General features: G+C 43.8%; 55 protein-coding genes, 3 tRNA genes and 1 riboswitch. Of the genes, 43 read left to right on the top strand and 15 right to left on the bottom strand.

Annotated features, from left to right (window positions below; translation table 11 throughout):
• Window positions 1-37: 37 nt before the first annotated feature.
• A complete protein-coding gene (locus tag ABMY45_RS21295; RefSeq protein ID WP_130126991.1) occupies window positions 38-1,918 on the top strand; it encodes a methyl-accepting chemotaxis protein in 1,881 nt (626 codons plus the stop codon).
• A 291-nt stretch (window positions 1,919-2,209) separates the two neighbouring features.
• Window positions 2,210-2,758, top strand: a complete 549-nt coding sequence (locus ABMY45_RS21290) for a hypothetical protein (RefSeq protein ID WP_010607049.1) — start codon at window positions 2,210-2,212, stop codon at window positions 2,756-2,758.
• Window positions 2,759-2,760: 2 nt separating this feature from the next.
• Here ABMY45_RS21290 and ABMY45_RS21285 read toward each other — a convergent pair whose 3' ends face one another.
• The 5 genes from ABMY45_RS21285 to priA all read right to left on the bottom strand — a co-directional run bounded on the left by ABMY45_RS21285 (window position 2,761) and on the right by priA (window position 7,829).
• Entirely contained in the window at window positions 2,761-3,135 is a 375-nt protein-coding gene (locus ABMY45_RS21285) for a DUF971 domain-containing protein (RefSeq protein WP_010607050.1), read from the bottom strand.
• A 49-nt stretch (window positions 3,136-3,184) separates the two neighbouring features.
• Window positions 3,185-4,513 carry an HslU--HslV peptidase ATPase subunit gene (hslU, locus tag ABMY45_RS21280; protein ID WP_010607051.1) on the bottom strand — a complete coding sequence of 443 codons (1,329 nt, stop codon included), beginning with the start codon at window positions 4,511-4,513 and terminating at the stop codon, window positions 3,185-3,187.
• An 11-nt stretch (window positions 4,514-4,524) separates the two neighbouring features.
• Window positions 4,525-5,043: an ATP-dependent protease subunit HslV gene (gene hslV, locus ABMY45_RS21275; RefSeq protein ID WP_010368932.1), complete on the bottom strand. Its 519-nt coding sequence runs from the start codon at window positions 5,041-5,043 to the stop codon at window positions 4,525-4,527.
• 70 nt (window positions 5,044-5,113) lie between these two features.
• Window positions 5,114-5,644 carry an SPOR domain-containing protein gene (locus tag ABMY45_RS21270; RefSeq protein WP_017217264.1) on the bottom strand — a complete coding sequence of 177 codons (531 nt, stop codon included), beginning with the start codon at window positions 5,642-5,644 and terminating at the stop codon, window positions 5,114-5,116.
• 13 nt (window positions 5,645-5,657) lie between these two features.
• Window positions 5,658-7,829, bottom strand: coding sequence for a primosomal protein N' (gene priA / locus ABMY45_RS21265; protein ID WP_010607052.1), 2,172 nt, complete (start codon window positions 7,827-7,829; stop codon window positions 5,658-5,660).
• 214 nt (window positions 7,830-8,043) lie between these two features.
• On the opposite strand from priA, the gene rpmE reads away from it, so the two are divergent.
• Window positions 8,044-8,259, top strand: coding sequence for a 50S ribosomal protein L31 (gene rpmE / locus ABMY45_RS21260; protein WP_010607053.1), 216 nt, complete (start codon window positions 8,044-8,046; stop codon window positions 8,257-8,259).
• A 772-nt stretch (window positions 8,260-9,031) separates the two neighbouring features.
• The gene (locus ABMY45_RS21255) at window positions 9,032-10,273 is read left to right on the top strand and encodes a malic enzyme-like NAD(P)-binding protein (RefSeq protein ID WP_069020522.1); all 1,242 of its coding nucleotides are present in this window, start codon (window positions 9,032-9,034) and stop codon (window positions 10,271-10,273) included.
• 81 nt (window positions 10,274-10,354) lie between these two features.
• On the opposite strand, the gene metJ is transcribed toward ABMY45_RS21255, so the two are convergent.
• Entirely contained in the window at window positions 10,355-10,675 is a 321-nt protein-coding gene (gene metJ / locus ABMY45_RS21250; RefSeq protein ID WP_010368921.1) for a met regulon transcriptional regulator MetJ, read from the bottom strand.
• Window positions 10,676-11,019: 344 nt separating this feature from the next.
• Here metJ and metB point away from each other — a divergent pair, with 344 nt between their 5' ends.
• Both metB and metL read left to right on the top strand, forming a co-directional pair.
• On the top strand, window positions 11,020-12,240 hold the full coding sequence (gene metB, locus ABMY45_RS21245; RefSeq protein WP_349289481.1) for a cystathionine gamma-synthase: 1,221 nt from the start codon (window positions 11,020-11,022) through the stop codon (window positions 12,238-12,240).
• A 4-nt stretch (window positions 12,241-12,244) separates the two neighbouring features.
• Window positions 12,245-14,593 carry a bifunctional aspartate kinase/homoserine dehydrogenase II gene (gene metL, locus ABMY45_RS21240; protein WP_174170533.1) on the top strand — a complete coding sequence of 783 codons (2,349 nt, stop codon included), beginning with the start codon at window positions 12,245-12,247 and terminating at the stop codon, window positions 14,591-14,593.
• 75 nt (window positions 14,594-14,668) lie between these two features.
• Here metL and ABMY45_RS21235 read toward each other — a convergent pair whose 3' ends face one another.
• Window positions 14,669-17,125: a PBP1A family penicillin-binding protein gene (locus ABMY45_RS21235; protein WP_227386793.1), complete on the bottom strand. Its 2,457-nt coding sequence runs from the start codon at window positions 17,123-17,125 to the stop codon at window positions 14,669-14,671.
• A gap of 129 nt (window positions 17,126-17,254) precedes the next feature.
• Between ABMY45_RS21235 and ABMY45_RS21230 the strand changes: the two genes are divergently transcribed.
• The 9 genes from ABMY45_RS21230 (at window position 17,255) to ABMY45_RS21190 (ending at window position 26,111) form a co-directional block, all read left to right on the top strand.
• On the top strand, window positions 17,255-18,334 hold the full coding sequence (locus ABMY45_RS21230) for a pilus assembly protein PilM (protein ID WP_010368913.1): 1,080 nt from the start codon (window positions 17,255-17,257) through the stop codon (window positions 18,332-18,334).
• Window positions 18,322-18,894, top strand: a complete 573-nt coding sequence (locus ABMY45_RS21225) for a PilN domain-containing protein (RefSeq protein WP_010607058.1) — start codon at window positions 18,322-18,324, stop codon at window positions 18,892-18,894. Before ABMY45_RS21230 ends, ABMY45_RS21225 begins: the two co-directional genes overlap by 13 nt.
• Window positions 18,895-18,910: 16 nt before the next feature.
• A complete protein-coding gene (locus tag ABMY45_RS21220; RefSeq protein WP_010607059.1) occupies window positions 18,911-19,516 on the top strand; it encodes a type 4a pilus biogenesis protein PilO in 606 nt (201 codons plus the stop codon).
• Window positions 19,513-20,055 carry a pilus assembly protein PilP gene (locus ABMY45_RS21215; protein WP_227386794.1) on the top strand — a complete coding sequence of 181 codons (543 nt, stop codon included), beginning with the start codon at window positions 19,513-19,515 and terminating at the stop codon, window positions 20,053-20,055. Before ABMY45_RS21220 ends, ABMY45_RS21215 begins: the two co-directional genes overlap by 4 nt.
• A complete protein-coding gene (locus ABMY45_RS21210) occupies window positions 20,045-22,111 on the top strand; it encodes a type IV pilus secretin PilQ family protein (RefSeq protein ID WP_227386795.1) in 2,067 nt (688 codons plus the stop codon). Before ABMY45_RS21215 ends, ABMY45_RS21210 begins: the two co-directional genes overlap by 11 nt.
• Window positions 22,112-22,261: 150 nt before the next feature.
• Window positions 22,262-22,780: a shikimate kinase AroK gene (aroK, locus tag ABMY45_RS21205; RefSeq protein WP_010607062.1), complete on the top strand. Its 519-nt coding sequence runs from the start codon at window positions 22,262-22,264 to the stop codon at window positions 22,778-22,780.
• Window positions 22,781-22,806: 26 nt separating this feature from the next.
• The gene (gene aroB, locus ABMY45_RS21200) at window positions 22,807-23,877 is read left to right on the top strand and encodes a 3-dehydroquinate synthase (protein WP_211867167.1); all 1,071 of its coding nucleotides are present in this window, start codon (window positions 22,807-22,809) and stop codon (window positions 23,875-23,877) included.
• Complete coding sequence (locus ABMY45_RS21195) at window positions 23,878-25,230, top strand: AAA family ATPase (RefSeq protein ID WP_349289480.1); 1,353 nt, start codon at window positions 23,878-23,880, stop codon at window positions 25,228-25,230.
• Between the two features lie 47 nt (window positions 25,231-25,277).
• Complete coding sequence (locus tag ABMY45_RS21190; protein WP_010607065.1) at window positions 25,278-26,111, top strand: Dam family site-specific DNA-(adenine-N6)-methyltransferase; 834 nt, start codon at window positions 25,278-25,280, stop codon at window positions 26,109-26,111.
• A gap of 19 nt (window positions 26,112-26,130) precedes the next feature.
• Here the strand turns inward: ABMY45_RS21190 and ABMY45_RS21185 are convergent, their stop codons facing one another.
• Together ABMY45_RS21185 and ABMY45_RS21180 are read right to left on the bottom strand one after the other, a co-directional pair.
• A complete protein-coding gene (locus ABMY45_RS21185) occupies window positions 26,131-26,325 on the bottom strand; it encodes a DUF2970 domain-containing protein (RefSeq protein ID WP_010607066.1) in 195 nt (64 codons plus the stop codon).
• Window positions 26,326-26,363: 38 nt separating this feature from the next.
• Complete coding sequence (locus ABMY45_RS21180) at window positions 26,364-26,666, bottom strand: hypothetical protein (RefSeq protein WP_010607067.1); 303 nt, start codon at window positions 26,664-26,666, stop codon at window positions 26,364-26,366.
• A 137-nt stretch (window positions 26,667-26,803) separates the two neighbouring features.
• Between ABMY45_RS21180 and rpe the strand changes: the two genes are divergently transcribed.
• The 15 genes from rpe to ABMY45_RS21105 all read left to right on the top strand — a co-directional run bounded on the left by rpe (window position 26,804) and on the right by ABMY45_RS21105 (window position 41,980).
• Window positions 26,804-27,475 carry a ribulose-phosphate 3-epimerase gene (gene rpe, locus ABMY45_RS21175; RefSeq protein ID WP_174170537.1) on the top strand — a complete coding sequence of 224 codons (672 nt, stop codon included), beginning with the start codon at window positions 26,804-26,806 and terminating at the stop codon, window positions 27,473-27,475.
• Window positions 27,475-28,140 carry an HAD-IA family hydrolase gene (locus ABMY45_RS21170; protein ID WP_227386796.1) on the top strand — a complete coding sequence of 222 codons (666 nt, stop codon included), beginning with the start codon at window positions 27,475-27,477 and terminating at the stop codon, window positions 28,138-28,140. Before rpe ends, ABMY45_RS21170 begins: the two co-directional genes overlap by 1 nt.
• A gap of 25 nt (window positions 28,141-28,165) precedes the next feature.
• Complete coding sequence (trpS, locus tag ABMY45_RS21165; RefSeq protein WP_010368888.1) at window positions 28,166-29,170, top strand: tryptophan--tRNA ligase; 1,005 nt, start codon at window positions 28,166-28,168, stop codon at window positions 29,168-29,170.
• 186 nt (window positions 29,171-29,356) lie between these two features.
• Complete coding sequence (locus ABMY45_RS21160) at window positions 29,357-29,938, top strand: aminodeoxychorismate/anthranilate synthase component II (RefSeq protein ID WP_010607069.1); 582 nt, start codon at window positions 29,357-29,359, stop codon at window positions 29,936-29,938.
• A gap of 213 nt (window positions 29,939-30,151) precedes the next feature.
• Window positions 30,152-31,327 (top strand): HDOD domain-containing protein, encoded by a 1,176-nt coding sequence (locus tag ABMY45_RS21155; RefSeq protein WP_349289479.1) that lies wholly within the window; start codon window positions 30,152-30,154, stop codon window positions 31,325-31,327.
• Between the two features lie 357 nt (window positions 31,328-31,684).
• Entirely contained in the window at window positions 31,685-32,896 is a 1,212-nt protein-coding gene (locus tag ABMY45_RS21150) for an aspartate aminotransferase family protein (protein ID WP_349289478.1), read from the top strand.
• Window positions 32,897-32,963: 67 nt separating this feature from the next.
• Entirely contained in the window at window positions 32,964-33,977 is a 1,014-nt protein-coding gene (gene astA, locus ABMY45_RS21145) for an arginine N-succinyltransferase (protein WP_206472685.1), read from the top strand.
• 15 nt (window positions 33,978-33,992) lie between these two features.
• Entirely contained in the window at window positions 33,993-35,465 is a 1,473-nt protein-coding gene (astD, locus tag ABMY45_RS21140; RefSeq protein ID WP_069020533.1) for a succinylglutamate-semialdehyde dehydrogenase, read from the top strand.
• A gap of 152 nt (window positions 35,466-35,617) precedes the next feature.
• Window positions 35,618-35,953 carry a DUF3802 family protein gene (locus tag ABMY45_RS21135; protein ID WP_029215895.1) on the top strand — a complete coding sequence of 112 codons (336 nt, stop codon included), beginning with the start codon at window positions 35,618-35,620 and terminating at the stop codon, window positions 35,951-35,953.
• A gap of 103 nt (window positions 35,954-36,056) precedes the next feature.
• Entirely contained in the window at window positions 36,057-36,470 is a 414-nt protein-coding gene (locus ABMY45_RS21130) for an OsmC family protein (RefSeq protein WP_010607074.1), read from the top strand.
• An 85-nt stretch (window positions 36,471-36,555) separates the two neighbouring features.
• Entirely contained in the window at window positions 36,556-37,365 is an 810-nt protein-coding gene (gene speD, locus ABMY45_RS21125) for an adenosylmethionine decarboxylase (protein WP_095726638.1), read from the top strand.
• 258 nt (window positions 37,366-37,623) lie between these two features.
• Window positions 37,624-39,978, top strand: a complete 2,355-nt coding sequence (locus ABMY45_RS21120) for a hypothetical protein (RefSeq protein ID WP_349289477.1) — start codon at window positions 37,624-37,626, stop codon at window positions 39,976-39,978.
• A 10-nt stretch (window positions 39,979-39,988) separates the two neighbouring features.
• Complete coding sequence (locus tag ABMY45_RS21115; RefSeq protein ID WP_349289476.1) at window positions 39,989-40,663, top strand: AHH domain-containing protein; 675 nt, start codon at window positions 39,989-39,991, stop codon at window positions 40,661-40,663.
• 2 nt (window positions 40,664-40,665) lie between these two features.
• Window positions 40,666-41,304: a DUF1629 domain-containing protein gene (locus ABMY45_RS21110; protein WP_349289475.1), complete on the top strand. Its 639-nt coding sequence runs from the start codon at window positions 40,666-40,668 to the stop codon at window positions 41,302-41,304.
• Window positions 41,305-41,344: 40 nt separating this feature from the next.
• On the top strand, window positions 41,345-41,980 hold the full coding sequence (locus tag ABMY45_RS21105; protein WP_349289474.1) for a DUF1629 domain-containing protein: 636 nt from the start codon (window positions 41,345-41,347) through the stop codon (window positions 41,978-41,980).
• Between the two features lie 55 nt (window positions 41,981-42,035).
• Here ABMY45_RS21105 and ABMY45_RS21100 read toward each other — a convergent pair whose 3' ends face one another.
• From ABMY45_RS21100 to ABMY45_RS21090, 3 genes are all read right to left on the bottom strand, one after another.
• Window positions 42,036-42,695, bottom strand: coding sequence for a hypothetical protein (locus tag ABMY45_RS21100; protein ID WP_349289473.1), 660 nt, complete (start codon window positions 42,693-42,695; stop codon window positions 42,036-42,038).
• A gap of 28 nt (window positions 42,696-42,723) precedes the next feature.
• Window positions 42,724-43,194, bottom strand: a complete 471-nt coding sequence (locus ABMY45_RS21095; RefSeq protein ID WP_349289472.1) for a hypothetical protein — start codon at window positions 43,192-43,194, stop codon at window positions 42,724-42,726.
• 157 nt (window positions 43,195-43,351) lie between these two features.
• The gene (locus ABMY45_RS21090) at window positions 43,352-43,702 is read right to left on the bottom strand and encodes a helix-turn-helix transcriptional regulator (RefSeq protein WP_349289471.1); all 351 of its coding nucleotides are present in this window, start codon (window positions 43,700-43,702) and stop codon (window positions 43,352-43,354) included.
• Between the two features lie 346 nt (window positions 43,703-44,048).
• Here ABMY45_RS21090 and ABMY45_RS21085 point away from each other — a divergent pair, with 346 nt between their 5' ends.
• On the top strand, window positions 44,049-44,282 hold the full coding sequence (locus ABMY45_RS21085; RefSeq protein WP_010607079.1) for a hypothetical protein: 234 nt from the start codon (window positions 44,049-44,051) through the stop codon (window positions 44,280-44,282).
• A gap of 125 nt (window positions 44,283-44,407) precedes the next feature.
• On the opposite strand, the gene ABMY45_RS21080 is transcribed toward ABMY45_RS21085, so the two are convergent.
• Entirely contained in the window at window positions 44,408-46,486 is a 2,079-nt protein-coding gene (locus ABMY45_RS21080; protein ID WP_174170548.1) for a TonB-dependent receptor, read from the bottom strand.
• Window positions 46,487-46,597: 111 nt separating this feature from the next.
• On the opposite strand from ABMY45_RS21080, the gene ABMY45_RS21075 reads away from it, so the two are divergent.
• The 8 genes from ABMY45_RS21075 (at window position 46,598) to ABMY45_RS21040 (ending at window position 54,165) form a co-directional block, all read left to right on the top strand.
• On the top strand, window positions 46,598-47,005 hold the full coding sequence (locus ABMY45_RS21075; protein WP_010607081.1) for an acyl-CoA thioesterase: 408 nt from the start codon (window positions 46,598-46,600) through the stop codon (window positions 47,003-47,005).
• Window positions 47,006-47,109: 104 nt separating this feature from the next.
• Window positions 47,110-47,529, top strand: coding sequence for an META domain-containing protein (locus ABMY45_RS21070; protein ID WP_010368829.1), 420 nt, complete (start codon window positions 47,110-47,112; stop codon window positions 47,527-47,529).
• Window positions 47,530-47,597: 68 nt separating this feature from the next.
• Window positions 47,598-47,728, top strand: a riboswitch (TPP riboswitch).
• A gap of 118 nt (window positions 47,729-47,846) precedes the next feature.
• On the top strand, window positions 47,847-49,799 hold the full coding sequence (gene thiC / locus ABMY45_RS21065) for a phosphomethylpyrimidine synthase ThiC (protein WP_239979798.1): 1,953 nt from the start codon (window positions 47,847-47,849) through the stop codon (window positions 49,797-49,799).
• 58 nt (window positions 49,800-49,857) lie between these two features.
• Window positions 49,858-50,871, top strand: a complete 1,014-nt coding sequence (locus ABMY45_RS21060; protein ID WP_349289470.1) for an FAD-dependent oxidoreductase — start codon at window positions 49,858-49,860, stop codon at window positions 50,869-50,871.
• Complete coding sequence (gene thiS, locus ABMY45_RS21055; RefSeq protein WP_010368823.1) at window positions 50,868-51,065, top strand: sulfur carrier protein ThiS; 198 nt, start codon at window positions 50,868-50,870, stop codon at window positions 51,063-51,065. The genes ABMY45_RS21060 and thiS overlap by 4 nt, the downstream gene beginning before the upstream one ends.
• A gap of 2 nt (window positions 51,066-51,067) precedes the next feature.
• Entirely contained in the window at window positions 51,068-51,865 is a 798-nt protein-coding gene (locus ABMY45_RS21050) for a thiazole synthase (protein WP_069020549.1), read from the top strand.
• 34 nt (window positions 51,866-51,899) lie between these two features.
• A complete protein-coding gene (gene thiE / locus ABMY45_RS21045) occupies window positions 51,900-53,423 on the top strand; it encodes a thiamine phosphate synthase (protein WP_349289469.1) in 1,524 nt (507 codons plus the stop codon).
• The gene (locus ABMY45_RS21040) at window positions 53,416-54,165 is read left to right on the top strand and encodes a HesA/MoeB/ThiF family protein (protein WP_349289468.1); all 750 of its coding nucleotides are present in this window, start codon (window positions 53,416-53,418) and stop codon (window positions 54,163-54,165) included. The genes thiE and ABMY45_RS21040 overlap by 8 nt, the downstream gene beginning before the upstream one ends.
• Before the next feature lie 23 nt (window positions 54,166-54,188).
• Here the strand turns inward: ABMY45_RS21040 and asd are convergent, their stop codons facing one another.
• Both asd and rsgA read right to left on the bottom strand, forming a co-directional pair.
• Window positions 54,189-55,055, bottom strand: coding sequence for an archaetidylserine decarboxylase (gene asd / locus ABMY45_RS21035; RefSeq protein WP_045965938.1), 867 nt, complete (start codon window positions 55,053-55,055; stop codon window positions 54,189-54,191).
• A gap of 97 nt (window positions 55,056-55,152) precedes the next feature.
• A complete protein-coding gene (rsgA, locus tag ABMY45_RS21030) occupies window positions 55,153-56,205 on the bottom strand; it encodes a small ribosomal subunit biogenesis GTPase RsgA (protein ID WP_010607089.1) in 1,053 nt (350 codons plus the stop codon).
• Between the two features lie 161 nt (window positions 56,206-56,366).
• Between rsgA and orn the strand changes: the two genes are divergently transcribed.
• The 4 genes from orn to ABMY45_RS21010 all read left to right on the top strand — a co-directional run bounded on the left by orn (window position 56,367) and on the right by ABMY45_RS21010 (window position 57,625).
• On the top strand, window positions 56,367-56,912 hold the full coding sequence (gene orn / locus ABMY45_RS21025) for an oligoribonuclease (protein WP_010607090.1): 546 nt from the start codon (window positions 56,367-56,369) through the stop codon (window positions 56,910-56,912).
• A gap of 242 nt (window positions 56,913-57,154) precedes the next feature.
• Window positions 57,155-57,230 (top strand) — tRNA-Gly (locus tag ABMY45_RS21020).
• Between the two features lie 128 nt (window positions 57,231-57,358).
• Window positions 57,359-57,434 (top strand) — tRNA-Gly (locus ABMY45_RS21015).
• Between the two features lie 115 nt (window positions 57,435-57,549).
• Window positions 57,550-57,625, top strand: a tRNA-Gly gene (locus ABMY45_RS21010).
• The last annotated feature ends 46 nt before the right edge of the window (window positions 57,626-57,671 follow it).

Here is a 57,671-nt window from a genome sequence, read left to right as displayed (position 1 = left end):
ATACTTTAGCCAGTCTATTAACATTGTAGGTAAGCCGATGGCGGTATTAGAAAATCTGACTATCAGACGTCGTTTGCAAGTGAATGCATTAGTGGTAGGGATTGCCTTGGTTGTTATGTTAATTATGATCATGTACGAAGCTCGTACTATGCTGAAATTGAATGAAACCATTCAATATGCAGAAGAGCTCGACATTCATGAATTAGCAATGCGCAAACACGAGAAAAATTTCCTTTTTTACAAGCAGGTAGATTCACTCGATGAGTTTGAAAACGAGTATCGTGAGCTGCAAACTAAGCTCGCTTTGTTGCAAGGTACTTTTTCTGATTTTGATATCGATTTAGGTCGGATCAACGAATTTGAACGCTTAGCAAAAAGTTATTACGATGACTTTCAAAAAGTGGTGCAATTACAAAAAACAATTGGCTTGCATCCAAAGGATGCTCTTTACGGTGAGCTTCGTGGTGCGGTACACGAGGTAGAAACACTACTAAAAGAGCAGCAGAATTATCAACTCCTTTCAACCATGCTGCAGCTTCGTCGAGCCGAAAAAGACTTTATGTTACGTTTTGATACCAAATATCTTAAGCGTTTTGACGAGCTAGTTGCACAGTTTTCTCAGGAAATTCGTAGTGCTGGGTTTAACGCTCAATATCAATCTAAGCTACTTAGTTTATTGAGCACCTATCAATCCAAATTTGCGGGTTTAGTTCGAGCACAAGAAGCACTTGGCTTAGATTTAACGAGCGGTGCGCTTGGCAAGATGAAAGTGAGTGTTGAGAAAAGTGATGCGGTGGTCTCTGAAGTCGTGGAGCAGGCAAAGGCAGAGATCAAAGAAAACGTTGATAAAACTCAGATGCTTGCCATCGGTGTATTTGTTGTGGCTGGTATTATCGTGATGACTTTGGTGTTATCGACTAGTCGCTCAATTATTCAGCCCGTAGAGCGCGTTTATCAAACCATTGAGCGCATTCGTCGTGAAAATAATTTAAGTCTACAAATTGAACAAAGCGGTAATGACGAAATCACGATTATGACCCGTGATTTTAATAGCTTAATTTCTGACTTCAGAGATCTCATTGCTGATGTGAATGGAGCGTTGGCAACTATTAATGAAGCCACGGATCATTTAACGGAGACAACAGCCCAAACGAGTACTGGTATGGCTGAGCAGTTGCACGAAGCGGATATGGTTGCAACCGCTGCGACCGAGATGCAAGCGACCATCCAAGACATTTCTCATAATACGGGTGAAGCTGCGCATAAAGCCGAGACAACGAATGAAAATGCGCAACAAGGTCGCCGTGAGGTCACAGCAACAATTGAGCACATCATGCAGTTATCGGAATCGTTAGGTGGTGCTTCAAGTGTTGTTGCTCAGTTAGAGCGTGACGGTGAAACTATTGGCTCGGTATTGGATGTGATCCGTGGTATTGCAGAGCAAACAAACTTACTTGCGCTAAACGCTGCTATTGAAGCTGCACGTGCGGGAGAGCAAGGTCGAGGTTTTGCTGTTGTAGCGGATGAAGTTAGGTCACTTGCGCAGCGTACTCAAGACTCCACGCAAGAAATCGAAAGTATCATTTCTACACTGCAACAGCGTACACGAGAAGTGGTGAACATCATGGAACAATGTCGTGAACAAGGCAATGAAAGTGTGTCGCAAGCCGAGAAGGCTGGGGAGTTGCTCAGCATGATCACCCAAGATGTGCAAACGATTATGGAAATGAGCACGCATATCGCGACGGCAATTGATGAACAAAACCAAGTTGCTTCAGAAGTGAATAAGAACGTGGTTAAGATCAGAGACATTGCGCAAGGTGCCTCAGAGCATGCTCGCTCTAATGCGCAAAGTAGTGAAGAAGTCGCAGAGCAAGCGCGCGTATTACACGAAGCCGTGGCTAAGTATCAGGTATAAACACCAATTCAACCTGAGGTTCTTAATGTCAAAGCCCCACTTAATTTATAGTGGGGTTTTTTATTAAACCTGAGGCTCGGATAAGAAATGAGCTTGCTTATTATTTTTAAGGTTCAGGTTGATTGTCATTTTGAATATTGAGAAGCGTATTGCATTTAAGGTGACTCTATTCAACATCGTGAGTAATATGTACTGTTGTAGAAATTTTCCGGATCGTCTTAGGTAGGGGTTTGCATCTTTAAAAGGTATGTTTTATAAAGAGAAAATCACATGTTGAAAAGGAATATTTAAATGAAACTCTCCACACGTAATTCTTGTATCCGGGGGCTATTTTTACTTTTGGCTATGGGAAACTTTTCTGTTCAAGCTTCGATGTTGTGTCGAGATAGCTTCGATACTGTACGCAATAACATGACTAATATGAATTATAAAAGCTTTGATCAAACACCTAACTCTGGGTGGCGAGTACTGTATAATCAGGGTTGTTATTTAGAAGCTGCAATGCTCATTGAGCAATATAAAACCATGACTGGAGAGCAGCAAGCAAGTTTGCAATGGCATTTATTTCAGAATTACGCTATGGCGGGAAAGCGAGAACAGGCGATAGAGGTTGGAGAGGCACTTCTGCTCTCTGCGAAGAATAATCCTGCCGAGTTCCTTTGGGTAGAGTATATAGCCGCGAGTGTTGCGTTTTTAAAAGAAGATCGAGTGACACTAATGAAGATGCGTAACAAGCTAGCGGCACAAGCTGATTTCTTCCCTAATAAGATGAATTTAAAGGTTTTAGATAGCTTGGTCGATAATGTCAAATCTTCGTATCAGGCTGCTTATCAACAGTAAATTTAAGGCACAAACTTGATAGGTACGCTGTCCTTTTGGGTTTTATACTCTTCTACCGCGTTTACATATTCCTGCCATAGCACATCGTGTTGTGTAGCTATAGTGTATAAGTATTGCCAGCTGTAGAGCCCTGAGTCGTGGCCATCATCAAAAACAAAGCGTGCAGCATAGTGACCAACGGGTTCAATTTTCTTTATGGCGACATTCTGTTTGTTTAGCACGAGTTGCTTTTGCGCCGGACTATGCCCTTGCACTTCGGCGGATGGTGAATGTGTTCGTAAGAATTCGGCACTTAGCGTAAAACAGCGGCCGTCCTCAAAATAAACATCGAGTACTTTACTGAGCGTATGATAATGAAGTTTGGTGACTTGATACATAATTGGTATAACTCAAAAAGCGGAGCAAGGCTCCGCTTTTGATTTTAATTTACAGAATGAAGCGGCTTAAATCTTCATCCTGAACAAGCATGTCTAAATGCTGTTCAACGTAGGCGGCATCAATCGTCAAGGTATCACCGGCCTTTTCACTGGCATCGAATGAAATCTCTTCCATCAGCTTTTCCATCACAGTGTGAAGGCGGCGCGCACCGATGTTTTCAGTTTTCTCGTTGACCTGATATGCAGCTTCAGCCAGTTTAGTGATAGCGTCATCGGTAAAGTCGATAGTGACGTCTTCTGTTTTCAGTAGCGCTTGTTGCTGCTCTGTAAGAGATGCATTTGGCTCAGTTAGAATACGTTTGAAATCACCCGCAGTTAGTGCTTCTAGTTCAACGCGAATAGGTAAACGACCTTGTAGTTCAGGGATTAAATCCGACGGCTTGGCCATTTGGAACGCACCTGACGCGATAAATAAAATGTGGTCGGTTTTTACCATGCCGTGTTTAGTATTAACGGTTGAACCTTCGATAAGTGGTAGTAAGTCGCGTTGTACACCTTCACGGCTAACATCTGGGCCAGAAGATTCTCCGCGCTTACAAATTTTATCGATTTCATCAATAAACACGATACCGTTTTGTTCAACTGACTCAATAGCTTGCTCTTTAAGCTCTTCTGGATTAACAAGCTTTGCAGCTTCTTCTTCAATCAATAGCTTAAGTGCTTCTTTAATTTTCAGCTTACGGTTCTTTTTCTTGTCACCCGACATGTTTTGGAACATGCTCTGTAGCTGGCTGGTCATTTCTTCCATACCAGGAGGTGACATGATCTCAACATGAGGCGCCGTTTCTGCGATGTCGATCTCAATTTCTTTGTCGTCTAACTGACCTTCACGTAGTTTCTTACGAAATACTTGACGTGTTGACGAATTTTCATTTGGCTGAGACTCACCCCAAGCGTCTTTTGCTGGTGGCAAAAGTGCATCTAAAATACGCTCTTCGGCGGCTTCTTCAGCGCGGAATTTGAATTTCTTGGTTTGCTGTTCACGTGTTAGTTTAAAAGAAACTTCGACTAGATCGCGGATGATGGTTTCAACTTCTTTACCAACATAACCCACTTCGGTGAACTTAGTCGCTTCTACTTTGATAAATGGTGCGTTAGCAAGTTTTGCTAGACGGCGGGCAATTTCAGTTTTACCTACACCCGTTGGGCCGATCATCAAAATATTCTTGGGTGTAACTTCTGCACGCAGCTCTTCATCAAGCTGCATACGACGCCAACGGTTGCGCAGTGCAATCGCGACGGCTTTTTTGGCTTTGTCCTGACCGATAATATGTTGATCAAGCTCGTGCACAATCTCTCTTGGAGTCATAGCTGTCATGACGAGTCCTATTACAATTCTTCGATAGTTTGGAAATTATTGGTAAATACGCAGATATCGCCGGCGATCTTCAGGCTCTTTTCCACGATTTCTTTCGCACTTAAGTCGGTATTTTCAAGTAGTGCGGTTGCAGCCGCCTGTGCGAAGTTACCACCACTGCCGATAGCAATAAGATCATGCTCTGGCTGCACCACGTCGCCGTTACCTGTGATGATAAGCGAGGCGGTTTCATCGGCTACCGCAAGTAGGGCTTCAAGCCTTCTTAATGCTCTGTCGGTACGCCAGTCTTTTGCCATTTCTACGGCTGCTTTAGTGAGATGGCCTTGGTGCATCTCTAGCTTTGCTTCAAAGCGTTCAAATAATGTAAATGCATCAGCTGTACCGCCAGCGAAACCAGCCAGTACTTTACCATTGTATAGACGACGTACTTTACGTGCGTTGCCTTTCATAACTGTGTTACCAAGCGAAACTTGGCCATCACCGCCGATAACCACTTTGTCATCGCGACGAACACTAACGATGGTAGTCATAGTAATCCTTATCTGGGCCTGTGCCCGTGTAACTCTAGATTAGTAGGAAATATGGGTGGACTTATAAAAATCAAGTCCAGCCCCAAATCCCGCAGCCAAATATCCCAACGCGTTGTAATTTGTTTTTATCGCTTTCTGCTAAACGCTTGGTATCGTAGGGGCCAAGACGGACACGATACCAGACACCGTTACTCCCTTCGGTACGACGGATCTCCGCGATTAATCCAGCAAACGCAACTTTGGCTTTCATGGCTTCGGCTTGGCTATGGGTTCTAAATGAACCACACTGCATTTGATAGGGACCTTTGCTCTCGATCTCTTTAACTTCGACCTTGATTTCATGATTTTTAATTTCTTCAATGAACTCAGGTGGGCGAGGCTTTGGTTTAATAACCTTTTGCTCGGCAACTGGGTGTGGGTTTTTGGCTTGCTCTACTTCTTTAGGATCGGCATTGGTTTTTATAAACCAAAGACCGTAGGCAAACCCTCCGATTAGTAGAAATGCAAAAATAGCAGCAATAACAGGAAATTTCGCCGATTTTTCTGGCTTGTCTTTCCCCTTGCCTTTAGGTTTCTTATTGATGTAATCGTGCTGTGCCATAGGTTATTTGATTTTAATAGCTATCCATTGGATCAACATCTATGCTCCAGCGTACTCGATTGGCAGACTCATGCGTAGCGATATAGCGCGCAAGTTGCGAAAGGTAGTCCCGCAGCACAGTGCGTTGTTGTGCGTGTATGTGTAATTGATATCTGAACTTTCCAGCTATTCGTTCAAGTGGTGCTGGAATTGGACCCAGCAATTGTATACCAGGATAGGGGGTAGCAGGAACCAAATCCGACAAAAAGCGCAATACTGTATTTATATTTGTTGCCTCGGCGCGGATGATAGCTAAGTGTGCGAAGGGGGGAAGCATAGCTTCTTCACGCTCTTGTAAGGCATATCGCGCGAAGTCGCCATAACCATTATTAATTAAATCTTGCAATAATGGATGTTCTGGAAAATGCGTTTGCAATAACACGGTTCCCGCTTCACCGGCACGTCCGGCTCGTCCAGCAACTTGCGTAATGAGCTGTGCCATTTGCTCGGTTGCTCTAAAGTCACAAGAGTAAAGTCCTGAGTCCACATCCAAGATAATCACAAGGCTGACATCGGCAAAGTGGTGGCCCTTGGCAAGCATTTGAGTGCCGACCAGAATTCGCGCGCCACCTTGATTAATTTCTTCAAGGGCGCTTTCAAGGCTGCCCTTACGGCGCGTAGAATCTCGGTCAATGCGAGTAACGGGAATATCAGTGAAGCGTTCGCTTAAAAAGCCTTCGAGTTGTTCTGTACCAAGCCCTGTGGGCATGATTTGGGTGCTGCCGCAATCTGGACACTGTCTCGGTACAAAGTCCTGTTCACCACAATGATGGCATACCAAGCGGTTCATGTTTTTATGGTACGTGGCGCTGGTAGAGCAATGTTTACAGGTATTAAGCCATCCGCATTCGTGACACATCAATGTTGGTGCAAAGCCCCGACGATTTAGAAACACCATAACTTGCTTACCGCGAGCGAGTGTTTTTTCCATCCAATGTAAACTCATTGGTGAAAACCCGCCTTGTTCTGGCTGACCTTTCATGTCGACAAGGTGAAATTGGTTGTCGTGCTGGGTCTGCGCTCGTTTACTCAGTGTGACGAGTTGATATTTGTTGGTAATGGCTTTGTGTAATGTTTCTAATGCCGGTGTTGCGGTTCCCAAAAGCAAAGGGCAGTGTGCCTGATGCGCTCGAAATGCAGCGAGATCTCTGGCGTGATAGCGCAGGCCTTCTTGCTGTTTAAACGAGTTGTCGTGCTCTTCGTCAACGATGATCATGCCGAGATTTTGAAATGGCAAAAAAATGGCCGAGCGAGTACCGATGACCAAAGCGCTCAGACCCTTTTCGGCGCGACGCCAAGTATGTAGGCGTTCGTTATCGGTTAGATTTGAATGCCATAAATCAATGGGCAGGTTATTAAAGCGTTTTTTGAAGCGGTTGACCGTTTGTGGTGTGAGTCCAATTTCAGGCACTAAGATCAGTGCTTGTTTACCCGCTTTTATTATGTTTTCAAGGCTCTGTAAGTAGACTTCGGTTTTACCACTTCCCGTTACACCTTCGATTAAAAAGGTACGGTAACCGACTTGTGCATTAACGGCGCTGCAAATAGTCGCTTGCTGGTCGTTTAGGCGTGGCTTTTCGCCTAGCTGTAATTCGTTTTGCGACCAATCACTATCATGCTCAATAGATTGTGAGATAAGCGCTTTTTCTTCTAATGCTTTAATTGTTTGGCTAGCAAATCCGAGCGCTTTGAGTTCACTTAATTTTATTGCACCACCTTCATATAATTGAGAAAGCAGCGCTTGTTGCTTTTTGGCTCGCAGTGTTGGTAGTTTCTGCCCTTTTTCCGTTAATCTGACGATAGGGATCTGAGTTTTGTCTGGGCTTCCACCATCTCTGAGTACTGCCGGTAGTGCTGTGAATAAGGTATCGCCAATTGGATGACAGTAATACTGGGAGACAAAGTGTAAAAAGCTAAGTTGTGCTTGATTAAAGACAGGATGCTCGTCCAACACCTCAATAATTTGCTTGAGTTTTTCTTTTGGTACATCGGTGTCGTCTTTTTTAGCAAGCGCAATCGCTGTGCAGCGACGGTTGGCAAAATTGACGGTGACTCTCATTCCTGCTTCAACTTGCATGGTTGGTGCTAGCAAATAGTCGAATGTTCGGTGCAGTGGCAGCTTTAAAGCTACTTCAAGAATGAGCATGTATTACAATTCCATAAAGTGAGCGCAGTGACGAAGTATATACCTAAGGTGGTACGAATTGAAAACGTACTCTGCGACGGTGATAAAAAACTCTGAAATATTGCTTGTAGATTGTTCAGTTAAGCACTAAAATACGCGTCCACATTTTTGTATAACTACGTATGGTGCCAGACTTCGGGTTTGGAGAGCGATACGGCCTTAACTAGAGGTTGCTATGAAAGAAGGTATTCACCCTAATTACGAGACGATCACTGCATCGTGCTCTTGCGGTAACAAGTTCGAAACTCGTTCAACGCTATGTAAAGATATTCACCTAGACGTATGTTCTGCATGTCACCCGTTTTACACTGGTAAGCAGAAGATCCTTGACACAGGTGGCCGTGTAGATCGCTTTAACAAGCGTTTCGGTGCACTTAGCAGCAAGAAGTAATCTTGTTGGTCTAGTCGAAAAAAGCACCTTTAGGGTGCTTTTTTTGTGCCTGTTTGAAAATACCTTCTCGATTTATACATCCTATTCTGCATCAGCAGATAGACCGTCAGTCATCCCGTCTTATTGTGTCTTTTATTCTTCTAAAATAAAAAACTTGCCAGTTTGGCAGCAAAACTTTACTGATCTCTTGGGTAGAGTAAAAACTCTATTTAGCAGATAAATATTGAACATTTACGAGCTTAAGTTGTGAAAATAATCAAAGCTCATATAGTAAATAGTATCAGGTATGAGCACTTAATATAAACTAAAGTCAGTATATTGCGATTAAATGTCGGTATCTTGACGTTAAAGTTGGTTAAGTTGCAATTTTCTTATTGTTTTTATAGTTGGTGTGCATTTGTGCTAATTTTATACATTCCGTGCTGGTTTTAGCGTCTTGTTTTTTAAGTTTTAGTCATTTTATTTGTGAAATATTTCTTAAAATTGAGCTTATCTTCTCGGAAAAGTATAGAAAATACCATGCTAGTGGATAGACCTGATTTTACTTGAATAATGAGCAAAACTCGGTATTGTGTGAATACGGTCGATTAACTATATGTCCTATTGACATACCGCGACAGCAAAGCACATACGCTTGTTGAGTGGTTGAATGTCGTCGCTCATATAGTTAATCGCACTGTGTGTTGCTGTAACCAGCTAGCTAGGTTGCCAACATTCAGAATGCGAACGTTTACCACACTCTCACATTAACTTCGTAGGAAAATATCGCGCCATGACAGACTTTCGTCAACAAGCTCTAGATTATCACGAGAAGCCCGTTCCAGGTAAAATCAGTGTTGAACTCACTAAACCTGCCGAGACCGTAAAAGACTTAGCACTTGCATACAGCCCAGGTGTTGCAGAGCCAGTACGTGAAATCGCGGCTGATCCGGCGAATGCATACCGTTACACGGGTAAAGGAAATATGGTTGCGGTGATCAGTAATGGTACGGCAATTCTTGGCTTGGGTAACTTAGGTCCTTTGGCGTCAAAGCCTGTTATGGAAGGTAAGGCACTATTATTTAAGCGTTTTGCGGGCCTTGATTCAATCGATATCGAAGTTAAGCACAACACCACTGAAGACTTCATCAATACTGTGGCAAATATCGCAGACACATTTGGTGGTATTAACCTTGAAGATATTAAAGCGCCAGAGTGTTTTGAAATTGAGCGCGCGCTAATTGAACGTTGTGACGTTCCTGTATTCCATGATGATCAGCACGGCACTGCAATTGTAACCGCTGCGGGTATGCTGAATGCGTTGGAAATCCAAGGTAAAGATATTCATGATGCGATTATTGTGTGTCTTGGCGCGGGTGCAGCCGCTATTGCTTGTATGGAATTACTGATCAAATGCGGTGCTCAACGTGAGCACATCTATATGCTGGACAGAAAAGGCGTGATCCATACTCGTCGTGATGACCTAAATGAATACAAAGAGCTGTTTGCAAACAACACGGATAAGCGTACGTTACAAGACGTGATTGCAGATGCGGACGTATTTGTTGGTGTTTCTGGCCCAGACTTACTTTCTGCTGAGGATCTAAAGCTAATGGCTGACAAGCCAGTGGTATTCGCTTGTTCTAACCCAGACCCTGAGATCAGCCCTGAAGTTGCACACGGTGCACGTAATGATTTGATCATGGCGACAGGCCGCTCGGATTATCCAAACCAAGTAAATAACGTACTGTGTTTCCCGTTTATCTTCCGTGGTGCGCTTGATGTACGCGCAACCGCTATCAATGACGAGATGAAGATTGCAGCGGTTGAAGCAATTAGAACGATTGCGAAAGAGCCTGTACCTGCTGAAGTGTTAAAAGCGGCTGACGTAGATAGTCTTGAGTTTGGTCCTGAGTACATCATTCCAAAACCAATGGATCCGCGTTTGTTACCTCGTATCGCAAAAGCGGTAGCGGTAGCTGCAATTGAATCAGGCGTGGCACAAATCGATATGCCAGCTGGATATATGGAATAATACTATAGGTTTAATCCAAATGAAAAAAGCCTCGATTGAGGCTTTTTTTGTGTCTGTATTTCCAGAGCGAAAGAGCAGTTATCACTCTTCGTTTATTTCTGGGATCTCCAAACCGCGCTCTTCCATTATTTGTCTTACCTCTAAAGGAATACGCTCTGGATTATCTTTTCTCAAGTCTTCATCGCTCGGCAGTGGCTGACCTGTGAAGGCATGTAGAAACGCCTCACATAAAAGCTCACTGTTCGTGGCATGACGTAAGTTATTCACTTGGCGACGTGTACGCTCATCAGTTAGCACTTTGAGTACATTCAGAGGTATGCTCACCGTGATCTTTTTTACTTGCTCTGCTTTTTTACCGTGTTCTGCATATGGGTGAATATACTCACCGTTCCATTTTGCCATAATTGTGTACTTGCCTCAGTTACATCAATGCCAATATGACTGGGTTCTGGTCTACATTATTCACCAACCGCATGAATATAGGGATAACCTTACGAATTAAAGATAAATCCCAAACTCAAATAGATGAATAAACTAATCCGCCATAGCGAGATAGAAGAATCTCTGCCATAGTTTTCAATAACTCAGTCGTATTAGCAACGCCTAGAGTGGCGAAATTTTATCGGTTTAAAAAAGATAGTCAAATACTAGTTATTTAGCCATTTAGCGGTATAAATGTTTTGACTTCTGGTTTCTGTTGCTCTAACCTTTTAGACGTCTAAACATCCAACTATCTAGGTGACCTTATGAGTCAAGTTAATAAATCGACGGTAGCAGTGCGTCACGGTATAGAAGCTGATAAAGCGCATGGGGCAGTAGTGCCACCGCTTTACCTTTCTACCACCTATTCTTTTGCCGATTTTGATACCAAACGCGACTACGATTATGGCCGCAGCGGTAACTTTAATCGTGATGTGCTTGCACAGGCACTTACCGAACTTGAAGGTGGTGCTCGTGGTATTATTACCGCCACTGGCATGGCTGCCGTTCACCTAGTAACTCAACTGCTTAACCATGACGATATGCTGGTTATTCCACATGACTGCTATGGTGGTAGCTATCGCTTGTTTACATCGCTTGCAAAGCGTGGATTGCTCAAATTAACAGTCTTGGATCTCACGCAACCTGAAAGTCTTGCGCAGCTGCAGCAGATCAAACCTAAATTAGTTTGGATTGAAACACCAAGTAACCCAATTTTGCGGTTAACGGATATAGAAGCTGTCGTAAATGCAGCACACGCTGTGGGGGCTTTGGTCGCCGCTGACAACACCTTCTTGTCTCCTGCATTACAAAACCCCATTGCCTTTGGCGTGGATGTCGTCGTGCATTCAACCACTAAATATATCAATGGTCATTCTGATGTAGTGGGGGGCGCGGTGATCGCGCGTACACAGGAATTGGGTGATGAGTTAGCTTGGTGGGCGAATAATATCGGTATTACCGGTGCACCTTTTGATAGTTACCTTACCCTACGTGGACTGCGCACCTTAAATGTGCGTTTACGCCAACATCAAGAAAATGCTCAGCTTATTGCAGAATATTTAGAAAAGTCGCCGTATGTTAGCCAAGTTTATTACCCTGGCCTTGAGTCGCATCCTCAACACGAACTTGCGAAAAAACAACAGCTCGGCTTTGGTGGCATGGTGAGCTTTGATATCAAAGGCGATCTGCAAACATCTGCGAAGTTTTTAACGTCTCTAACGCACTTTTCATTGGCAGAATCTTTAGGTGGGGTTGAGAGTCTTATTTGTCATCCAGCGACGATGACACACGCGGGTATGGATCCGCAAGCACGTTTAGAAGCGGGAGTGGGCGACACGTTGATTCGTATTTCTGTAGGCATTGAAGATGCACAGGATCTCATTGCAGATCTGGAAGCGGGATTTGCATGTATTGATGAAAGTCAGGCGAGTGATGATGCTAAGTCATTCAAATTAACGCCTGCACATACAGTAGCGTTGTGGTGAGTAAATGGCAAAAGTAGTACATAAGTTTGGTGGTTCGAGTTTAAGCTCGCCAGAGCGTTATCAGGCGGTTGCCAAGATAGTGTTAGAGCAATGTCAACTAGGTGACAGTGTTGTGGTTTCTGCTGCAGGAAAAACAACGAATACCCTAGTGAAGTTATGGCAAAGCTTTGAGCAGCAAGATGTTCGCGCATTCAACGATGTTTTATTACAAGTTGAAAATCATCAACGTGAATTAATTGATGCCCTGTTTGTAGGTGAACAACACAGTGTGTTACTCAAACAGCTTGTCAATGAGCTGCAAGCAATCGCTTTAGGACGAGAAGAACAGCATCTTCACTACGCGAGTTTACTTGCACATGGAGAGCTATGGTCGGCTCGTATATTAGCAAACTACCTAAGTTCTCAAGGTATCGAAGCCAAAGCTATCGACGCTCGTACGTTATTTGTACAACAAGAGGGGGTGTTACTACACGCCCATAACAAAGAAGCGTGCTATCGCGCAATTGATGATCACGCTATCTATATCGTTACCGGTTTTATTGCCGCAAATGCACAAGGTGAAACGGTGACTTTAGGCCGAAATGGCAGTGACTATAGCGCGACTTTGTTGGCAAGTTATCTTGATGCGGCTCAAGTATCAATTTGGACGGATACAACGGGTGTATTCAGCACTGATCCACGTAAAGTCGCCAATGCCATAAAATACACAAAGGTATGTCGTGGCCAAGCTGAATTACTCGCACGATTAGGTAATCCAGTACTACATGCAAAAACGCTGTCTCCACTTAAAGATACCGATATAAAACTGCAAGTTCGCAGCAGCTTTGACGCCGATGCACTTGGCACTGAGATAGTAAAGGCAGGCTATAGCAAAGAGAAGCGCTTTATTACCACTTTTGGACAACTTGACCTGTTACGCGTTGAGCAGCTAAAAAGTGGTGAAGTGAAACAGCTAAGCCAGCTTATTCAGCATAGCATTCATCATTTTGTTAAAGGTGGAGAGGCACACTTACTGGTGCCATCTGAGTTTAGCCATGTTGTGATTAAAGCGCTGGATTCGCGAGCCAATATTATTGAGTCGCAAGTACAAGGCTTTGCTATTGTTGCCCCAAGTCAGGATGTTGCTGGCTTACATCAGCAAGCTCTGGAATTATTGGATGAACATGCGATTGTCACCCGTTTTGTGCTGCAAGAGCGCCATTACAGCTTAGTGTTAACCGATCAAGCAATTGATAGCGATCTACTTGCTATATTGCACGAACGTTTGGTCAATAAAGGCAGAGAGCTTGCTGTGATTGTAGCTGGTGTTGGCAATGTGGGTGAAGTGTTTATCGAACAATGCAAAAACCAAGTCGCTAAGCTGAGTGAGCACTTTGATCTTAAGTTGGTTGGCTTACTGCGTTCTAAGCAAATGTTGTTCTGTCCAAGCGGGTTGAATTTAGCATCGTGGCAACAGCAATGGCAAAATGAGGCCATCGAATACAATGAAGCAGAGCTATTCACTCGTATTAAAGAGCTAGATTACGAGCATAAAGTGGTGGTCGATATTACTGCGAGCGAGCGTTTCAGCGAGTTGTATCCACAGTTTGTTGAACATGACTGCCATTTGATCAGCGCTAATAAATATGCCGGCACGGCACAACAAGGTTGGTACTCAAAGCTGCGTCAGCAGTTACAAGATCGTAACCTATTATGGCGTTACAATACCAGTGTTGGCGCAGGTCTTCCCATTAACTTTGCATTGGCTGATCTGCAAAATAGTGGCGATGAAGTGGTGAGAATTGAAGGCGTCTTTTCCGGCACTTTATCTTGGCTTTGTAGTCGCTATGATGGTTCTGAAGCATTTTCTGAGCTAGTGCTTGGGGCGCAAGAACTTGGTTTTACCGAGCCCGATCCGCGCGAAGATCTATCTGGCCGAGATATGCAGCGTAAGCTTTTGATCTTAGCACGAGAGTTAGGCATTGAGCTTGAGCTTGACGATATTGAATTAGAGGCGTTAATGCCAGAGTCCTTGAGTGTGGGTTCATGGCAAACGTTTTTAGAAAATCGCCAGCAACTCGATGACTTTTATGCGACACACTATGCAAAGGCCACAGCGAATGACGCTGCGCTTCGTTATACTGGTGCGCTTGAAATTGCAAGCAATGGCAAAGTGTCTGCAAAAGTAGGCATTGCACAGGTACCAAATGGCTCGGCAATCGCGAATTTAACACCGGGTGATAATATTTTTGTGATCCACACTAAATGGTATGAACAAAATCCGCTGGTGATCCAAGGCCCGGGGGCAGGTAAAGAAGTGACAGCAGCGGGAATACATTCCGATTTATTCTGGCTGACGCAAAATCTAAAATAACTCTTTTAAGAAAATAGATATAATACAACTGGTATAAGACAAAAATGCCGATACATCTGTATCGGCATTTCTATTTTAGAATAACTCTTCGTGAGTCGGTAGCGGCGCGGTATCGTCAAACGGTGTGCTGCTATCCGTATCCAATACGTACTTGGTTGGGGCTGTACCTTGCTCGAAATATTCAAACCGAGATGTGTAATCGTTCTTGCGAGACAAAAGCCCTGTCTTTAAGTCAATCCGAGTTGAAATAAGCCCTGGAGGCGGCTCTATCGGAGCCAAAGGCTCGTCTTTAAGCGCCTCACGCATAAAGTCTATCCAAGCAGGTTGTGCTGAAATCGCTCCGGCTTCTGCGCCAACAAGTTGATTATTACCAAGGTTAGCGTTGTAGGCCGCACGACCCAAGGATTTACTCGCATCGTCAAAGCCAACCCAGACTGTGGTGAGGACATTACGGTTAAAGCCCGTAAACCAAGTATCTACTGAGTCATTGGTGGTACCCGTTTTTCCAGCAAGGTCACGACGTTTTAACCATTGACCACGCCAGCCTGTGCCGCTCCAGCCCGTATCGTGTTTCCAACTACCACCACCCCAGATAGCACTGTGAAGCGCATCAGCAATCAGAAATGCGTTTTGCTCCGAAATCACTTGCGGTGCACAGCGCTCAGGTTGTTCTTCCATCTGCTGTTCGTCGCAGACCAATAGCGGCTCTGCAGAACCCAGCTCAGTGCCGAATGAGTCGGTAATTTTATCGATAAAATACGGCTCAATGAGGTGACCGCCGTTGGCAAAAGTGGCCATGCCGCGCGCCATTTCAATAGGAGTCAGTGCAGCACTACCAAGCGCCAATGACTCGCTGCGATTAATATCTGCGTCTTGAAAACCAAATTTAAGCAAATGATCAGCAGCCTTATTTATGCCAACGCCTTTGATCAAACGAACAGATACCACGTTTTTCGATTGTGCAAGCGCTCGGCGAATACGGATTGGGCCGTTATACACTTCAGGGCTATTTTTTGGACGCCAAGCCACGCCAACGCTTCTGTCCCAATGATTAATCGGGGCATCATTAAGAATGGTGGCTAGGGTATAGCCATTTTCTAATGCGGATGAATAAATAAAGGGTTTGATGTTTGAACCCACCTGACGCTTAGCTTGGGTAGCACGATTGTATTGGCTAAGCTCAAAGCTGTAGCCACCCACAATCGCCTTGACACGCCCATCCTGCGGGTCAAGTGAGACGAGGGCACTGGATGCCTGCGGCAACTGACTTAACATCCAACCGTCGTCTTGTTTACGGACAAACACTTGCATGCCTGGCGCGAGGATATCTGCGGTTGTTTTTGGTGGTAAGCTTTGACGCGTTTCACTGATGTATTGTCTGGCCCAACTTAAGCCTGACCATTCCAATGTAATTTGCTCACCGGTTTTTAAGAGCAGGTCGGCCGTTTTCTCTGCAATGCTTAGCACCACAGCGGCTTTTAACGGCCCAATTTCATTGACCTTTTTAAGGCGAGTAATAATGCCTTCATGGCTTAGCGGCGATTCCGTTTCAGCATGCCAATAGGTTTCTTCTGCGCCTCTAAAGCCGTGACGCATATCGTAGGCATGTAAATTATCAACTAATGCATGCTGAGCAGCCTGTTGCATGTCAGACTCCACACTGGTGTAAACTTTCATGCCTGAGTTATAAGCTTTATCAGTACCGTAGCGTTCGACCATATAGGCGCGAACCATTTCAGAGATGTAAGGTGCATAAAGCTCGATTTCGGCGCCATGGAATTTAGCCGTGATAGGAGCTTGTGTTGCCTCATCATATTCTGCTCGAGTAATATACTTTTCAGCAAGCATTCGTCCGAGCACAACATTCCGGCGCAATTGCGCGCGCTCTGGGTTACGAATTGGATTTAACGCAGAAGGCGCTTTTGGCAGGCCTGCAATCATTGCCATTTCTGCTAAAGTTAATTCTGATAGTGAGCGACCGTAGTAGACTTGCGCTGCAGCACCGATACCAAAGGCGCGATTGCCCAGTTCAATTTTGTTTAAGTAAAGCTCAAAAATTTCATCTTTCGTTAATAGTTGCTCAATATGCAACGCAATAAAGATTTCTTTCACTTTACGAATATAGGCTTTCTCTCTTGTTAAGAAGAAGTTTCTGGCAAGTTGCATGGTGAGCGTACTGGCTCCCTGCTTTTTTTGCCCTGTGGTGATAAGCACTAAAGCGGAGCGGACGATACCTATCGGATCAATACCGAAATGATCGTAAAAACGGTTATCTTCTGTCGCTAAGAATGCCTTGCGCATGGGGAGTGGAACATCCTGCAAACGTACAGGGATCCTGCGCTTTTCACCAAATTGATTGATGAGTTTTCCGTCTCGTGTAAAGACTTGCATGGGTGTTTGTAGTTGAACATCTTTCAAAACCTCTACACTTGGTATGTCAGATTTGACATAATAATAAAGACTGATAAGTGTCAACACGCCTAAAAGGGTACAAACAAAAACGAATTGTAAAAATCTTTTCAATAATTTCACGGAATTATCCCTAGTTAGACTCCCAATTACAGGTAGACACTGCTAGTATATCTTGATTAAAAAACGATTAATATTTTTGTGTGCTAAATTTTTATGGTACACAGTCTTAAAAGGAAACGGGCGCTTCACATGCTGAGCCAACTACTAAAAAAACAAGCACCTCTGATGATAGGGATCGATATTGGCTCCCATTGTGTCAAAGCGGTGTTGCTGTCGAAGACAAGTTCCAGCTACCGAGTAGAAGCCGTTGCGATTGAACCTATTCCGAAAGGAGCAGTAAATGAAAGGGCCATTCAAGACATTGAAGCGATCGGCAACGCGATAACTAAAATGAAGCGGCGCATTCCAAAGCTCACGCAATATGCAGCAGTTGCCGTATCCGGTCAGACCGTGATTACAAAAGTGATCTTTATGGATGTGTCATTAACTGATGCTGAACTCGAGTCTCAGATAGCAATAGAAGCAGATAGCCTGATCCCTTACCCGTTAGATGAAGTTAGTCTAGATTTTGAAAAAATTGGAGTAAACGAAGCCGATCCGTCAAAAATGAATGTGCTGCTCTCTGCGGCTCGTACCGAAAGCGTGCAAGCACGGGTTGGCGCATTGGAAGAAGCGGGTTTCAAAGCGAAAGTTGTTGATGTAGAAAACTACGCACTAAGTAGAGCCATGGATGTCATTTACCCTGAACTGCCAAATGATGCCTTTGATAAAATCGTAGCAATGATAGATATTGGCGCAGTGCTTACGCTGATTAGCGTTATTCAATCTGGGAAAACGATTTACACTCGTGACCAAGTGTTTGGTGGTGAGCAATATACCAACAGCATTGTTGCTTATTACAACAAAACCTACGATGAAGCAGAACTGGCGAAAACGACGGGGGATTTACCTCCAAACTATACCTTTGAAGTCTTGGCTCCTTTCCAAACTTCTATGCTGCAGCAAATTCGTCGAGCAGTGCAAATGTTTATGACGACCAGTGGTAAAGATCATATCGATTACATCGTGTTGACGGGTGGAACGGCTTTAGTGGATGGCTTAGATAAACTGCTCATTGATGAGCTTGGGATCCACACAATAGTGGCAGACCCGTTTACTGATATGGAGATTGCACCAAAAGTAGATAGGCATGTGCTGCAAAAGCATAAAGCGCAATTCGCCTTAGCGACAGGCTTGGCATTAAGGAGCTTCTCATCATGCCACATATAAATTTGCTTCCTTGGCGCGAGCAGCAAAGGCAAGCGTCGCAACAAATCTTTCTGACTATCATTGCGGTGATCATCGCGGCTTGTCTGTTGTTAATGTACATGCTTGGCAGCTTCTATGACGGCTTAAAAACCGGGCAAGAAATTAAAAACCGCTATCTCGAAAGCGAGATCACTCAACTAGATTCACGGATAGTTGCGATTAACGACCTGAATAAGCAAAAAGAAAATTTACAGCGCCGTATTCGGCTTATTGAGGAGTTGCAACTCAACCGCAGTCTCGGCACGCAAATTATCGATGAAATAGCGCGAGTGGTTCCGGCTGGGGTTTATCTCACCAGTCTTGAGCGACAAGACAATATGATCAAAGTCATTGGTCGGAGTGAATCAAACAACCGCTTATCGCAAATGCTACGACAAGTTGAATCATCATATTTAATAGAGCGGCCGGTGATCCAAGGCATAGTAGCCGGTGAGCAAAGTTCAAAATTACTGAGTGATTTTACGATGCACTTTTATATTAAGTCTCATGACGACATCCACTTAGCCGATAAAGCGAAATAGGGCGGAGGCACAGTGCATGAATTTTGACTTAAACAGTTTAAAAGAAATAGATTGGAATGAGCTGGAGCTCGATAATATTGGTCATTGGCCATTTCCTGTAAAAGTTTTATGCTCCGTTCTGGTGGTTTTACTAATGATGGTATTGGGTTATAACCTGATGGTCTCAAGTTCCATTGACCGCTACGACCAAGCGGTTAAAAAAGAGCAAGAGCTGAGAACGAGCTACCGGATTAAATACGCAAGAGCAAACAATCTAGAGCTATATAAACAGCAAATGATTGATATGGAAGCGCAATTCACTGAGCTGTTGAGACGACTGCCAAGCTCCAACGAAACGCCTGGACTACTTGATGATCTGACTTACGTTGGTACCTCAAGCGGATTAACCTTCCTAAAAATTGGCTGGATGCCAGAGGTACGTAAAGAGTTTTATACCGAATTGCCTATTAAGCTAGAAGTGATAGGTAAGTATCATGAATTTGGTCAGTTTGTGAGTAAGGTATCTGAATTACCTCGTATAGTCAGCCTACATGATTTTAGAATCGAAAATGCAGGAAATGGCGAGCTGGTATTTAGTGTTGTGGCAAAAACTTATCGTTATGAGCAAGGAGGTCAGAAATGATCCGACTGATGCTCTGCGTGACCTCGTTGATGTTCATCTCGGGTTGTAATGATAGTACTGCAGAACAAAAAGAATTTATTGATCAGGTAAAAGCAAGCTCAACACCAAAAATCGAGCCTATACCTGAAATGCAAAATTATGAGCCATTTAAGTATAGCGCTTCAGAATTGCGTAGCCCTTTTGTTGCGCCCCAGCCTGAAGTGATTGAAAATAAACTAGTTCAAATTAAAAACTGTTTACACCCAGATCCAGATAGAGATCGCTATCCATTGGAGAAATTTCCGTTGGATAATCTACGTATGAAAGGCATTATTGCCAAGTCTGATGGTCGTTGGGCGCTAATCGAAGCGGCGACGCAAGGCTTGTATCGTGTAAAGCGTGGTGAATATATGGGCCTGTATCATGGCAAAGTGCTGAGTGTACATGCCGATCATTTAGAATTATTAGAATTGATCCCAGATGGAACGGGATGTTGGAAAGAAAGGCTAACAAAAATGGAAATGTTAGAAGCGGAACAAGGTGGCACGAGTGAATACTAACAATAACGTTATAAAATCAACCATTAAAAGCACTCGAACATTATGGCGTTCTGTGCTCGGTGTTGCCTTAGTTGGCCTTTCGTCAATTACGCATGCCATTCCTATGTTGTATGACATTCGCTATAACCCCGTTCCGACAGGGGAAACTCAGCTACAACTGGTGTTTGATGAAAAACTCAATACAGAGCCAAAAGTTCGTGTTGTCGGCGAAAGCACCAGTATTGAATTGTTTTTCCAGCAGGCTGAGTTTGAAGAAAGCTTAAAAGCTTTGAGTATTGATAAAGCTGGTATTCAAGGCATTACCAGTGAACTCAGAGATGGTGGTTTTGCCGTTTCCATCAACATGGATGAGCTGAAGCTATATAAAACCGAGGTTAAGAATAACCTTGTGATAGTGGAAGTGTCTAATAAACCGATTGTCTCTGAACAAGATCAAAGTCAAAAAGTCACTGCGTTTATCAACCAAATTCAAGCTATCGATTTTCGTCGCGGTGAGAAAGGTGAAGCTAAAGTACTTGCGTTTCTTGAGCACAACCAAGCGGCCATCGATGTACAAGAGCGCGGTGGTAAAATCATTGCGGACTTCCACCATATCGATATTGCAGAAGACCTGCTATACGAACTCGATGTGTTAGATTTTGGCACTGTGGTATCTCGCATAGAAACCTTTAAAGAAGACAATAAAAGCCGCATTGTGATTGAGCCAAATGCGGCATTCAAGTTTACCTATCAACAGCTTGATAACATCTTTACCTTATCAGTTGAAAAAGACGAAGGTAATAAAACCTTTGGCGATAAAAAAGAATATAAAGGTCAGCCGATCACGTTGAATTTTCAGGATATTCCAATTCGCTCCGTACTACAGATCATCGCCGATACAAACAACTTTAACCTAGTAACGAGTGACACCGTATCTGGCAATATAACCTTGCGTTTAGATGGTGTACCTTGGGATCAAGCGCTTGATGTTGTGTTACGTGTGAAAGGGCTAGATAAGCGTATGGATGGCTCTATTTTGATGGTCGCGCCATCTGAAGAGCTCGCTGCTAGAGAAGCCAAGGAATTACAAGCGCGTCAGCAAGTAGAAGAGCTGGAACCATTATATAGCGAGTATATTCAACTTAATTACGCGAAAGCGGAAGAGTTTGCTGACTTACTCAAAACCGATATCAACTCTATTATTAGTCATCGTGGTAGTGTATCGGTTGATAAACGTACCAATACTTTATTAATTAAAGACACCTCACGCAGTATTGAAAGTGTACGTCGGATGGTTGAAACCTTAGATGTGCCGGTAAAACAGGTGCGTATAGAGTCACGCATGGTTACTGTAGATGACACAGTACAAGAAGACTTAGGTGTCCGCTGGGGCTTTAGCGATCAGCAAGGCAGTGATGCCATCTCTGGTACGCTAGACGGTGCGAATGCGCTATCCAATGGCAATATTCCGTCTTTGGAAAACCGCTTAAACGTTAATTTAGGCGTAAAAGGAGTCCCTGCTGGCAGTATTGGTATGCACATTGCGAAATTAGCTGATGGCACTTTGATAGATCTTGAGTTGTCTGCACTGGAGCAAGAAAATAAAGGTGAGATAATCGCGACGCCAAGCATCACGACAGCTAACCAGAAAAAGGCGCGTATCGAGCAAGGTACAGAGATTCCTTACGTAGAGGCATCATCAAGTGGTGCAACGACGGTGAGCTTCAAAAAAGCGGTTTTAAGCTTGGAGGTGACACCGCAAATCACACCTGATAATAAAATAATTCTCGACTTAGTGATTACACAAGACACTAAAGGTGATACCGTGCAAACGCCAAATGGCCCGGCGACGGCAATCAATACCCAAGAGATCCAAACACAAGTACTGGTCGAAAATGGTCAAACTATCGTACTGGGTGGTATCTATCAGCAAGAAGTGAAAACGGCAGTAAGTAAGATCCCAATTTTGGGCGATATCCCATATTTAGGTCTATTGTTTAAGAACTCTCGTGATATTAATGAAAAGCGAGAATTGCTGATATTTGTGACGCCTAAGATCATTCAAGACAGTTTATAGGCCCGTTGACAGTAAAAGTATTGCGCTTTTTGCGTGGTTTGACTTGAAATTGTTCACGGATTACTGAGATAATCCCCTCCTTAATTTTGGGGCCAGGTCGTTAGGCGGGGTTTTATTTCAAATTTTAGAGTTCGTTTGTACTAAAAAGATATGGCTGAGAAACGTAATATATTTCTAGTAGGCCCGATGGGGGCTGGTAAAAGCACGATTGGTCGTCACATTGCAGATCAATTACACCTTGAATTTTTCGATTCGGATCAGGAAATTGAGCGCCGCACAGGTGCCGATATTTCTTGGGTGTTCGATATCGAGGGCGAAGAGGGGTTCCGCAAGCGTGAAGAAAGCGTCATCTCTGACCTAACAGAAATGCAAGGCATTGTGTTAGCGACAGGTGGTGGCTCTGTGATCAGCAAAGAAGTGCGCAACAAGTTGTCTGCGCGCGGTATTGTTGTTTACCTAGAAACGCCGATCGAAAAACAGGTAGCTCGTACTCAGCGTGATAAGCGTCGTCCATTACTACAAACCAGTGAAGACTCACGTGACGTACTAGAGCGCTTAGCTGATGAGCGTGAACCACTATATAGAGAAGTGGCAGATCACGTTGTTCGCACGGATGAGCAAAGCGCTAAAGTAGTTGCAAACCAAATTATTGAAAAATTAGATTTCTAATATAACAACACCGTAGGAGGGACGCCATGCTTGAATTAAAGGTTGATTTAAACGAGCGGAGCTATCCCATCTTTATCGGTGAACATCTCTTATCTGATGAAGGACGACTTAAGCAGTATGTTGGGCAAAGTCGTCCTGTTATCATCACCAACACCACCATAGCACCTTTATATTTAGACAATCTTTTAGCGATATTTGACGCTCAAAAACCGCTACATTTTGTTATCCCTGATGGTGAACAATACAAATCGCTAGAATGGTTTGAAAAGATTTCTGCCTTTTTGCTCGAGCATAATTGTGGTCGTGATACGTGTTTGATTGCCCTCGGTGGCGGTGTGGTTGGCGATTTGACTGGTTTTGTTGCGGCATGCTACCAGCGTGGTGTTCCGTTTATTCAAATCCCTACGACTTTGCTGTCACAAGTAGATTCATCGGTTGGTGGTAAAACAGCGGTAAATCATCCGCTAGGTAAAAACATGATTGGTGCTTTCTATCAGCCAAAAGCGGTTTTTATCGACACCAAGACCTTAAGTACATTGCCTGCAAGAGAGTTTGCTGCGGGTATGGCTGAAGTCATTAAATATGCGTTGATCTATGACGCATCTTTTCTTGATACATTAACGGATCAGCATCCTCAGCTCAGCGCACTAGATGCTGAAAGCCTTCAACAAGTTATTTATAAGTGTTGTGCGATAAAAGCCGAGATCGTCGCCAAAGACGAAACCGAAGCGGGATTGCGTGCATTACTTAATCTGGGTCACACCTTTGGCCATGCGATTGAAGCGCAAATGGGCTATGGTAATTGGTTGCATGGTGAAGCCGTTGCTGCCGGTATGATGATAGCTGCAAATTTGGCTTGTCAGCGCGGCGCGCTTAGTACTACTGATGTTGAAAAGATCCGTCGTGTTATTGCGCTTTATCAATTACCGACAGAAGCGCCAAGCGAGATGACCGCAGCGCAGTTTTTACAACATATGCGCAAAGACAAAAAGAACAAACAAGGCAAAATTCGCTTTATTCTTCCTACGCAACTAGGCCAATGTGCGCTAGTGGATGATGTTAGCGATGAAACCGTGGTAACTCTAATAGGTCGTTAAATGCAGTCGCAAATTTTACCAAGCAGAGCTGCATTGGTAGATAGAATTGCTATGCAATTCGACTATGGCCAAAACCTGATAACCTTAGTTGGCTCTTCAGGTCTTGGTAAAAGCTACCTTGCGGAATCGTTTCTTACTGATAAATACCCAGACTTTAACAAAGCGTTTGTAAAGCTGACTGCCAATACTCAAGAGTTTGATGTGGTACGGCAGCTGCTTGAGCATAGCTTTCGCAGTCCTCTCATTGATCAGAAGTTATCTCTAAGTGAAAACTTCATGTTGCTCCATGATGAACAAGCCTGTGGGCCATGTTTATGGGTGTTAGACAACGTCAGGCATTTAACCCAAGAGCTTGCGGAACAACTACAAAAGCTCGCAAAATCTTCTCGCGAAACAATTTACATACTCGCTACGGCGCAGCAGCCTCAGCTGATCCCTGAAAGTCTGGATATTCATATCGAGCCTTTATCCGTGCTCGAGAGTAAGCGCTTGATGAGCATGTTTTACAAAGACTTACCGCCTGACGAAGATCCTATTTTTAATACGTTTGTTGCTGAAGCTCGAGGTAATCCGAGTGTTTTACTTTCTTGGCAGCCACAGCAGCAGAGTCTAAATTTACGCGAACAAAGCTCCAAAGTAGGTAGCAAATCACAATGGCAATGGTATGTCATTGCGCTTTGTTTGGTATTAACAGCGTTGATGGTTGCTTTAGTGTATAAGCAAGAATTAAAACGATACTGGACACCGACTCAAGGTGATGAAGAAACAGTAGCCACCGCTATTGATGCGCAAGAGGTATTTGAGGCGCCAAATACCAAAGTTGAAATTGAAAACGATGTGCAACCAGAGTTGCCAACCGAAGCGCCAACGCAAGTCGAAACTGCGCCTGTTGGCAGTATTTTATCTGCACTAACCGAAACAAAAGAAGATACGACAAACAACAATAACGCACTATCAGAGCAAGCGGTTACACCTGAAAAAGCCGATGTTGATAGTACTCCTGCCACTTTATCGCCAGTAACAGAGCTTCAGCAAGCGGAGCCTGAACTATTGACGGGAAACCCTTGGTATCTCAGTCGCTCAGATGGTGAATGGGTGATCCAGTTACTTGCAGTGACAGAAAGTGAGATTGCAGCTGGGTTTATGGCGGAGCATAACGAGGTAGTGACACAGCAGTTTACTGTTTTAAGAAATGGCCGAACTTGGTTTGTAGTTACTACTGATGCTTACCAGAGTTTGGCATCAGCGAAGCAAGCAAAGGCAGTATTGCCAGAAGCGCTACAAAAAGGTCAGCCATTTTTTAAGAGAATGAGTAAAATTAAACAAGAAATTACTCAGTCTCTCGGTAATTAGCCACATTTAGTGTAAAATCGCGCAACCACTCACGACATAGAACGAGCATGCAACAAAAGACTAGAGCCTTCTTAAAATGGGCAGGCGGAAAATACAGCTTAGTAGAAGATATTTCTAAGCGCCTACAAGCAGCAAGTAATGAAGCCGACACGCTAGTAGAACCTTTTGTTGGAGCGGGATCTGTTTTCCTTAACACTCAGTTTAAGCATTATGTCTTAAATGACATTAACGCTGATCTTATCAACCTGTATAAAGAGTTGAAGCGTATTCCTGATGAATTTATCAGTGACGCTAAAAGGCTATTCGTCGAGCTGAATAACCATCCAGATGCGTATTACGCGTATCGACAACAGTTTAACGAAAGCATTGATGTGTATGAGCGTGCGATTCTATTTCTATATATGAACCGCCATGGCTACAATGGTTTATGTCGTTATAACCTCAAGGGGATCTTTAACGTCCCTTTTGGTAAATACAAAAAGCCTTACTTTCCAGAGCGCGAGTTATATGTGTTTGCTGAAAAAGCCCAACAGGCTACTTTCACCTGTCAAAGTTACAGCCAAGTATTTGAAACCATGCCGAAGAATGCGGTAGTGTATTGCGATCCACCGTATGTACCTTTGAGCAAAACAGCATCATTTACTAGCTATGCAAAAGGCGGCTTTAACTTAGACGACCAAGCGCAATTGGCGAATCTTGCGGAAACCGCGGCTTTTGAAAAACAAACGCCAGTGTTAATCTCCAATCATGACACGGTATGGACACGAAAGATTTATAATCAAGCGAAGCTAGATGTGATCAAGGTGAAACGTACAATTAGCCCTAAAGGTAATGGGCGGAATAAAGTTGACGAACTAATGGCGCTATATCACCGTTCGTAATTTGCTGCGGCATAAAGGACTAAGCCAAAACCACACCATTCACAAACCAAATTAAGCCAATGACAAAGGCGGCGACAAAAACGATGCCCGCAAAAGCAAACGGCCAAAAATGCTTTTTGTTAAAGTCATATGCTTGTTTTTGACCGCTCTGCACACCAAACATTGCCGCACAGACACTTTGAATTAACGCGAATTTACTATTGGAAGAAGCCATAGTGTTTACCTCTTACCAGTTGATTGGCTCAACTGGTATTAGTAAGGAGATGAAACTTTACTACTGCTTTGATTGTCTTTAGAGCCAAGTAATAACTCAAGCAAATCCAAATAATGGAATTGGCCACTCGAACTACCGCCAGTCAACCACGCTGCCCAACTGGTGTGCGCTTCTTGCTGACATTCCACTGCATTTATTCGACTGCTTAAATTGCCAGTGCTACAAGCGCATGCGGAGTAATTTGCGGCAAGACTTTCATCATTGTCGAAAGAAAATACCCCTGCCGACACGGCTAATACCGTCCCAAGCAGAGCAATCCGTGCTTTATATCTAGAAACCATAACCCTATCCCCAGAAGTTAAATATCACATAATGATACACAATGTTCGTTTATTGCACAATCATAAAGCGCCTTAAATCGCAGACATTTTGGGCAATTTACGGTACAGTATCGCGGTCTTACGTTTAGGGGAAAAGTATGTCTGATTTTTTAATTGCACCATCCATTCTATCCGCAGATTTTGCGAGGTTAGGCGAAGATGTTGAAAAGGTACTGGCAGCAGGTGCCGACGTGGTTCATTTCGATGTAATGGATAATCACTATGTGCCAAATTTAACTTTTGGTCCAATGATTTGTGACGCATTAAGAAATTACGGAATTACTGCTCCTATCGACGTACATTTGATGATAAAGCCTGTAGATAGTCTAATTCCCGAGTTTGCTAAAGCCGGGGCGAGCATTATTACATTTCACCCAGAGGCCAGCGAGCATATAGACAGAAGCCTTGCGCTGATTAAAGAGTCAGGTTGTAAAGCTGGCTTGGTATTTAATCCGGGCACACCGCTGCATTATCTTGATCATGTGATGGATAAAATTGATCAAATCCTCTTGATGTCAGTAAACCCGGGCTTTGGTGGCCAAAGTTTTATCCCACATACACTTGAGAAATTAAAAGAAGCGAGAGCACGCATTGACGCTTCCGGTCGCGATATTCGTCTTGAAGTGGATGGGGGAATTAAGGTGGACAACATTGCTGAGGTTGCAGCGGCCGGTGCAGACATGTTTGTTGCAGGTTCCGCTATCTTTAATCAACCCGATTACAAAGCGGTAATAGACGCCATGCGTCAAGAATTAGCAAAGGTAAAATAATGCGTTTTGAGGGTATTTTATTTGATCTCGATGGCACGTTAGTTGATAGCGTCGAGGATATGTACATGGCGCTCAATTTAACGCTGTCTGAGCTTGCTCACCCAATTGTTAGTCATACTCTGGTGCGTGAATGGGTAGGTAACGGCATCGATATGTTAGTAAAAAGAGGCCTAAGCGGTAGCCATGAAGTTAGCGAAGACTTATCCGAAAGTTTAGCGCACACCGCCATTGAACGTTTTAAAGTGCATTATGACGAATTAGTTGGTCAGTATGCGGGTTTGTATCCGCATGTTGAGACAGGGCTATTTGCATTTGCCACAGTGCCAAAAGCCGTCGTGACAAATAAAAATCGTGCATTTACGCTAAAACTGCTGGATAAATTAAATCTCACTTCGCATTTTGATTGTATCGTCTGTGGTGATGACACTGACAAAAAGCCGTCACCAGCTCCGCTATTGCTGGCAGCCGAGCGTCTTGGTGTATCAGCGGATAAGCTTATTATGGTTGGGGATTCTAAAAGCGATATTTTGGCCGCTCAGGGCGCTAAGATACCTGTGATTGCGCTAAATTATGGGTATAATCAAGGATTCGATTTGAAAGAGTTCAATCCACAGTACCTTTGTGATGGATTCTTAGATATTATTCCCATTATCAATCAACGTTAATTCAATGAAGAAATAAAGGAACGACATGAGTAAACCTGTAGTATTAAGTGGTATTCAGCCAACCGGTGGTATGACAATAGGCAATTACGTAGGTGCCATTAACCAGTGGCTTAAACTACAAAACGATCATGATTGTTACTTTATGTTGGTTGACTTGCATGCCATTACGGTTCGCCAAGAGCCACAGCAACTACGCGATCGCGTATTAGACGGCGTAGCACTATATACTGCTTGCGGCATCGACCCAGATAAATCGTCACTATTTGTACAATCACAGGTTCCTGAGCATGCTCAACTAGGTTGGGTGCTGAACTGTTATGCACAGATGGGTGAGTTAAACCGCATGACGCAGTTTAAAGATAAGTCAGCAAAGCACGCCAATAACGTAAACGTTGGCTTATTCGCCTATCCAGTATTGCAAGCTGCGGATATTTTATTGTATCAAGCGGATCAAGTACCGGTTGGTGAAGACCAAAAGCAACACCTTGAGTTGACCCGCGATATCGCAACGCGCTTTAACAACTTGTACGGCGATGTCTTTAAGATCCCAGAACCTTATATTCCAGAGTTTGGCGCTCGTGTTATGAGCTTGCAAGACCCAAGCAAAAAGATGTCAAAATCAGACGAAAACCCAAATGGTTTTGTGATGCTGTTGGACGAACCTAAGAAGATAGAGAAAAAGCTGAAAAAAGCGGTAACGGATTCAGATGAGCAAGCACGCATTTACTTTGATCGTGTTGAAAAGCCAGGAGTATCCAACTTACTGACTCTACTAAGTGTTGCAACTAAACGCTCAATTGAAGAGTTAGTGCCAGAGTACGAAGACAAAATGTACGGTCATTTAAAGAAAGACACTGCCGATGCGGTAGTGAATATGCTGGAGCCTATTCAAGCGCGCTTTAAAGAAATCCGTGAAGATCAAACTCTGCTGGACGAAATCATGAAAAAAGGCGCGGAAAAAGCAAGTATTCGTGCCGAAAAAACACTGAAAGCTGTGTATGACGCCGTCGGTTTTATTCCTCGCGGTTAATAAAACACAATGAAAAGACACCATTTATGGTGTCTTTTTGTATTACAAGGGTCTACAGACCCTTGGTTTAAAGCAGATACTAGATATAAGAAAATCCTCCTGTTGAGTTCGTGATAAAATAGATTTATAACGAACATCTTTACCCCAGTGGCGAATAGGCCGCTTGGTTCTTTTAGTGGTACCTACATGCTGTTGATGATTGATAACTATGATTCCTTTACCTACAACTTAGTGCAGTATTTTCAGCGCTTAGATGTGGATGTGCTGGTAAAGCGAAATGATGAAATCAGCACCTCACAAATCAAGCAGCTTAATCCCAAATATGTTGTGCTATCTCCTGGCCCTTGCAGTCCTGATGAAGCGGGGATCTCGCTTGAAGTCGTAAAACGTCTACAGGGACAAATCCCTATTCTCGGCATTTGCCTTGGTCATCAAACTATTGCACAAGCTTTAGGTGGCAAAGTCATTCGCGCAAAACAAGTGATGCATGGGAAAACGTCTCAAGTGCACCATAACAATATAGGCGTATTTCAAGGCCTGCCATCACCATACGAAGTATGCCGCTACCACTCTTTGGTTGTTGAGCAAAGTAGCTTACCAAAGTCTCTAGCCGTAACGGCTTGGACACAGACACAAGAGGGTGAGCGTGATGAAATTATGGGACTCTTGGCATCCGATAGAGCACTTGAAGGTGTGCAATTTCACCCAGAAGCTATCCTCACTGAACACGGCTTAGCATTACTTGATAACTTTATAAAACGCTTCTAAAGTTTAAACAAAACCAACAGGATTTCGCCTAGGTGTTATACATCCATATTCGCTGCGTTTTTGTTGGTTAGACTAGTTTTTGATACGTAACTTTTTGATTCTATTGTGCGCAATATCAAATCATAATATTGCTTTTACTGGTATAATGTTAATCAGTAAGACGATTCTGTTGAGTGCTTAACTCAGTGTTTTTCCTTTAGATAAGTAGCATGCATGACGCAAGAAAATAAGCAAATTAGAATGGCACAAGCGCTATCCGAGCGTGCCCATGACCTTCTTATCAGCCTCAACTTTGCGCAAAAGCAAATAGGCTATATCCATACATTTGATATTAGCTATGGGGAGAATATCGCACAGCGCACTATGCTAGAGGTGGAAATTGCAGCGGCTGCAAAACGCCAAGAAAGCAGCACAAGCCATCACAAATATATTGCCAAAGCGAGTAAGCATCTACATTCAGTTATCGAAGAAGCTATCACAAAGCAACTGCATGACCTTGATAATATCTATCATGAAGTCATTGGCATTCAAGACTCCGTTCCTGCAATTTTAGACATTCTTGCCGTGCGCTCAGCTTCAGTTGGGCGTTTAGAACCTTTGGTTAATGACTTAAGTTGGTTGGGTCGTGAGCTGGTTTCGCTAGTCAACTTGCCACAGTATCGCAAAAAAAACAGTAAAGGCACGTCCATTAAGGTCGACACGCCGGCATTAGCATTAAGGTATTTAGGCCTTGAGAACTTGCAAATGGTGATCCCGACAATGGCGGTAAGACACTGGATGCCGCATGCTACAGAACCATTTGGCTTAATGAAGCGTAAATTACGCGAGCTGAGCATGAGCACGGCCATTGCGGCAAAAGAGCTGGCACCATTTTTTGGGGTAAAAGAACAGCATGCGTTTACTTTAGGCATGTTACTAGAACTTGGGAAAGTGGCCTTGATCCGTCTTTATTTACGCACCTTCGAAAAGGTGTGGCAAGCCAAGGTACAAATAGCACGAGACAAAAAGCAAAAAGACCTACACACCGCATTAATGGAGTTATCTCCTGATCCGTTATTTTTACGTAACTTGTTGATAGAACATTCAGCAGAGATTTCACGTAAGCTAATTGAAAAAATGGAGTTACGTTATTTGCCCTTTAATGCCGTCATGGAAGAGTATGCGCAAACTTATCTACCAAATGCGCATAAAAACATTGCCGACCCATTACCTCTGACACAAGTGATGCAAAAAGCCTATGGCTACGCACAACTGCTTGTTTTAAAAGATAGCCAGTTAATTGAAGACGACGAAGCCGAGATTTTGCTCGATCATTTAGAACTTACCGAGGAAATGCGTCAGCAATTGGCAAAATGTGCGTTCCATAACCTGCAGTTGACGATTTTGTAAAAAAAATTGAAATTTTTTTTGCGACTATTCATTCAAAACCTAATCTTAAATGATCTGTGCAAGGCTGCACGGCGCTTGCTTTGCCCTAAATATCTGCCCTAGATAGTTATTCACTTGAGTTGAGAATATATGTTAAACCCTTGAATACTAAGGGCTGAGAACGTGGTATAAGTGAGACAAATGGCGCTTTTTCTGGAATAATGAGCGTATGAATTTTGTGCCATCAAGGGGCGGGTCAAAATACATAGCACCGAATTGGTGTGAATAAATATCCTATCAAGTGGCGGCAACGCGCCGACCTCCAAAAGGAAATGACTCCTTGTTTGCACTTTCACTCACCAAATATGAGGAAATAAAATGACTATCAATCGTGAATTGTTTGACGACGTAATGGTACCTAACTACGCACCTTCAGCGGTAATTCCAGTGAAAGGTGAAGGTTCTCGAGTATGGGATCAGGAAGGTCGTGAGTACATCGACTTTGCTGGTGGTATCGCAGTTAACTGTCTAGGTCATTGTCACCCAGCTTTGGTGGGCGCGCTTAAAGAGCAAGGCGAGAAAATTTGGCATCTATCTAACGTGATGACCAATGAGCCTGCACTACGTTTAGCGAAAAAGCTAACCGATGCCACGTTCGCAGAAAAAGTCTACTTTGCAAACTCAGGTGCAGAAGCGAACGAAGCGGCGCTTAAACTAGCACGCCGTTGGGCACTAGATAAGTTTGGTGCTGAAAAGTCGCAAATCATCTCTTTCAACAAAGGTTTCCACGGCCGTACTTTCTTCACTGTAACTGTAGGTGGTCAAGCTGCATACTCTGATGGCTTTGGTCCAAAGCCGGGCGACATTGTTCACACAGACTATAACGATTTAGCGGCATTTGAAGCGCTTATCTCAGACAACACTTGTGCCGTGATGATGGAGCCGCTACAAGGCGAAGGTGGTATCATTTCACCAACTGCTGAGTTTGTAAAAGGTGTTCGCGAGCTGTGTGACAAGCACAATGCGCTACTTATTTTTGATGAAGTGCAAACTGGTGTTGGCCGTACTGGTGACCTGTATGCATACCAAGGTTTAAACGTAACCCCTGATATTTTAACAACGGCTAAAGCACTTGGCGGTGGTTTCCCTATCGGCGCGATGATCACAATAACTGAGATTGCTGCGCACCTAAAAGTGGGTACTCACGGTTCTACATACGGCGGTAACCCGCTGGCGTGTGCGGTTGCAGAAGCGGCATTTGACACAGTAAACACAACAACTGTACTTGATGGCGTAAAAGCAAAAGAGCAGCTGTTCCGTGAACTACTAAACGACATCAACGAAAAGTACAACGTATTTACCGAAGTACGTGGTAAAGGTCTATTGCTTGGTGGTGTAGTCACTGAAAAGTACGAAGGCAAAGCAAAAGAATTCTTGGTTGAAGGTATCAAGCAAGGCGTGATGTCACTGGTTGCTGGTGCAAACGTAGTACGTTTCACTCCATCTCTAGTTATTCCAGAAGCTGACATCCGCGAAGGGATGGCACGTTTTGAAAAAGCCGTTGCTACGGTAGTTGCTAACAACGCTTAATACTGGTTGCAAGGTCACCTTTTGGTGGCCTTGTTGTTATCCACATTTTTGAGGAGTAAGCGGGCTCATGATGATCCTTCGCCCAATCCAAGAAAGCGATTATCCAGCGCTTTTAAACATTGCTCACGAATCAGGCCACGGTTTTACCTCTTTGCCTGTTAACGAAGAGCTATTACAGAAGAAGATTGCACGCTCTGTTGCTTCATTTGGCAAGCAAGCAGACAAGCCTTTTGATGAAGGCTATTTATTTGTATTAGAAGATACTGAAACAGGCGAGGTGGTTGGTACCAGCGGTATCGAAGCTGCGGTTGGTTTAGATGATGCGTTTTATCATTATCACCTAAGCAAAGTGATCCACTCTTCACGCACACTCGATGTTTATAAAGCAGTGGATATTTTAACGCTATGTAATGACTACACTGGCGCGACGGAATTATGCACCCTGTTTTTGAAAGATGGCTATCGCAAAGGCGCAAACGGCAAACTGCTATCTCGCTCTCGCTTTATGTTTATCAACCAACATCGTGCTCGTTTTGCTGAAACCGTTATCGCGGAAATGCGTGGTGTTTCTAACGAGCAAGGCGAAAGCCCGTTCTGGCAATGGCTTGAAGAGCATTTCTTCTCGATGGATTTCCCGACAGCGGATTATCTAACGGGTATCGGCCAAAAGGTCTTTATTGCTGAATTAATGCCAAAGTACCCAATCTACGTGAACCTGCTTAGTAAAGAAGCACAAGCGGTGATTGGTGAAGTTCATGACAATACGCGTCCTGCAATTGAGCTACTAAAAAGCGAAGGTTTCACATTTAATGGTTATGTTGATATCTTCGACGCGGGTCCAACGGTAGAAGCAAAAGTGGGGAACATCCGCACGGTTCGCAATAGTGAAACTCGTACTGTGAAAATAGGCGAAAGCAACGGTGGATTCCCTGTTATGGTCGCAAATGGTAAACTTGTTGATTATCGCGCGACAGTAATTGAGTTAGCCCTGACTGATGGCAATGAAGTAACGCTTGCTCCACATGTTGCCGCGGGGCTAAAAGTTGAAGAAGGCGATCAAGTAAGCCTAGTAAAGATTTAAGATTGGGAACAGATTATGACAACACATGCAGCACAACTAATAAATGGTGAGTGGATTGCAGGACAAGGCGCAAGCTTTAGCTCTGTAAACCCAGCAAACAACGACGTTATTTGGAGCGCAAACGCAGCTACTGCTGAGCAAGTTGACGGCGCGGTAAAAGCGGCTCGTGAAGCTTTCTATTCATGGAGCGACATGAGCTTTGAAGCGCGTCTAGAAATTGTTAAGCGTTTCGCTGAAGTATTAAAAGAAAATAGCGAAGAGCTGGCTATTGCAATTGCTAAAGAAACGGGTAAGCCACTTTGGGAAACTCGTACAGAAGCGGGTGCTATGGTAGGTAAAATCGCGATTTCTGAGAAAGCCTATCAAGAGCGTACAGGTGTTGTTGAAAATCCAATGCCAGTTGGCCGTGCCGTGATCCGTCACAAGGCACATGGTGTAGTTGCTGTATTTGGCCCATATAACTTCCCTGGTCACTTACCTAATGGTCACATCGTACCTGCGCTACTTGCTGGTAACACGGTTATCTTTAAGCCATCTGAACTAACGCCATATGTTGCTGAGCTAACGCTTAAATACTGGCAACAAGCGGGTCTTCCTGCTGGTGTTATTAATCTAGTTCAGGGTGAAGTTGAAACAGGTAAAGCACTTGCGTCACACGCGGGTATTGACGGCTTATTCTTTACTGGCTCTTCTCGTACGGGTCACTTGCTACATGAGCAATATGCAGGTCAACCGGGTAAGATCCTAGCGCTTGAAATGGGCGGTAATAACCCGCTTATCGTAAAAGACGTAGCGGATACCAAAGCGGCAGTACACGACATTATTCAATCTGCGTTTATTTCAAGCGGTCAGCGTTGTACTTGTGCTCGTAAACTATTCCTTCCTGCGGGTGAACAAGGTGACACAATCCTTGAGCAACTGATCAAAGCAACTAAAGCGATTAAAGTGGGTAACTTTGACGATGCTGATCAACCGTTCATGGGTTCAATGATCTCAAATGCAGCAGCCGCTGGCATGGTAAAAGCACAGCAACAGCTTGTTGAGCTCGGTGGTCAGTCGCTTATCGAGCTGACGCACACAGAAGGCACAGGCTTTGTGACGCCAGGTATCATCGAATGTACTAACATTGCAGACTTCCCTGATGAAGAGCACTTTGGTCCGCTGTTAAAAATATTCCGCTACACAGACTTTGACGCTGCTATTGAAAAAGCGAACGAGACAAGCTTTGGCTTATCAGCAGGTCTGCTTGGCGACAACGAAGCTGATTACGACCGTTTCTTACGTCGTATTCGCGCAGGTATCGTAAACTGGAACCGCCCAATCACTGGCGCTTCAAGTGCAGCTCCGTTTGGTGGTATCGGTGCATCAGGTAACCACCGTGCAAGTGCATACTACGCGGCAGATTACTGTGCATACCCAGTGGCTTCTGTGGAACTAGAAAAGGTAACTTTACCTTCTAGCTTGAGCCCAGGTTTATCTTTGGATTAAAATGCCAATATTGAGGTTTTCTCAATAAAAATTGATTAGAAAAGCAGCTTCGGCTGCTTTTTTGTGTCTAGTTGACTACAAAAGTAGCAATCGAAAAAACTTTCTGCTTAAATCAATAGGAGATGTCTTTGATAGGTTCGGGTGAGCAAAGTATGGTTTTAGATAAACAAGGGTACGATGATTTAGTCATGTATTTGACGCAAAACTTAGCCTTGTTTGAGAAGTCTGGGACGGTTGAACCAGGGGCTCCAACAGTCATGGAATTAATCGAAGATGTGATCGCTGAAAACGTTATCCGTATATGCGAGCAGCACACTGAGTTATCTACAGAGCAGCGCAGCATGATCGTGCGTGAGGTAGATGGCATTGTGTACGACTTACAAGAAGTGCTATCAAGTGTTGTTGATAGACGTGTCACCGTAGAACAAAAAGAGTTTATCGAAGAATTCGCTGGTTTGGTCAAAAACCTGTTTGATTCTGCTGTATAGCTTGGCACAATCACTATCGACAGTGTAGAAAACACACTTAGAGGCAATTCTAGGTTTAAGATACACCGCCATTTGGCGGTGTTATGCTTTATAGAGGATAACTATGTTAGCTAGCGTAAAATGGGTTGAAGGAGATACCTTTATCGGTCGCTCTGCGTCGGGACATAATGTGGTATTTGATGCCGGTTCTGATAGTGCTGCGCCAAGTCCAATGGAGATGGTATTAATGTCAGCGGGATGTTGTTCGTCAGTCGATGTAGTCAGCATTCTACAAAAGGCGCGTCAGGATGTGACCGACGTGGAAGTAAAATTAACCGCAGAGCGCGCAGAAAGCGCACCTCGGGTTTTTACCAAGATCAATTTACACTTTGTGGTGAAAGGGCGTAATGTCTCTGAAAAACACCTAGAAAGAGCCGTAAGTTTATCTGCTGAAAAGTATTGTTCAGTGGCATTAATGCTTGAAAAAGCAGTAGAAATTACGCATAGCCATGAAGTGGTTGAAATTGACGAAAAATAACGCTTTTTCATAGCGCTATTTTCGTATAAAATCCGCGAACTTTTGTTTCTGCAGCGCAGATTTTTTGTATTAAGGTGGGTCTATCGTGAACAAGCCCTTTGATAAAATTAAACTCCATGGCTTTAACAACTTAACTAAGAGTTTAAGCTTTAGCATTTACGATATTTGCTACGCCAAGACCGAGCAGCAACGTAAAGAATATCTAGAATATATCGATGAGCAGTATAGTGCTGATCGTTTGACGGATATTCTAAAAGACGTAACGGATATTATCGGTGCAAACGTACTGAATATCGCGCGTCAAGATTATGAACCACAAGGGGCGAGTGTGACGATCTTAGTATCAGAAGAGCCTGTTGAACAGCAGACTTTTGATAGTAATGAAGCACCAGGACCATTGCCTGATTCTGTGGTAGCACATTTGGATAAGAGTCACATCTGTGTTCATACTTATCCTGAAGCGCACCCACATGATGGCATCTGTACTTTTAGAGCAGATATCGAAGTTTCAACGTGTGGCATTATTTCGCCACTTAAAGCGCTTAACTTCTTAATTCACTCTTTAGAGTCAGATGTGGTGACGATCGACTATCGTGTTCGTGGATTTACTCGTGACGTTAATGGTGTAAAACACTATATCGACCACGCAATTCACTCGATCCAGAATTACATGACGGAAGATACTAAAGACGCATACCACATGGTAGACGTAAACGTGTATCAAGAGAACCTATTCCACACTAAGATGATGCTTAAGGAAACAGACCTAAATGCATATCTATTTGGAATTAGTACTGATGATTTAGACGCAGACGAAGAGGAAGAAATTCGTCTTAAGCTGAATCGTGAAATTCAGGAAGTGTTCTACGGTCGCAATTTACCAGAAACTGAATAATCAGCGGTAAATTGAGGAATTAAAAAAGGCGCGCAAGCGCCTTTTTTAATGTCTGAGATTTGTAAGATATTCAGCCTACATTTAATTTAAATGTGGACAATATTTGCTCGCTATCAATAGCGGCTAAAGCATCTAATCGGTGGGCTTATTCGGTAGGCAATAGTGCAGGCTGAAACCAGCTGAAAGAAGACATTAATTATCCGAGGCTCAGATTAGGTACTAACCTCTCATTTCATAACGCTATTAAAGGACTAAAAAATGGCATTTGATGATCTCATCTCGCGCTTAGGTGATAATCAGGAAAGCACCAGTAATAGCACTGAGCATGAAGCGTCAAGTGAAGTACAACTTCTTGCTGCAACAGCGATGTCCTCCATTCAAAGACGAAAGCTTCCTATTGAAATCATGCATGTGCTTCATGGTCGTATTTGGAGCATCATTCCGTTTAGACAAGCACCGCTTTTTAGATATCACTCTCAGGCTCAATTTTGGATACTTGCAAGCAAGCGCTGGCAGCGAGTAAATTATTCTAGCTTTAGTCACCACAGTGGTGAGCGATATGCCTTTGTGCCATATCAATCACTTGATGTAAAAGATAAACTGACAAGCTATGGGGGAGGAAATCGCAGTGCGCAAGATTTTAATAGCTTGGTGCAAGCAGATATGCCTCGAGGGCTTAGTCAAGCTGAAATTAATCGCGCCTTACTTGGTGGCAGTAAAGCAATAAAATCTGAAGTGGTACTCGAGCCAACAGTTTTTATTTCTAATCCAAATAACAATTCCAAAGTGGAACTAAAACGCTCCCAACAAGTTTATATGCGTTTTAGCGATCACATGTTTCGTGCTGGAGATACCGTAGAGTCCGTCGCTAACCAATATGCGGGTAGGCCCGATCCTAAGCTGATTTATGGTTACAACGACCAGGTCAATCGCAACAATTCTCCAAAGGCTGGTGATCGTTTACGGGTACCGAGTGGTTGGGATACTAAAGTGGGTGGCTCGGTAAGTAATGCCCGCGCAGTAAGGTTGCAGTGGCAAGGTCCAAGCAAGGGAAGCGCAGTGCTTGATGTACCAAAACTACCACCAGATCAATTACACTTTTGGGACACTCGACTTAAACTCGATCCCGGCGTTTATGTTCTTACCGCGAGCGCAGGTTCAGCCAATCATAGTATTGACGTTGAAGTACTCGGTGTTAAGTCAAGTGCCGCATGGATAAAAGTGAGGGCGTATTACGATGATGAATGGCAGACCGCGCTTCCCCTTGAACAAGTCAATATTCATTTAGGTAATACACTTATCCACGGAAAACTTAAACTCAATTCAAGTGGTGATAAAAGCACAGATGCAAATGCACTTGAACGAGCAGAGTCAACGGCAAATGAGGCTGGAGTTGTGGTAAAAAGCGACTTACCACAAGAGGGGCAAGTCACTGTAGAAGTTGCTCGTAACGAAGCGCTAGAAGCGGAAATCAATAACCTCAAATCATCATTACACATGCAGCTTGATGGTGCATATCGAGATACCGTATCGAATATGAGTGGGTTTCAATCTGATTGGGACGAATATGGTTTTGCTGCAATTGCAATTAATGGCGCGCAAGGTGCGTATCAAGGTGGAAGTAAGTGGCTTGAAGACCAAGCAGATTTGTTCGAAGCACAAACATGGATTGACTTAGGAAAAACCATTAAGTCCGTCGCAGGTAGCGCATATGATACCACCGCAGATTATGCTAGCGAGCGCTTTGAGCAATTGCGACAAAGTGCCAATGAAATGTCTAATTGGATTGAAGAGGATGCCAGTGAAGACTTGCTCAGCTGGAACTGGTATCAAGCCAATACACAGCGAGCATTAGATGCAGCCGAACAGGCTTATCGCGATGTACATCATGATACTACTCAGTACCTTAACGACGCTGCAGACGTAATTAAAAATACAAGCCATTATGCAAATGCGTTGTACACGCACCGCCATGCAATTACCAACTTACTTGATGATATCGCGAAAGGAGAGGTCGCCAAGGTACAACAATTTGTTGATACCACTTTAGTTGATATTGACCCTGAATTAGCAGCTAGCATAAAAAACACACCTGACTTCTATTTAGTGTTGGCGCTCATAGACGATCATGATAGTGCACTAACTTATGTTGCTTACGCGTCACTCTTTATGGAAGCTGTGCCTCCTAACTTTTATGCATATATTGGCGGAAAAGGCGGCGCTTATGTCGCGATAGAGGTTTGTTTGTTACTAGCAACGTCATTACTTACATTAGGAGCGGGTACAGCCGCAAGAGTAACAGCACTTGCTGCCAAGTTATCAGCCAACGGTGCCAGAGCCGCAAGTACATCAGTAAAAGTTAAAAAGGCACAAGCGGCAATTAGCGCTTTTATCCGCACGCTTGAAGACTTTAACGACAGCACTACAACCTTAAAAAAACTCGGGAAAAAGCTTACAACCGCGCGTTCAAGTGGGTTGCTACTTAAAGGCAAAACCAACTCGACGCTAACTGCGAAAAAGCAAACAACAAAACGACAGACACGATGCCGCTTATGTGGCAAAACAGATCACACAACACCACGCAGTCTACGCGGCATCGTTCATTATGAATAAGGAGTGATTCATGAGTGAAGAAATTGAAGAAGGCATTGTAGTTAAAGATACAAAGTTTCGCGCTCGGCTTATTAAAAATATAAAACAAGATATTACTCACCCCTTTAACAATGGTATTCATATGGCTGCACACCATTTGATTTCAAATAAAGGGGTAAATCTAAGTAAACTAGGTAAAGTATTAATCCATAAAGGATACAATATCAACTTACTAGGAAATTTAGTTTTTTTGCCCAGTACACTACAGGGAGCATGTCAGTTAAGGGTACAACTTCATAGGTATAACCACACATTTTCCTTACCAAACCAAAAGTCCTATCACTATCAAGTGGCTTCTTCGTTAAGAAACTTGAAATCTAAAATAGGACTTTGTTCTAGATCCAGTAGAAATACAAGTAATGAAATCCAAAACCTTCTTGATTCAAAGAGTGAGGAGATATTGGAGCGTATTGCTTATTTTAGAGTTCCACTCACACCAATTTTTAGGAACTTTAAGCCATCAAGCAAAGTAGGTTGTTCAAATAAAAATGAAATTAAAGAATGTAGCGAAGCTTTGGAGCGGTGTAATCGCAAGCGAAACCATACTGGGGAAATTAATTTTTTAAACCCTAACGCAAAATCAAACAAAGTCGAAAAAGAGATTACCTATAAAAAATCATATTACAAGTTGAAAGTGGGAGGTTAGCTGTGGGCGTAAACTATGATGATGATTACTATATAATTGTACTCAATTTTTCTGAAGAAACACTGTATCTGACACCATTGCAAAAGTCAGCGGATAGAAATTTTGAGTTTGAACGCTTAGTTTGGGGTCAAGAGCCTCTATTTTTCGAAAATGGATACAAGGACGAAGACTTAAAATCAGGTGTCAAAAGAGCAATACCTAGCGTTATGCTCGATACGACGATCCCAATCATAAGTAGAAATATATGGGAGAAGCTTAAGTTTTTTGATTTTAAAGGAATGCAATTTTATCCCGCTGTTTATATCGATGATGATGGTCACTATCACGAGCAATATTGGTGCATGAACTTCTGGGAAAGGTTGGATTGCCTAGATAGGAAGAGATCAAAATTTTCAAAGACAACATTAAAGAAGCTCAAATTGAACCCGGACGCAGATGACTTAACGACCTACAAGTACAGCCTTGATAGTGATGTATTAGATAAAATTCCAGAAGAAGAGCGGCTGATTTTTAAAATGGAGCCCGATGATATGGGTTATGTCTTTGTCCATCAAAAAATTGCAGATATCTTTTTTGAGGAGAAGGCGACAGGCGTTAACTTAGTCAAAGTATCTGACTTTGAAGAAGGGATGCAGTTTTAGTTAGTCATTAGACTACGTTAAATAAATAATTGGCAGTGCAATGGCAAGAGATTTTAACGACCAATATTACATCATTTTAAAAAAGTATAGCGAAGTAACATTGCATCTTACTGCTTTGCAAAAGTCGGCGGATAGAGATTATGAGTTTGAACAGTTAGTTTGGGGGAAAGAGCCGCTTTTCTTTGAAAATAGCTACAAACAAGAAGATATCAAAAGAAATATCAAAAGGCCTATCCCTGCCGTTATGCTAAACATGGTGACTCCTATAATTAGTAGCCAAATTAGAGAGCGGCTAAAATTTTTTAATTTTGTCGGGATGCAGCTATATCCAGCTGTGTACATTGACGATGGTGGTAACTATCACGAAGACTATTGGTGCATGAACTTTTGGCAAGAGCTGGATTGTTGGGATAGAGAAAAGTCTAAAACAGAGAAAGCGACGAAAGAAGAATTAGCAGATCCATACTTTATGTCGAGAATTGACGTTTATAAATACCACTTAGATAGTGAAGTCTTGGATAAAATCCCAGAAGAAGAACGTTTGATATTTAAACAAGCTGGTGGTCTGAAGTATGTCTTTGTCCATCAAAAAATTGCAGATATCTTTTTTGAGGAGAAGGCGACAGGCGTTAACTTAGTCAAAGTATCCGACTTTGAAGAAGGGATGCTGTTTTAGTTTTATATCTGTGTAAAACAAAAAATAAAACCCGCGGGAGCGGGCTTTATTTGTCCTATTTGGGTTCGCTTTCTAATTCCTCATCTGGCGTATCAGGGCGCTGCCGTTCGACAAAGATAGTAGCCAGTATGGTGGTGACTACGCAGGAAAGTAAAATCGACTTTAAAACTTCGTAGTTATGGTAAAAGAATCCCCAACTCCAAAACTGTTTAGAAGCTTCTTCTGAAACACCAAAAAAGAGATCCATATAGCGAATCAAGTTTTCACCAAAAGCGGCTAAATCGACCAATACAAACCCAAAGAAAATGCCATATAGGATAGGGTCTGCATGAGTCATATAGATTGATCGCCAATTTTCAGGAGCTGTTTTGTGAATATACTTTAATGACCAGTAAACCCTACGCTTTAGCATAACGATCATAAAAATATCTACGATGAGGTGGATTCCAAAAATGTACGCATTTGTTAAGTGTGCCTCTAAACCTTGTGCGCGCATAGAAAGTATCCAACCATTAATATAATACTCAACAGCCGTCACTAATAGTAAAATTATAGAGAGGTGTTTTATATTTTCCTGTCCTTTAGCGAACAAACTAAGAGTAAAGATACTAGCCAATACTACAAGATTGACGTAGTTGTTAACTTCAATATGAATATACGTAAGCAATATGCTACTCAAAATACAAAGCAGCAGAAAGAACCACGATAATTTCATCACTATTCCTTAAAATATACATTTGGAGCTAATTCGAACCGCCCGAATCCGGTTTCTCCAATCTGGGGTCATCACCTTTGGTTCCACTGCTTCCACCTACCACTCGGGTAGTTGAGCTTTTCTCCAGTTGAAACTTGTAATCTGATGACTGTGCTATTGGTTCGCATTTTACCTTTGGCTCTGCGACTTTATTGCCACCACTTCCACCAACCACCTGATTAACTGAGTCAGCACTAAGTGATGATTTTTTATTTGGTGTTATGAAATCATTTTGTACTTTAGGGTCATTGAGTTTTGCACCACCACTTCCACCAACCACCTGATTAACTGAATCAGCACTAAGTGATGATTGTTTACTTGGCGCTGCTGAGTCACTTTCGACTTTTGGGTCTTTTACTTTTGGCCCAAGCGATCCACCAGATACCCTGTTAGCTTGTTTTTGGGAAAGTGCTGTTAAAGTTACGAGTCGGTTAGCTATATTTTTTATAAAAAAGCGCATAATGACGTCCTTTCTAAGTTAAGTTTTGCGGTGTTTAGTTTCCACTCCACTTTACTCCTTAACAATAAAGTTGAAAACATTGTGTTGCAAATGAACGTTATTCGTAACTTTATTGTTTGCCATTGTGGTGAGGGGCAATGAAAGTGCGCGTCTTTCATTAGCCGTTATCCTCGTTGCTTGATTTTCTATTTCGTGGTGTTGGAGACTTGCGCCATAACTTGGCGTCGTCAATTTTGTCTCTTAAGGCAAGGATTTGTTCTCTAAGTGGATTAAGGTTGATGCCGCAGGCGTCGCACCATACTTCAAAATATTCGTAGGGAAATTTGCTTACGCCTTTTTCGTAGTTTTCGTAAGTGCCACGCTCCACGCCGACCAAGTTAGCCATTTCTTGCGTGGTTTTGCCGGCGACTTTGCGCATGCGGCGCAGGTCGTCTCCTGTAAAGCGCTTATCATATTTCCCCACCAACTCAATCCTTTTTGCCTGTCGCACTCGCGTCACAAACAGCATCAATCCCCATGTAGCCGGATGTATGCTATTTGTTTGTCTCTATTGTTCGCTTAACCAAGTTGCATTTTTGTATCTAAACCGTAAACGCGAGTCTATCGTAGAAATTTTCTTTTTCAAGTGTATTCAGTCGAAAAATGAACATTTTGTTGCATTTAATGAATCTTCGCTCGATTTTTTAGGCGAAGCCTGAGATGAGTAACTCTTGAGTCAACGGAGGTGTTGCTATGATGGTGCTGGCGTTTTTAATTAATTTACAAATAAATTCAAAAAAATTTTCTTCGCGCAGATTTTTGCCCGAAGCTTTTGTTACTTTAGTGTGAAATAAAGTGACATGTTGGAGAGCAATATGGATTATCTACGCCAATATCATGACTTAACGATTTATTACGATGCCCTCAAGAAGGCGGCAAGGCAGGGTGACGAGGTGCCAGACACCACAACCAAATGGTTAGCACTGGTGGAAACAACCTTGTTTGAACTGCAAGAGCTTGCCCATATGGAAAAGGCTTACATGCAGAAGTCAAAAACGATGAATAATCTGGTTGAGTTGGTGTATTCCAGTGCCCCAAGCATGGAGTAACTAAAAGGGTAATTGCTTTTTGAGTTTTTGCGGTGAGGGGGAGCGTTTTACTCTAATTTTACGTTCCCCCTTTTTTCTTTTTGTACGTGTTTATCGCCTTATGTGTAGGCGATAAACGGGTCGTACTACAGTTCGTAAGTAAAACTTAGGCCATAAACGCGCGGCTCGCCGTACTGTACATAGGTATTGTCTTGCCAGCCGTCTAGTGGATTATTACCAAACCTAAAGCCACGCACTACAATGTCTTCGTCTGCTAGGTTTCTACCCCAAGCCGTTAATGACCAGTTGTCGCCATAGTAACTAAGGCTTGCGTTGATTAGGTTATGATTGCGTGCTTGCTCGTTGTGACTGTCCGAGAGGTAATAGTTGTCTTTGCCTTCCACACCCAATTCAACCACTAGGTTATCCATTAACTCGTAATTGACGGCAAACGAGTATTGATAATTTGGCGCTTGTGCTTGGTCACGACCATCAAGGTTTAGGCCACTGGCAGCCACAAAGTCTTCAATCTCGGTCTCTAAATAGCCTGCGCTATAGCTAAAACCAAGGCGGTCCGTGTATTGTAGGTTGCCTTCAACTTCTAGGCCGTAGTTACTGCCTTTACTGGCGTTGTCGATGTAGCCTGCAAATTGTTGGTTAGAAACTTGCCATTGCTTTAACTGGATATCATCGCGTTGCATATAAAACGCGGTAACACGCACAAGGTGACGTTTGTCTTCAGATTCACCTTTTACGCCAAACTCAGCGTTCCAAACATACTCAGGGTCAAAGTAATGGTGTTCGGCCGGAATGTTTAAACCTTCATCTTTGGCTTTTGCCAGTGCTTCGCCGTTTACACCGCCGACTTTGTAACCGCGAGTAAGGCTGGTGTAGATCATCGTGCGCGGTACAACTTGATATTCAAGTGCAACTTTTCCGCCCCACATTACATCATCGGTTTCAATGGTAAAGCCGTTACTATCTAAATAGTCAGCGTCATATTGCTCCGCGCGAAGGCCACCGATAAGACGGGTTTTGTCAGATAGGTGATGTACGTATTGACCAAAAATCGCTCTACTTTCTACGGTGTATGCTGACGTAAATGGGTTCTCAAGCCAAGTGTAATGACGGGTCAAATCAACATCGTTACGCTTTGCAAAAACACCTACCACCCAGTCATTTTGCTTATCTTTGATTAAAAACTCTATATTGCCGTTTTCATGGTTACGCTCGTAGGCATCGGTTGAGCTGTATCCTTCTGGGTGCAAGCCTGCTGCACATAGCGCTGGTTGAGCTGCGTCGTTACATACCCAATCTTCGTCGTAGCTATATAAAGTATCAGCATCTAGCCCAGATACTTTAAATTCGACATTGAATAAGTCTGAGCGAGTGTAAATTCCGCGTAGTGAAAACGCATCGGAGCTGAGGTTGTCTTGGCCTGGGGTATCAGCAACGCTGTTACGTGAATTATCTAGGGTGAAACCGTCGTACCCGTTTTCAGTATCAATATGGTGATAAGCGAACTCTAGTGCGAGGTTGTCGCTCACTTGAGAGTTAAGCTTCACTCTTGCTACTTGCTCGTCTTGTTGCTGAGTGGGTTTGTTTAGGTAGAGGTTATCTACGTAACCGTCAGACTCTCGCTGATAAAGGCTGACGCGCACTGCGGTGTCGTCGCTTAATCCAGTGCCAGCAGCAAGGCCTGCTTCATAGCTACCGTAATTGCCTGCACCTAATTTCACTTTTAATGATGGCGCTGTGGTGGCGGCTTGGGTATTTACTTCAACGATTCCAGCTAAAGCATCTGAACCGAATTTAGTGCCTTGAGGGCCGCGATACACTATCACTGACTCAGTATCAAAAAGCAGCGCACTTGCGCCTAATCCTGAATAATTAATACCGTCAATTAATAAGCCAACGCTGGGATAAATAGGATCAACAAACTGTGAACGTAAGCCGATACCACGGATTTGCATAAAGCGACCACGAGATGCACCTGCCGTAAAGTTAACGTTAGCGGTGGCACCTAGTATCTCATCTAAATATTGCGCACCACGTTTAGCGATAGTGAGTTCGTCCACCACCGAAGCGCTTGCACTTAATGTCTGGATAGTTTCATTCTGAAAATCGCCGGTGACGACAATGGTTTCTAGGTTATCGTCGGCAAGTACCTGATGAGAGAAAAATGGCAGCAGTGCCAAGGTGATCGTAGAGAGTTTTAACTTCATGCTTAATCTTTGTCCCATTTTTAATTGGGCACAGTTTAACAAAAGCCAGACCAGTTGACAGTGAAATTGTGTTATATGTTAGCCCGAAAATGTTAAACAAATAGGCCTGATATGAGTTTTAAAGTCGATTTTAAAGTCCGAGATTACGAGTGTGACTTACAGGGAATAGTTAATAACAGCGTGTATTTTAATTATTTAGAGCATGCAAGGCATGAGTTTTTACTGGCGAATAACGTTGATTTTGCAGCGCTTGCTGAGCAAAAAGTGAACTTAGTCGTTATTCGGAGTGAAATGAATTACAAAGACTCGTTACGCCCAGGTGATGAGTTTTATGTTGAAGTCGCACTTGAGCGTGAAAGCAGAGTAAAGTTCGCATTTAAGCAAAAAGTAATAAGAGCGCATGATGATAAGCTAATGCTTGATGCGGTGGTAACAGGGACTTCGGTGAATGAGCGCGGTAGACCGTTTTTACCAGACGCTATTACGCACTTATTTGAAGAGCAGCAATTTGTGAAATAGTTGGTGTTAAAATATTCAGGTAAGACAATTTTACAGAATTTTACTGCAATTTTTGTGTCTTGAAACGTTATAATAAACTCAGGGCATAAAATAGATGGTTTACCATGAAATTCATCAGCATAATCGGCGCAATAATGGCGCTAAGTGGATGTATATCGACAGGGAAGGTAGACACGGAAGCGCTTAAGTATTCCGCTTGGCAGTTACAGAGTATAAATGGCCAAAATATTACGCAGTTACAATCAGACGCTGGACTTGGTGAAAAGCCTATTGATATTCGTTTTATCGATGCACTGCAGGTCAACGGTTTTGCGGGTTGTAATCGCTTTTTTGGCGAAGGCGAAATTGTCGAAGGGCAGCTAAAAGTTAAAAACTTAGGCATGACGCGTAAATACTGTGGTGAAGAAATCGCTCAGGTTGAATCGCAGCTTATTAACCAATTACAAATTGGTGTATTGCTTGAAGTAAATGCTAATAAGTTGACCTTGAAAGGAAAACCTCAGTTTAGTTTTATTAAACAATAAGCTGAAAATAAGAATTCCAGTGTCAGTGCTTGCGAGCTTTCGTGTTAGCAAGTAGACTGGCGCTAATTCGTTACTTGTCGGAGTGCCTTGAGTTTTTGCAGCAAATTTGTGTGCAGATATTCGGGCTGAGATCGCATTTTGCGGGATCCGTGGACCTGATCAGGTTAATGCCTGCGTAGGGAACAAGACAGCAAACGCGTTGCGTTTGTCTGTAGCAATAGTGGTTTATTGCTATCCACCTTACCCGAGGACTATCCTCGTCTCTCTCCTTTTGGAGATCTGACAAGACACCTTTGTATGAAAATAAGAGGGACGTCATGTCAAACAATAGTAGCAAGCTAAGTCGTCGTGAAGCGCGAGCAGCCGCGGCAGAATTTATCCATAACCTTAAAGGCCAACCTTTTCCAAACTCACATAAAGTTTATGTGGAGGGCGAACAAGCAGGCGTACGCGTTGGTATGCGTGAAATCACGCTAAGTGATTCGTTTGTTGGTGGCACCGAAGAAAATCCGGTATTTGAATCAAACGATCCCATTCGTGTTTATGATACTTCAGGTCCATACACAGATCCTGAAGTGCCGGTTGACGTTCGTGCTGGTCTTCCTAAATTTAGAGAGCAGTGGATAGTTGAGCGCGATGATACCGAAATGCTAGAGTCGGTGACGTCACAGTTTTCTCAGCAGCGTATGGCGGATGAAGGGCTTGACCATATTCGCTTTGAACATTTACCTAAAATTCGCCGTGCTAAGGCGGGTAAAAATGTCACGCAAATGCACTACGCCCGTCAAGGCATAGTGACGCCTGAAATGGAATATGTAGCGATCCGTGAAAATATGGGACGCGCTAAGTTGCGTGAAGAATTGCTCGCGCAGCAACACAAAGGCCAATCGTTTGGAGCCAGTATTCCTGAGTTTATTACGCCTGAATTTGTGCGTGATGAAATTGCCCGTGGTCGTGCTGTACTGCCCAATAATATCAATCACCCCGAGACCGAGCCGATGATCATCGGACGTAACTTCCTAGTAAAAGTTAACGCCAATATCGGTAACTCATCAGTGACTTCTTCTATCGAAGAAGAAGTAGAAAAAATGGTATGGTCGACCCGTTGGGGTGCAGATACCGTAATGGATCTGTCGACAGGGCGCTACATTCATGAAACCCGCGAGTGGGTGGTACGTAACTCTCCAGTGCCTATCGGTACGGTTCCAATCTATCAGGCACTAGAAAAAGTAAATGGTGTTGCTGAAGATCTAACGTGGGAGATCTTCCGCGATACCTTGATTGAGCAAGCTGAGCAAGGCGTGGATTACTTTACTATCCACGCGGGGGTACTACTGCGTTACGTGCCGATGACGGCAAAACGCGTGACGGGTATTGTGTCTCGCGGTGGTTCAATTATGGCGAAGTGGTGTTTAGCGCATCACAAAGAAAACTTCCTCTACACGCACTTTGAAGACATCTGTGAAATCTTAAAGCAATACGATGTTTGTTTCTCGTTAGGTGATGGCTTGCGTCCGGGTTCTATTGCCGATGCCAATGATGAAGCACAATTTAGTGAACTGCGTACCCTTGGTGAGTTGACTAAGCTTGCGTGGAAACACGATGTTCAGGTCTTTATTGAAGGCCCAGGACACGTGCCGATGCATATGATCAAAGAGAATATGGAAGAGCAGCTAAAGCACTGCGATGAAGCACCGTTTTACACGCTTGGCCCACTCACTACCGATATCGCTCCGGGTTATGATCACTTCACTTCAGGGATCGGTGCGGCGCAAATTGCGTGGTATGGCTGTGCGATGCTGTGCTATGTGACACCAAAAGAACACTTAGGCTTACCGAATAAAGAAGATGTAAAAGAAGGTTTGATCACCTACAAAATAGCGGCGCATGCAGCGGATCTGGCGAAGGGCCATCCGGGTGCTCAAGTTCGTGACAATGCCTTGTCTAAAGCACGCTTTGAGTTCCGCTGGCACGATCAGTTTAATCTCGGTCTAGATCCAGAGCGTGCTCGTGAATATCACGATGAGACCTTGCCGCAAGAATCGGGCAAAGTTGCTCACTTCTGCTCTATGTGTGGTCCTAAATTCTGCTCGATGAAGATCACTCAGGATGTGCGTGACTATGCAAAAGCGTTAGAAGCGCGAGGCATTGATCCTAATAATGTAGGCGAAGAGATCAGCATTAAAATGGTGGATGTTGAAGCCGAGATGAAAGCAAAATCAGAAGAGTTTAAGCAATCGGGCTCTGAGCTTTACCACAAAGCCTTATAACTCATCCCATCATAGCCACCTTGATCCCCGTCGGGTGGCTAATTTTAGGAGTGTAGCTATGTCTACTCAAGCACGTGTTGCTATTTTGGGTTTTGGCTTAACTGGGCGCATCGCTGCATTGATGCTTGCTGAGCGCTATCAAATCAGCGTGTTTGAACAAGCAAAGCAAGGTACGGAGAGCTCAGCAGGTAGTGTGGCGGCGGCCATGTTAGCGCCCTTGGCTGAGTCTGTGATATGCGATGAAGCGTTGGCGCTGCAAGGTCTGGAGTCCATGAAACTTTGGCCACAACTACTGGCGAAACTGGAAAGCCCGGTATTTTTCCAGCAGCAAGGCTCTCTTATTGTGGCACATGGTCAAGACCGTGGTGATTTAGTGAGTTTTCAGCAGCGCTTAAAACCGTTAAAAGACCATAGCGCGGAAGTGGTAAATGGTACTCAGATCGCACAATTGGAACCAGAACTTAGTGGTGTGTTCCATCAAGGCTTGTATTTACCTTGCGAAGGCCAGCTTGATAATCAGGCGTTTTATCAAAGTAGTGCGGCAACATTGACGAAGCAAGGGGTAGAGATTAACTACGGTGTTCATTGTGACGAAGCGCAAAAGGCGCAGCTTAGTCAAGCGTATGACTGGGTGATTGATTGTCGCGGTCTTGGTGCGAAAGCAACGTGTAACGGGCTTCGTGGTGTGCGTGGCGAAGTGGCGAGAATTTATGCCCCAGAAGTGACCTTGACTCGACCTGTGCGCTTGATGCACCCAAGATACCCCATTTACATTGCGCCAAAACCAGATCATCAGTTTGTTATTGGTGCGACGGAAATTGAGTCGCAAGATAATGGTGAGATAACGGTACGTTCTACACTCGAATTACTCTCTGCTGCTTATTCGGTTCATCGTGGGTTTGCCGAAGCGCGAGTATTGTCTTTATTAGCAGGGCTTAGACCTGCGTTTAAAGATAATCACCCCAAAATTGAACAACAAGGTAATGTGATCAGTATCAATGGTCTATACAGACACGGTTATTTGCTGGCACCGCTTATCGTGAAACAAGCACTATCTAAGGAGTTATTATGAAAGTCGAATTTAATGGCGAAACGATTAATATCAACCGCGAGCAAAATATTCAGGAATTTATTGAAGCCAGAGGTGCCAAACCGCCTTTTGCCGTCGCGCTTAATGGTACTTTTGTTTCCCGTACGGAGCTGCCAAGCGTGACATTGAGCGATGGTGATAAGATTGAGCTTTTATCGCCAATTCAAGGGGGATAAACATGCAGTCTTTGACTGATACTAAGCTCACTATTTATGGTGAACAATTTACTAGCCGCATGTTAATTGGCTCGGCACTTTATCCTTCTCCAGAGGTAATGCAGGCAGCCATCGCCACCTCGGGTGCTGAGATTGTTACTGTATCGCTGAGACGCCAGCAAACTAAGCAGGCGGGTGATGACTTTTGGTCGCTTATCAAAGAGATGGGACTACGAGTCTTACCAAACACGGCAGGCTGTCACAGCGTAAAAGAAGCGGTGACCTTGGCGCAGATGTGCCGGGAAGTGTTTGCCACGGATTGGATTAAACTTGAACTTATTGGTGATGAATATAACTTACAGCCAGACCCAATTGCATTGCTCGAAGCCACCGAAATTTTGCTAAAAGACGGTTTTAAGGTATTGCCCTATTGTACTGATGATTTGGTGCTATGTCAGCGTTTAGATGCGCTAGGATGTGAGGTTTTAATGCCATGGGGCGCGCCAATTGGTACGGGAAAAGGGCTGTTAAATCCATATAACCTGCAAACCATCCGCACGCGTTTACCTCATCAAACCTTGATTGTGGACGCGGGACTCGGCTTGCCGTCTCATGCTTGCCAAGCTCTAGAGCTGGGTTATGATGCCGTACTATTAAATTCGGCAGTGGCAGGGGCGGGTTGTCCCATCACCATGGCAAAAGCGTTTGAAGCCAGCACGGTTGCAGGGCGTCTGTCTTATTTGGCAAAAGCAATGCCACAAAAAGAGGTGGCATCACCTTCTACGCCAACCTTAGGCATGCCTTTTTGGCACGCAAACTAACTTGAATTGCGGATAACTATATAAGGAGTTCTCTTTGTCACATATCGTTTGGAGTGTTGCGGGTTCTGATTCTGGCGGTGGCGCTGGTATTCAAGCGGATATCAAAGCAACGCAGAGCTTTAATGTTCATTGTTGTACCGTAGTAACTGCGTTGACGGCGCAAAATAGTTTAGGGGTGGAGGCGTTAAACCCGGTTTCGACCACGGTTATCGAATCTCAGCTGACGGCGCTTTCGCAAGATATGCCTGCAACGGTGATAAAGATTGGCATGCTCGCCAATGTTCAGCAGATCCAACTGATTGCTGAACACCTTGAGCATTATAAAGCAACATGGGCAAAACCGCCGCTAGTGGTTTATGACCCAGTAGCTATCGCGACGAGCGGGGATTCATTAACCGAAGAAGACACGGTGGATGCGTTAAAAACCCATTTATTACCGCTGGTGGATATCATTACACCCAATACACACGAAACTCAGCTGCTGACAGGTGTGTATTTGATAGGCCCTGATGCTGTAAAAGAGGCTGCTGCCAAATTGCGTGAATTTGGTGCAAAGTCGGTGATCATTAAAGGCGGTCATTGGGATTACCCAAAAGGCTACTGCATTGATTATGGCTTAGCGGGAGATACCGAGTATTGGCTTGGCAATGAGAAAATTCAAACACCGCATAGCCATGGTACAGGGTGCAGTTTATCGTCAGTGATCGCGGCATGTATGGCCAAGGAGTACCCATTTAAAGATGCTTTTATTCTCGCTAAAGCATACATCAATGCAGGGCTAAAAGCGGCGATACGTTATGGTGAAGGCGTGGGCCCTGTTGCGCATACGAGTTTCCCAGTTGATCTCAATGATTACCCGCAAGTGATAGAAGCGGGCTCTTGGCTTGCTGATGAACTAGAGTTTGCATTACCTGAGGAGTTTAATTTTGCCGCTGGCTTTGCCAGCATTGACGACCCTATTGGGCTTTATGCCGTGGTGCACAGCGCTGATTGGGTGGAAAAGTGCCTTGCTTTAGGTGTCGATACGGTGCAGCTGAGAATTAAAGATCCAGAGCAAGCTAATCTCGAAGCTGAAATACAAACCGCCATTGCACTTGGACAAAAATACGATGCGAAGGTGTTTATTAACGACTACTGGCAGTTAGCGATTAAACACGGCGCTTATGGAATTCATTTGGGCCAAGAGGATATCGATAAAGCTAATCTTGTTGCCATCCAAGAGGCAGGGCTGCGCTTAGGTATTTCGACCCATGGTTTTTATGAAATGCTCCGGGCACATAACTATCGCCCAAGTTATTTGGCTTTTGGTGCTATCTACCCAACCACGACTAAAGACATGACCGGCCAAATCCAAGGGTTGGAAAAGCTGATGCACTTTGTACCTTTGATGCAAAGTAGCTATCCAACAGTCGCCATTGGAGGCATTGATCTTAGTCGCGTGCCAGAAGTGGCTGCAACTGGCGTATCTAGTATTGCGGTTGTAAGAGCTATCACTGAGGCTCAAGACCCAGAGCAAGCTGTACTTGAATTAAAGCAAGCTATGGCGCGGCATGACTGAACTCAATGACAAAGAGCGGCTAAGGTATAGTCGCCATTTGCTGTTAAAAGAGGTCGGTGAGCAAGGCCAACTCGCATTGAAACAGGCGCATGTGGCTGTGATTGGCTGCGGTGGGCTGGGAAGCCCTGCGTTGTTTTACTTAGCGGCGAGTGGCATTGGTAAGCTTACTTTTGTTGATGATGACGACGTGGAATTGTCTAACTTACAAAGGCAAATTCTGTATAAGGTGAACCACCTTGGTCAGCAAAAAGCCAAAGCAGCAGGAAAGGTGCTGGCAAGTCTCAATAATGAGATCACACTAGTACCAATAAATGCGAGGTTGACCGATAAGAACGTCGCCGAGTTACTCCGTGATGCCGATATTGTCTTGGATTGCAGCGATAACTTTACTACCCGTTATTTACTCAATAGGTATTGTCATCAAGCGAGCAAGGTGTTGATCGCTGGCGCCGCGATTGCCACGCAAGGCCAACTCATGTGCTTTGATTTTAGGGCTGAGTCACCTTGTTATGCTTGCGTTTTCCCTGAGGGTTCGCAAACACCAGTGGAGAGTTGTGACAACTTTGGCGTCATTAGTCCATTACTGGGTGTGATCGGCGCGCAGCAAGCTTTATTGACCATAAACGTGCTACTTGGACATCACCAAGGAAGCGTATTTTGTACGCTAGATGGTATGAGTTTGCAGCAAAAGCAGTATGGGCTCAGTAAAAACCCCGAGTGTGAATGTTGTGGCTTGAGATAGTTTCAAGCCACTAATACAGTAGTCTACTCTGCTATTTTTGCGAAAGGCGTACCCATGCGTGTGACGGTCTCTGGGTTTTGACCATCTAAGAACTCAGCCTTATTTGCCCCCCACGCTAAGATCACGGTAGAACCAAGCTTAAAGCGACCCATCTCTTCGCCTTTTTTCAGCGTTATCGCGTTGTCACCTTCTGCTGGATATGTCCAAGTAAAGACATCTCTTCCGGCCGGTGGTGTCACTGTACCGGCCCAAATCGTCTCAATGCTAGCAACGATAGTTGCACCAACCAATACCATAGAAAGCGGGCCAATTTCAGTGTCAAAAATAGCAACAACTCGCTCGTTACGAGCAAATAAATTAGGCACATTTTGCGCAGTAAGTGGATTTACTGAGAATAAGTCGCCCGGTACATAAATCATTTTACGAAGTGTGCCATCAACCGGCATGTGGATACGGTGATAATCCTTCGGTGCTAGATAAATCGTTGCAAACTTACCACCAACATAAGGCGCAACGTCTTCTTCTTTACCGCCTAGCAGCGTCTGTAAGCTGTAGTTGTGACCCTTAGCTTGGATAATTTGACCATCGACGACATCACCAAGTTGGCTGATTGCACCATCAACTGGGTGGGCAAGGATATCGCTATCTTCTGCCAAAGGACGGATCCCTGGCTTCAGTGGACGGGTAAAAAACTCGTTAAAGGTTTTGTAGTGAGCTGGATCTTCGTGCAATGCCTCGCTCATGTCGATTTTATATTGTTTGATAAACAGCTTAATTAGCTTTGTGGTTAAGGCGCCAGCTTCTGCTGCGGCAAGCTTACCAACCAAACGAGAAACCGCATGTTTAGGTAATGCATATTGCATGGCAATTTTTAGTTTATCCAAATTCACTTTTAACAGTTCCTAATTATTAGTCTTGTCACTTTCGGTTTTTGTATTGCGAAGTGACTATAGGGCTCAAGTCATTGAGCCAATTTAGCAAATATTATCAGACTCTCGGCGCGCGCGCACCTGCGCGGCCATCAGCCATAGATTCTAAAATACGATGGTAACTTTCAAAACGTAATTCGCTGATTTTACCTTCATCTACGGCTTCACGAAGTAAGCATCCCGGATCGTTCAGGTGTTTACAGTCTCTAAAGCGGCAGCCGCCAATAAACTCCCTAAATTCTTTAAAGCACCAAGTGACGCGTTCCACGTCTAAGTGCCATAGGCCGAACTCACGGATCCCTGGGCTGTCGATCAGGTTTCCACCGGACGGCAAGTGGTGTAAGCGCGATACTGTGGTTGTATGTTGCCCTAAGCCGCTATTTTCGGAGACTTCTTTGGTGAGAATATCTGCATTGGGCAGTACCGTATTGACCAACGTTGATTTGCCAACCCCTGATTGACCAACAAAAATATTATTTTTGTCCTCAAGCATGTGTTTTAACTCGTCAATGCCTTCGCCTGATTTTGTACTGACTAATAGTACGCGATAGCCAAGCTCACGATATATATCTAAGACTTCATCAATATATTCGAGGCTTTCTTGGTCAAGCAAATCAATTTTATTGAGTAATAAAATCGGCTCTATCCCCATATCCTCACAAGCGACTAAGTAGCGATCGATGATTTGAGGGGTGAATTCGGGCACAACGGCCGACACCATCAATATTTGGTCAATATTCGCAGCGACAACTTTCACACCGTCATAAAAATCCGGACGAGTGAGTTGTGTGCGCCTTTCATGTACAGCCTCAATTACGCCGGCTAAGTCACCATCACTGACCTTGGCACGACGAAAAATGACTTCATCACCGCAAACTAAGCTTGTTACGGTACGACGGATATTGCAACGCAAAACCTCTTGGTCTGTGGTTTCTATATCCGCATGTTGGCCGAAGCGGCTGATCACCACTGCGGCTTCTGTTGGCCCCAAGTTGTCGTTTTGCCATGAAACATCAGATACTTCTGTCTCCTTCGCTTTATCGATTCGCTTCTGATGATTGGCTCTAATCCGACGGGATTGGCCCTTACTGAGTTTCTTTTTCTTTGCCATGTTTATAATCTGTTTAAGCTTTGGCGTGCAGAGCGTTCAAATTTAGGCTATAAATCAATAAAACGCCGCGCATGGTAAAAAAAGCTTTAGGTCGAGTGTTTAAACTAATATGATATATCTAATTGCATTGGATCTAAAGGAAAGTACCGCTAAGGTAAAGTATGACTTTTCATGAATCAAACTTGATCTGGCTCGATCTAGAGATGACGGGGCTAGAACCGAAAACAGATAAAATCTTAGAAATCGCGACGGTGATCACAGATGGTGATCTCAATGTTTTAGCTGAAGGTCCAGTAGTGGCAATTCATCAAAGTGATGAGCTGTTGGACAATATGGATGAGTGGTGCACCAATCAACATGGTCGCTCAGGTCTGACTGCTCGCTGTAAAGCGAGTAAGTTCACGGAAGCAGATGCAGTTAAGCAAACACTAGATTTCCTTAAAGAGTGGGTGCCGCCAGGTGCTTCACCAATGTGTGGTAATTCTATTGGTCAAGACCGTAGATTCCTCAACAAATACATGCCAGAGCTAGAAGCTTATTTCCACTATCGCAATTTGGACGTCAGTACGATAAAAGAACTTGCGAGACGCTGGAAGCCTGAGCTATTGGGTGAGATAAAGAAAAAAAGCTCTCACTTAGCACTGGATGATATCAAAGACTCCATCATGGAGCTGAAAGTTTACCAAGAAAAATTCTTCAAAGTTTAAAAAACACTTGCAAAGCAAATTTTATCTTGTAGAATCCTGCCCCGCTTGAGATGACAAGCCTTGCGGGGTTTCTTGAGCATTATTAAAGCAGTATAAGCTCAGCTGTTATAGGTAAAACGCGACCTAGCGTAGTTACCGAACAATACAGAGCTAAATATTGTGATGCGGCACTAGCTCAGCTGCTACAGGTAAAGACGCGACCTTGCGTAATTACCGACAATATAATGAGCTAACTATGGAATGCGGCACTAGCTCAGCTGGTAGAGCGCGACCTTGCCAAGGTCGAGGTCACGAGTTCGAACCTCGTGTGCCGCTCCAAACTTCTCAGTTTATATTCAACTGAAAAAATAAAGAATATGATGTGATGCGGCACTAGCTCAGCTGCTAAAACGTTAGACGCGACCTCAAGGTTGCGCCCAGCGGAAAACTAAGAGCTATATCGGAATGCGGCACTAGCTCAGCTGGTAGAGCGCGACCTTGCCAAGGTCGAGGTCACGAGTTCGAACCTCGTGTGCCGCTCCAAACACTTGCTTTAGGTGTATAAACTAAAGATGAAATGCGGCCTAGCTCAGCTGCTAAAACGTTAGACGCGACCTCAAGGTTGCGCCCAGCGGAAAACTAAGAGCTATATTGGAATGCGGCACTAGCTCAGCTGGTAGAGCGCGACCTTGCCAAGGTCGAGGTCACGAGTTCGAACCTCGTGTGCCGCTCCAAACACTTACTTTAGGTGTATAAACTAAAAAATGTGATGCGGCACTA

The sequence above is a fragment of the Pseudoalteromonas sp. XMcav11-Q genome (genome assembly GCF_040104525.1).
Taxonomy (GTDB): Bacteria; Pseudomonadota; Gammaproteobacteria; order Enterobacterales; family Alteromonadaceae; genus Pseudoalteromonas.
The sequence above is the reverse complement of the archived record's forward strand: the minus strand, read 5'-3'. Positions and strand labels throughout refer to the sequence as shown.

Coding starts and splice junctions, on each gene's coding strand:
- hslU (WP_010607051.1), bottom strand. CDS start 4,513: ATGACAGCTATGACTCCAAGAGAGATTGTGCACGAGCTTGATCAACAT.
- ABMY45_RS21085 (WP_010607079.1), top strand. CDS start 44,049: ATGGATTATCTACGCCAATATCATGACTTAACGATTTATTACGATGCC.
- aroK (WP_010607062.1), top strand. CDS start 22,262: ATGGCTGAGAAACGTAATATATTTCTAGTAGGCCCGATGGGGGCTGGT.
- ABMY45_RS21215 (WP_227386794.1), top strand. CDS start 19,513: ATGATCCGACTGATGCTCTGCGTGACCTCGTTGATGTTCATCTCGGGT.
- ABMY45_RS21255 (WP_069020522.1), top strand. CDS start 9,032: ATGACAGACTTTCGTCAACAAGCTCTAGATTATCACGAGAAGCCCGTT.
- ABMY45_RS21160 (WP_010607069.1), top strand. CDS start 29,357: ATGCTGTTGATGATTGATAACTATGATTCCTTTACCTACAACTTAGTG.
- rpe (WP_174170537.1), top strand. CDS start 26,804: ATGTCTGATTTTTTAATTGCACCATCCATTCTATCCGCAGATTTTGCG.
- ABMY45_RS21040 (WP_349289468.1), top strand. CDS start 53,416: ATGACTGAACTCAATGACAAAGAGCGGCTAAGGTATAGTCGCCATTTG.
- ABMY45_RS21180 (WP_010607067.1), bottom strand. CDS start 26,666: ATGGTTTCTAGATATAAAGCACGGATTGCTCTGCTTGGGACGGTATTA.
- ABMY45_RS21290 (WP_010607049.1), top strand. CDS start 2,210: ATGAAACTCTCCACACGTAATTCTTGTATCCGGGGGCTATTTTTACTT.
- trpS (WP_010368888.1), top strand. CDS start 28,166: ATGAGTAAACCTGTAGTATTAAGTGGTATTCAGCCAACCGGTGGTATG.
- ABMY45_RS21155 (WP_349289479.1), top strand. CDS start 30,152: ATGACGCAAGAAAATAAGCAAATTAGAATGGCACAAGCGCTATCCGAG.
- rsgA (WP_010607089.1), bottom strand. CDS start 56,205: ATGGCAAAGAAAAAGAAACTCAGTAAGGGCCAATCCCGTCGGATTAGA.
- ABMY45_RS21120 (WP_349289477.1), top strand. CDS start 37,624: ATGGCATTTGATGATCTCATCTCGCGCTTAGGTGATAATCAGGAAAGC.
- ABMY45_RS21100 (WP_349289473.1), bottom strand. CDS start 42,695: ATGAAATTATCGTGGTTCTTTCTGCTGCTTTGTATTTTGAGTAGCATA.
- priA (WP_010607052.1), bottom strand. CDS start 7,829: ATGCTCATTCTTGAAGTAGCTTTAAAGCTGCCACTGCACCGAACATTC.
- ABMY45_RS21170 (WP_227386796.1), top strand. CDS start 27,475: ATGCGTTTTGAGGGTATTTTATTTGATCTCGATGGCACGTTAGTTGAT.
- ABMY45_RS21075 (WP_010607081.1), top strand. CDS start 46,598: ATGAGTTTTAAAGTCGATTTTAAAGTCCGAGATTACGAGTGTGACTTA.
- metL (WP_174170533.1), top strand. CDS start 12,245: ATGGCAAAAGTAGTACATAAGTTTGGTGGTTCGAGTTTAAGCTCGCCA.
- ABMY45_RS21050 (WP_069020549.1), top strand. CDS start 51,068: ATGCAGTCTTTGACTGATACTAAGCTCACTATTTATGGTGAACAATTT.
- ABMY45_RS21190 (WP_010607065.1), top strand. CDS start 25,278: ATGCAACAAAAGACTAGAGCCTTCTTAAAATGGGCAGGCGGAAAATAC.
- ABMY45_RS21230 (WP_010368913.1), top strand. CDS start 17,255: ATGCTGAGCCAACTACTAAAAAAACAAGCACCTCTGATGATAGGGATC.
- ABMY45_RS21150 (WP_349289478.1), top strand. CDS start 31,685: ATGACTATCAATCGTGAATTGTTTGACGACGTAATGGTACCTAACTAC.
- ABMY45_RS21095 (WP_349289472.1), bottom strand. CDS start 43,194: ATGCGCTTTTTTATAAAAAATATAGCTAACCGACTCGTAACTTTAACA.
- metB (WP_349289481.1), top strand. CDS start 11,020: ATGAGTCAAGTTAATAAATCGACGGTAGCAGTGCGTCACGGTATAGAA.
- ABMY45_RS21195 (WP_349289480.1), top strand. CDS start 23,878: ATGCAGTCGCAAATTTTACCAAGCAGAGCTGCATTGGTAGATAGAATT.
- ABMY45_RS21295 (WP_130126991.1), top strand. CDS start 38: ATGGCGGTATTAGAAAATCTGACTATCAGACGTCGTTTGCAAGTGAAT.
- metJ (WP_010368921.1), bottom strand. CDS start 10,675: ATGGCAAAATGGAACGGTGAGTATATTCACCCATATGCAGAACACGGT.
- ABMY45_RS21185 (WP_010607066.1), bottom strand. CDS start 26,325: ATGGCTTCTTCCAATAGTAAATTCGCGTTAATTCAAAGTGTCTGTGCG.
- thiS (WP_010368823.1), top strand. CDS start 50,868: ATGAAAGTCGAATTTAATGGCGAAACGATTAATATCAACCGCGAGCAA.
- ABMY45_RS21105 (WP_349289474.1), top strand. CDS start 41,345: ATGGCAAGAGATTTTAACGACCAATATTACATCATTTTAAAAAAGTAT.
- orn (WP_010607090.1), top strand. CDS start 56,367: ATGACTTTTCATGAATCAAACTTGATCTGGCTCGATCTAGAGATGACG.
- astA (WP_206472685.1), top strand. CDS start 32,964: ATGATGATCCTTCGCCCAATCCAAGAAAGCGATTATCCAGCGCTTTTA.
- ABMY45_RS21220 (WP_010607059.1), top strand. CDS start 18,911: ATGAATTTTGACTTAAACAGTTTAAAAGAAATAGATTGGAATGAGCTG.
- hslV (WP_010368932.1), bottom strand. CDS start 5,043: ATGACTACCATCGTTAGTGTTCGTCGCGATGACAAAGTGGTTATCGGC.
- ABMY45_RS21080 (WP_174170548.1), bottom strand. CDS start 46,486: ATGAAGTTAAAACTCTCTACGATCACCTTGGCACTGCTGCCATTTTTC.
- ABMY45_RS21285 (WP_010607050.1), bottom strand. CDS start 3,135: ATGTATCAAGTCACCAAACTTCATTATCATACGCTCAGTAAAGTACTC.
- astD (WP_069020533.1), top strand. CDS start 33,993: ATGACAACACATGCAGCACAACTAATAAATGGTGAGTGGATTGCAGGA.
- ABMY45_RS21270 (WP_017217264.1), bottom strand. CDS start 5,644: ATGGCACAGCACGATTACATCAATAAGAAACCTAAAGGCAAGGGGAAA.
- ABMY45_RS21060 (WP_349289470.1), top strand. CDS start 49,858: ATGTCTACTCAAGCACGTGTTGCTATTTTGGGTTTTGGCTTAACTGGG.
- ABMY45_RS21090 (WP_349289471.1), bottom strand. CDS start 43,702: ATGCTGTTTGTGACGCGAGTGCGACAGGCAAAAAGGATTGAGTTGGTG.
- ABMY45_RS21135 (WP_029215895.1), top strand. CDS start 35,618: ATGGTTTTAGATAAACAAGGGTACGATGATTTAGTCATGTATTTGACG.
- thiC (WP_239979798.1), top strand. CDS start 47,847: ATGTCAAACAATAGTAGCAAGCTAAGTCGTCGTGAAGCGCGAGCAGCC.
- ABMY45_RS21225 (WP_010607058.1), top strand. CDS start 18,322: ATGCCACATATAAATTTGCTTCCTTGGCGCGAGCAGCAAAGGCAAGCG.
- ABMY45_RS21130 (WP_010607074.1), top strand. CDS start 36,057: ATGTTAGCTAGCGTAAAATGGGTTGAAGGAGATACCTTTATCGGTCGC.
- ABMY45_RS21070 (WP_010368829.1), top strand. CDS start 47,110: ATGAAATTCATCAGCATAATCGGCGCAATAATGGCGCTAAGTGGATGT.
- rpmE (WP_010607053.1), top strand. CDS start 8,044: ATGAAAGAAGGTATTCACCCTAATTACGAGACGATCACTGCATCGTGC.
- ABMY45_RS21115 (WP_349289476.1), top strand. CDS start 39,989: ATGAGTGAAGAAATTGAAGAAGGCATTGTAGTTAAAGATACAAAGTTT.
- aroB (WP_211867167.1), top strand. CDS start 22,807: ATGCTTGAATTAAAGGTTGATTTAAACGAGCGGAGCTATCCCATCTTT.